This is a genomic window from Halomonas sp. PA16-9 (assembly GCF_009728585.1).
In the GTDB taxonomy this organism is placed as follows: domain Bacteria; phylum Pseudomonadota; class Gammaproteobacteria; order Pseudomonadales; family Halomonadaceae; genus Vreelandella; species Vreelandella titanicae.
Genome location: NZ_CP040452.1, coordinates 519,044 through 576,714, shown reverse-complemented (window position 1 = coordinate 576,714; position 57,671 = coordinate 519,044). Strand labels below are relative to the sequence as shown.

The 57,671-nt window shown below is 54.8% G+C and carries 40 protein-coding genes, 13 pseudogenes and 1 riboswitch (2 of these 54 running past the window's edge); of the genes and pseudogenes, 27 read left to right on the top strand and 26 right to left on the bottom strand.

The annotated features are described in order from the left end of the window. From FDY98_RS19060 to FDY98_RS19030, 7 genes and pseudogenes are all read right to left on the bottom strand, one after another. Nucleotides 1-548, bottom strand: partial view of a M15 family metallopeptidase gene (locus tag FDY98_RS19060; protein WP_197029743.1) — the 5' portion only. The gene continues 214 nt to the left of window position 1, outside the view; 548 of the gene's 762 nt are visible here — the first part of the coding sequence; its start codon is at nucleotides 546-548; the stop codon falls past the left edge of the window. A gap of 49 nt (nucleotides 549-597) precedes the next feature. After that, nucleotides 598-1,854: a TRAP transporter large permease gene (locus FDY98_RS19055; protein ID WP_155706089.1), complete on the bottom strand. Its 1,257-nt coding sequence runs from the start codon at nucleotides 1,852-1,854 to the stop codon at nucleotides 598-600. Between the two features lie 13 nt (nucleotides 1,855-1,867). Continuing rightward, nucleotides 1,868-2,383, bottom strand: a complete 516-nt coding sequence (locus tag FDY98_RS19050; RefSeq protein ID WP_035538735.1) for a TRAP transporter small permease — start codon at nucleotides 2,381-2,383, stop codon at nucleotides 1,868-1,870. A gap of 122 nt (nucleotides 2,384-2,505) precedes the next feature. After that, complete coding sequence (gene dctP, locus FDY98_RS19045; RefSeq protein WP_155706088.1) at nucleotides 2,506-3,480, bottom strand: TRAP transporter substrate-binding protein DctP; 975 nt, start codon at nucleotides 3,478-3,480, stop codon at nucleotides 2,506-2,508. A gap of 185 nt (nucleotides 3,481-3,665) precedes the next feature. Further along, nucleotides 3,666-4,591: pseudogene (locus tag FDY98_RS19040) on the bottom strand (LysR family transcriptional regulator). Between the two features lie 67 nt (nucleotides 4,592-4,658). Beyond that, nucleotides 4,659-5,921: a D-amino acid dehydrogenase gene (locus FDY98_RS19035; protein WP_027957102.1), complete on the bottom strand. Its 1,263-nt coding sequence runs from the start codon at nucleotides 5,919-5,921 to the stop codon at nucleotides 4,659-4,661. A gap of 161 nt (nucleotides 5,922-6,082) precedes the next feature. After that, nucleotides 6,083-6,184, bottom strand: a riboswitch (glycine riboswitch). A gap of 116 nt (nucleotides 6,185-6,300) precedes the next feature. Further along, on the bottom strand, nucleotides 6,301-7,974 hold the full coding sequence (locus FDY98_RS19030; protein WP_027957101.1) for an isovaleryl-CoA dehydrogenase: 1,674 nt from the start codon (nucleotides 7,972-7,974) through the stop codon (nucleotides 6,301-6,303). 227 nt (nucleotides 7,975-8,201) lie between these two features. Between FDY98_RS19030 and FDY98_RS19025 the strand changes: the two genes are divergently transcribed. The 3 genes and pseudogenes from FDY98_RS19025 (at nucleotide 8,202) to FDY98_RS19015 (ending at nucleotide 9,542) form a co-directional block, all read left to right on the top strand. Beyond that, nucleotides 8,202-8,495 carry a hypothetical protein gene (locus FDY98_RS19025; protein WP_027957100.1) on the top strand — a complete coding sequence of 98 codons (294 nt, stop codon included), beginning with the start codon at nucleotides 8,202-8,204 and terminating at the stop codon, nucleotides 8,493-8,495. A gap of 21 nt (nucleotides 8,496-8,516) precedes the next feature. Then, complete coding sequence (locus tag FDY98_RS19020; protein ID WP_022521652.1) at nucleotides 8,517-8,813, top strand: YciI family protein; 297 nt, start codon at nucleotides 8,517-8,519, stop codon at nucleotides 8,811-8,813. Between the two features lie 202 nt (nucleotides 8,814-9,015). Then, nucleotides 9,016-9,542 (top strand): annotated as a pseudogene (locus FDY98_RS19015) (HPP family protein). 2 nt (nucleotides 9,543-9,544) lie between these two features. Here FDY98_RS19015 and FDY98_RS19010 read toward each other — a convergent pair. After that, a pseudogene (locus FDY98_RS19010) lies at nucleotides 9,545-10,115 on the bottom strand (gamma-glutamylcyclotransferase). 130 nt (nucleotides 10,116-10,245) lie between these two features. Here FDY98_RS19010 and FDY98_RS19005 point away from each other — a divergent pair. Both FDY98_RS19005 and FDY98_RS19000 read left to right on the top strand, forming a co-directional pair. Continuing rightward, a pseudogene (locus tag FDY98_RS19005) lies at nucleotides 10,246-11,097 on the top strand (sirohydrochlorin chelatase). Nucleotides 11,098-11,211: 114 nt separating this feature from the next. Next, nucleotides 11,212-12,801, top strand: coding sequence for an ABC-F family ATPase (locus FDY98_RS19000; RefSeq protein WP_022521655.1), 1,590 nt, complete (start codon nucleotides 11,212-11,214; stop codon nucleotides 12,799-12,801). Between the two features lie 30 nt (nucleotides 12,802-12,831). Here FDY98_RS19000 and FDY98_RS18995 read toward each other — a convergent pair whose 3' ends face one another. Both FDY98_RS18995 and FDY98_RS18990 read right to left on the bottom strand, forming a co-directional pair. Then, nucleotides 12,832-13,434 (bottom strand): cell division protein ZipA C-terminal FtsZ-binding domain-containing protein, encoded by a 603-nt coding sequence (locus tag FDY98_RS18995; RefSeq protein ID WP_027957098.1) that lies wholly within the window; start codon nucleotides 13,432-13,434, stop codon nucleotides 12,832-12,834. Nucleotides 13,435-13,474: 40 nt separating this feature from the next. Then, nucleotides 13,475-13,738, bottom strand: coding sequence for a TspO/MBR family protein (locus FDY98_RS18990; RefSeq protein WP_231500588.1), 264 nt, complete (start codon nucleotides 13,736-13,738; stop codon nucleotides 13,475-13,477). A 216-nt stretch (nucleotides 13,739-13,954) separates the two neighbouring features. Between FDY98_RS18990 and FDY98_RS18985 the strand changes: the two genes are divergently transcribed. Further along, a complete protein-coding gene (locus FDY98_RS18985; protein ID WP_022521658.1) occupies nucleotides 13,955-14,800 on the top strand; it encodes a helix-turn-helix transcriptional regulator in 846 nt (281 codons plus the stop codon). Nucleotides 14,801-14,804: 4 nt separating this feature from the next. Here the strand turns inward: FDY98_RS18985 and FDY98_RS18980 are convergent, their stop codons facing one another. Then, nucleotides 14,805-16,316: an aldehyde dehydrogenase gene (locus FDY98_RS18980; protein WP_155706086.1), complete on the bottom strand. Its 1,512-nt coding sequence runs from the start codon at nucleotides 16,314-16,316 to the stop codon at nucleotides 14,805-14,807. Then, nucleotides 16,300-17,547: a M20 family metallo-hydrolase gene (locus FDY98_RS18975; RefSeq protein ID WP_027957095.1), complete on the bottom strand. Its 1,248-nt coding sequence runs from the start codon at nucleotides 17,545-17,547 to the stop codon at nucleotides 16,300-16,302. Before FDY98_RS18975 ends, FDY98_RS18980 begins: the two co-directional genes overlap by 17 nt. A 154-nt stretch (nucleotides 17,548-17,701) precedes the next feature. Between FDY98_RS18975 and FDY98_RS18970 the strand changes: the two genes are divergently transcribed. From FDY98_RS18970 to aguA, 3 genes and pseudogenes are all read left to right on the top strand, one after another. Then, nucleotides 17,702-19,108, top strand: coding sequence for an aminotransferase (locus FDY98_RS18970; RefSeq protein ID WP_197029744.1), 1,407 nt, complete (start codon nucleotides 17,702-17,704; stop codon nucleotides 19,106-19,108). A gap of 74 nt (nucleotides 19,109-19,182) precedes the next feature. Then, nucleotides 19,183-20,527: pseudogene (locus tag FDY98_RS18965) on the top strand (Na+/H+ antiporter NhaC family protein). Beyond that, nucleotides 20,524-21,654: an agmatine deiminase gene (gene aguA / locus FDY98_RS18960; protein WP_051430584.1), complete on the top strand. Its 1,131-nt coding sequence runs from the start codon at nucleotides 20,524-20,526 to the stop codon at nucleotides 21,652-21,654. The pseudogene FDY98_RS18965 and the gene aguA overlap by 4 nt, the downstream one beginning before the upstream one ends. A 72-nt stretch (nucleotides 21,655-21,726) precedes the next feature. Here the strand turns inward: aguA and FDY98_RS18955 are convergent, their stop codons facing one another. After that, nucleotides 21,727-22,845 (bottom strand): alkene reductase, encoded by a 1,119-nt coding sequence (locus FDY98_RS18955; RefSeq protein WP_022521664.1) that lies wholly within the window; start codon nucleotides 22,843-22,845, stop codon nucleotides 21,727-21,729. 182 nt (nucleotides 22,846-23,027) lie between these two features. Here FDY98_RS18955 and FDY98_RS18950 point away from each other — a divergent pair, with 182 nt between their 5' ends. Further along, nucleotides 23,028-23,783: a FadR/GntR family transcriptional regulator gene (locus FDY98_RS18950; RefSeq protein WP_027957091.1), complete on the top strand. Its 756-nt coding sequence runs from the start codon at nucleotides 23,028-23,030 to the stop codon at nucleotides 23,781-23,783. 20 nt (nucleotides 23,784-23,803) lie between these two features. Here FDY98_RS18950 and FDY98_RS18945 read toward each other — a convergent pair whose 3' ends face one another. From FDY98_RS18945 to FDY98_RS18925, 5 genes and pseudogenes are all read right to left on the bottom strand, one after another. Continuing rightward, complete coding sequence (locus tag FDY98_RS18945) at nucleotides 23,804-24,898, bottom strand: M20 family metallo-hydrolase (protein ID WP_155706085.1); 1,095 nt, start codon at nucleotides 24,896-24,898, stop codon at nucleotides 23,804-23,806. 267 nt (nucleotides 24,899-25,165) lie between these two features. Next, nucleotides 25,166-25,813 (bottom strand): DUF1028 domain-containing protein, encoded by a 648-nt coding sequence (locus tag FDY98_RS18940; protein ID WP_155706083.1) that lies wholly within the window; start codon nucleotides 25,811-25,813, stop codon nucleotides 25,166-25,168. Nucleotides 25,814-25,831: 18 nt separating this feature from the next. Continuing rightward, on the bottom strand, nucleotides 25,832-27,226 hold the full coding sequence (locus FDY98_RS18935) for a YfcC family protein (protein ID WP_022521668.1): 1,395 nt from the start codon (nucleotides 27,224-27,226) through the stop codon (nucleotides 25,832-25,834). A gap of 140 nt (nucleotides 27,227-27,366) precedes the next feature. After that, nucleotides 27,367-27,768, bottom strand: a complete 402-nt coding sequence (locus FDY98_RS18930; protein WP_340147058.1) for a hypothetical protein — start codon at nucleotides 27,766-27,768, stop codon at nucleotides 27,367-27,369. A gap of 161 nt (nucleotides 27,769-27,929) precedes the next feature. Then, nucleotides 27,930-29,113, bottom strand: a pseudogene (locus FDY98_RS18925) (M24 family metallopeptidase). Nucleotides 29,114-29,479: 366 nt separating this feature from the next. On the opposite strand from FDY98_RS18925, the gene FDY98_RS18920 reads away from it, so the two are divergent. Next, the gene (locus FDY98_RS18920) at nucleotides 29,480-30,772 is read left to right on the top strand and encodes an NAD(P)/FAD-dependent oxidoreductase (RefSeq protein WP_009285941.1); all 1,293 of its coding nucleotides are present in this window, start codon (nucleotides 29,480-29,482) and stop codon (nucleotides 30,770-30,772) included. A 197-nt stretch (nucleotides 30,773-30,969) separates the two neighbouring features. Here the strand turns inward: FDY98_RS18920 and FDY98_RS18915 are convergent, their stop codons facing one another. Then, on the bottom strand, nucleotides 30,970-32,358 hold the full coding sequence (locus tag FDY98_RS18915) for a glutamine synthetase family protein (protein WP_027957085.1): 1,389 nt from the start codon (nucleotides 32,356-32,358) through the stop codon (nucleotides 30,970-30,972). Nucleotides 32,359-32,624: 266 nt separating this feature from the next. Between FDY98_RS18915 and FDY98_RS18910 the strand changes: the two are divergent. The 6 genes and pseudogenes from FDY98_RS18910 to FDY98_RS18890 all read left to right on the top strand — a co-directional run bounded on the left by FDY98_RS18910 (nucleotide 32,625) and on the right by FDY98_RS18890 (nucleotide 38,724). After that, nucleotides 32,625-33,430: pseudogene (locus tag FDY98_RS18910) on the top strand (gamma-glutamyl-gamma-aminobutyrate hydrolase family protein). 35 nt (nucleotides 33,431-33,465) lie between these two features. Further along, nucleotides 33,466-34,837 (top strand): annotated as a pseudogene (locus FDY98_RS18905) (aspartate aminotransferase family protein). After that, nucleotides 34,837-36,335: pseudogene (locus tag FDY98_RS18900) on the top strand (aldehyde dehydrogenase). Before FDY98_RS18905 ends, FDY98_RS18900 begins: the two co-directional pseudogenes overlap by 1 nt. A gap of 220 nt (nucleotides 36,336-36,555) precedes the next feature. Next, entirely contained in the window at nucleotides 36,556-37,278 is a 723-nt protein-coding gene (locus FDY98_RS28590; protein ID WP_340147057.1) for a Na+/H+ antiporter NhaC family protein, read from the top strand. 101 nt (nucleotides 37,279-37,379) lie between these two features. Beyond that, the gene (locus tag FDY98_RS28585; RefSeq protein WP_340147056.1) at nucleotides 37,380-38,009 is read left to right on the top strand and encodes a Na+/H+ antiporter NhaC family protein; all 630 of its coding nucleotides are present in this window, start codon (nucleotides 37,380-37,382) and stop codon (nucleotides 38,007-38,009) included. Between the two features lie 163 nt (nucleotides 38,010-38,172). Next, complete coding sequence (locus tag FDY98_RS18890) at nucleotides 38,173-38,724, top strand: cupin domain-containing protein (RefSeq protein ID WP_027957081.1); 552 nt, start codon at nucleotides 38,173-38,175, stop codon at nucleotides 38,722-38,724. A gap of 74 nt (nucleotides 38,725-38,798) precedes the next feature. Here FDY98_RS18890 and FDY98_RS18885 read toward each other — a convergent pair whose 3' ends face one another. From FDY98_RS18885 to FDY98_RS18875, 3 genes and pseudogenes are all read right to left on the bottom strand, one after another. Further along, nucleotides 38,799-39,539: a sulfite exporter TauE/SafE family protein gene (locus FDY98_RS18885; RefSeq protein ID WP_027957080.1), complete on the bottom strand. Its 741-nt coding sequence runs from the start codon at nucleotides 39,537-39,539 to the stop codon at nucleotides 38,799-38,801. A gap of 11 nt (nucleotides 39,540-39,550) precedes the next feature. Beyond that, on the bottom strand, nucleotides 39,551-40,231 hold the full coding sequence (locus FDY98_RS18880; RefSeq protein WP_027957079.1) for a transglycosylase SLT domain-containing protein: 681 nt from the start codon (nucleotides 40,229-40,231) through the stop codon (nucleotides 39,551-39,553). An 87-nt stretch (nucleotides 40,232-40,318) separates the two neighbouring features. After that, nucleotides 40,319-41,738: pseudogene (locus FDY98_RS18875) on the bottom strand (aminotransferase-like domain-containing protein). 278 nt (nucleotides 41,739-42,016) lie between these two features. Here FDY98_RS18875 and FDY98_RS18870 point away from each other — a divergent pair. The 3 genes and pseudogenes from FDY98_RS18870 (at nucleotide 42,017) to gabT (ending at nucleotide 46,211) form a co-directional block, all read left to right on the top strand. After that, a pseudogene (locus tag FDY98_RS18870) lies at nucleotides 42,017-43,430 on the top strand (APC family permease). 45 nt (nucleotides 43,431-43,475) lie between these two features. Beyond that, a pseudogene (locus tag FDY98_RS18865) lies at nucleotides 43,476-44,928 on the top strand (NAD-dependent succinate-semialdehyde dehydrogenase). Between the two features lie 11 nt (nucleotides 44,929-44,939). After that, on the top strand, nucleotides 44,940-46,211 hold the full coding sequence (gene gabT, locus FDY98_RS18860; protein ID WP_027957075.1) for a 4-aminobutyrate--2-oxoglutarate transaminase: 1,272 nt from the start codon (nucleotides 44,940-44,942) through the stop codon (nucleotides 46,209-46,211). A gap of 105 nt (nucleotides 46,212-46,316) precedes the next feature. Here the strand turns inward: gabT and FDY98_RS18855 are convergent, their stop codons facing one another. Together FDY98_RS18855 and FDY98_RS18850 are read right to left on the bottom strand one after the other, a co-directional pair. Further along, entirely contained in the window at nucleotides 46,317-47,117 is an 801-nt protein-coding gene (locus FDY98_RS18855; protein WP_027965500.1) for a helix-turn-helix domain-containing protein, read from the bottom strand. A 439-nt stretch (nucleotides 47,118-47,556) separates the two neighbouring features. Beyond that, entirely contained in the window at nucleotides 47,557-48,279 is a 723-nt protein-coding gene (locus FDY98_RS18850) for an AzlC family ABC transporter permease (RefSeq protein ID WP_051051757.1), read from the bottom strand. Nucleotides 48,280-48,793: 514 nt separating this feature from the next. Here FDY98_RS18850 and FDY98_RS18845 point away from each other — a divergent pair. Then, nucleotides 48,794-49,096 (top strand): antibiotic biosynthesis monooxygenase family protein, encoded by a 303-nt coding sequence (locus FDY98_RS18845; RefSeq protein ID WP_022521683.1) that lies wholly within the window; start codon nucleotides 48,794-48,796, stop codon nucleotides 49,094-49,096. A 59-nt stretch (nucleotides 49,097-49,155) separates the two neighbouring features. Here FDY98_RS18845 and menA read toward each other — a convergent pair whose 3' ends face one another. Beyond that, nucleotides 49,156-50,082 (bottom strand): 1,4-dihydroxy-2-naphthoate octaprenyltransferase, encoded by a 927-nt coding sequence (menA, locus tag FDY98_RS18840; RefSeq protein ID WP_027957071.1) that lies wholly within the window; start codon nucleotides 50,080-50,082, stop codon nucleotides 49,156-49,158. A gap of 142 nt (nucleotides 50,083-50,224) precedes the next feature. On the opposite strand from menA, the gene FDY98_RS18835 reads away from it, so the two are divergent. From FDY98_RS18835 to menH, 5 genes and pseudogenes are all read left to right on the top strand, one after another. Beyond that, nucleotides 50,225-50,719, top strand: coding sequence for a DoxX family protein (locus tag FDY98_RS18835; RefSeq protein WP_027957070.1), 495 nt, complete (start codon nucleotides 50,225-50,227; stop codon nucleotides 50,717-50,719). Between the two features lie 28 nt (nucleotides 50,720-50,747). Next, complete coding sequence (locus FDY98_RS28580; protein ID WP_340147055.1) at nucleotides 50,748-51,383, top strand: hypothetical protein; 636 nt, start codon at nucleotides 50,748-50,750, stop codon at nucleotides 51,381-51,383. Continuing rightward, a complete protein-coding gene (locus FDY98_RS28575; protein ID WP_340147083.1) occupies nucleotides 51,380-52,075 on the top strand; it encodes an isochorismate synthase in 696 nt (231 codons plus the stop codon). The genes FDY98_RS28580 and FDY98_RS28575 overlap by 4 nt, the downstream gene beginning before the upstream one ends. Before the next feature lie 5 nt (nucleotides 52,076-52,080). After that, complete coding sequence (gene menD / locus FDY98_RS18825; RefSeq protein ID WP_101148334.1) at nucleotides 52,081-53,829, top strand: 2-succinyl-5-enolpyruvyl-6-hydroxy-3-cyclohexene-1-carboxylic-acid synthase; 1,749 nt, start codon at nucleotides 52,081-52,083, stop codon at nucleotides 53,827-53,829. Beyond that, a pseudogene (menH, locus tag FDY98_RS18820) lies at nucleotides 53,822-54,575 on the top strand (2-succinyl-6-hydroxy-2,4-cyclohexadiene-1-carboxylate synthase). The gene menD and the pseudogene menH overlap by 8 nt, the downstream one beginning before the upstream one ends. A gap of 6 nt (nucleotides 54,576-54,581) precedes the next feature. On the opposite strand, the gene FDY98_RS18815 reads toward menH, so the two are convergent. Continuing rightward, a complete protein-coding gene (locus FDY98_RS18815) occupies nucleotides 54,582-56,051 on the bottom strand; it encodes an anion permease (RefSeq protein ID WP_027957066.1) in 1,470 nt (489 codons plus the stop codon). A gap of 265 nt (nucleotides 56,052-56,316) precedes the next feature. On the opposite strand from FDY98_RS18815, the gene frdA reads away from it, so the two are divergent. Beyond that, nucleotides 56,317-57,671 carry the 5' portion of a fumarate reductase (quinol) flavoprotein subunit gene (frdA, locus tag FDY98_RS18810; RefSeq protein WP_022521692.1) on the top strand. 433 nt of this gene lie beyond the right edge of the window, so 1,355 of the gene's 1,788 nt are visible here — the first part of the coding sequence; it begins with the start codon at nucleotides 56,317-56,319; the stop codon falls past the right edge of the window.

Genomic DNA, 57,671 nt, shown 5'->3' with positions numbered 1-57,671 from the left:
TCCAGCTTTTCGAAATAGTCGCTATGGGAGGCGGGAAGCGCCTCGTCAAACAGGGTGCCCATATCCAGTGGCAGGCCATCGGCATCACAAAGCGTGACATCGACGGCGCCGCCGGTGAGGTGCGGGCTGGGGGCTAAAGGGTCGCGACTGGGTACCGATACGAACTCTCTTGTACGCTCCAATAGCTCCGCTTCGCTGAGGTCTGGATGGTGGTGGTGGATGGCTTCATGCAGGGTATCAAACAAGTACTGCTGCACCCGCCATGGCCGCCAGCCATCCAGTACGATCAACCCGATGCCCTCGGGTAAGCTACGTGCCGCAGCGAGCAGCGCCCGATAAACCCCCTCACGAACGAAACACTCCGGCACCGCACCCGGAATACCCAGCCGAGCATAGGCGGGGAACACGCTGACCGGTGCCGGGGCGAGGCTCATCGGTACCAAGCGCTCGCCGTTATCTTCAATAGGCGCGCGGCGCAGCTGTTCCCAGCAGGGAGCTGAATGGCTGGGTATAGGCGGCAAGGCCTTCAATAGTGTGCTCAAAGGCATTATGTTATCCAAGCAGAGTGTTATCCAAGCTGGTTATTAAAACTAGTTGTCAAAACTGAGTAGGCAGCCACAGCGTCAGCGATGGAAAAAGGATTAATAGAATAAGCACCGCAATCGCCGTCAGCACAAAGGGCCAAATGGTTCTAAATAGCGACACTATCTCAAGCCGACTAACCGCGGCGGCCACGAACACACAGGCGCCCAGCGGTGGCGTGATCAATGCAATGGTAATGTTCAGTGTGATGATGACGCCCAGATGAGTGGGGTCTATACCCGCCATCATAGCCACCGGCGCAAAGATCGGCGTCAGTAGCATCAATGCCGACACCTCCTCCATAAACATGCCCGTGATGAAGGTGATTGCACTAAGCAGTAATAAAATAACCACGCTATTGTCCACGTAGGGTGATAGCAGGGATACAAACTGCGCAGGTACTTGCGCATAGGAGAGCAGCCAGCTAATCGTCGCCGAGGCCGCCATGATGAGAAAAATCGCCGAGGTTAAGCGTGCCGTATCAAGGATGGCTTGCCAGCACTCTTTAAAGCGTAACCCTCCCAGCACAAAGCCACATAAGGCCACATACAGCGCTGTCAACGCGCCCGATTCTGTAGGCGTCACAAAGCCCAGCACGATGCCAGCAACAATAATAAAGGGAGCGATAAGCGCGGGCAGAGCGGCCGCGAAGGCTATGCCAAGTTGGCCGATTGAGGGCAACTGGCCACTTTTGGGTAATCGGTGGCGCCAGGCATACCAGGCGTTCATGCCCATAAAGGCAACCCCCAGCAGCAGACCTGGTACTACGCCCGCCAGAAATAGATCGCCTACTGAGGTGTTGGTCAGTGAGGCGTAGAGGATCATAAAGATACTGGGTGGAATAATCGGGCCGATCAGCGAGCTACCGGCGGTCAACCCAGCGGCAAAAGCCCTTGAGTAGCCCTCCTTCTCCATGGCAGGTACTAACAGCGACCCCAGTGCCGAGGTATCCGCCACCGCTGAGCCATTGACGCCTGCGAAGAAAACGCTCGACACCACGTTGACGTGGCCCATACCGCCCCGCAAGTGCCCCACTATCAGGCGGGCGAACCCCATCAGGCGCTCGGTTAAGCCGCTGACGTTCATCAGGTTGCCAGCGAAGATGAATAACGGAATAGCCATCAAGGAGAACACATTGATACCGCCAAAGAATTGCTGGGGCAGCATACGTGGAATCATCGAGGGGTCGACAAACAGAAAGCCTACTATCGCCGTGGTCAGTAGCGCGATGAACAGAGGAAGCCCAAGCAAAACGTGGCCGAGGAAAACCACAGCATCGTCACAATCATAAGGAGTCCTCAACGGTTGTGGATGGAGAGTCCTCGACAGTTTTAAGTGGCGCGGGGCCATAGAGAAGCGCATGCCAAGCCAGTAATAAAAAGCCAACGGGTAGCGAGAGGAGGGGCACCGTGCGGCTAATGCCAAGCCCTGAGGTGGTAAACATGCTGACCGAGAGTGCATAGCGATAGCTGACCCAAGCCCCCCCCGCTGCAATCAGTAGGGTGAGTAGCCACTGGTATACATTCAGCAAACGCGCGAGAGGGGGTGGCAGTAGCTTCTCCAACAGACCAACGCGCATGTGACCCCCTTCCGACCAGACGGTGCCAGCCGCGAGCATCACGGTGGCGATAATCAAAAATCGCGATATCTCATCTGTCCAAATGGGGGCACCACCGGCGATGTAGCGGGCAAACACCCCATACAATATGGCCGCAACATTGAGGGATAGCAGCGCGCCCGCCAGGGTTAGGGACACCGGGCGGCTGATCGCCAATAGACGGGATCGAAGCGTATTAAACATGGCAGCCTTCCAGGAAGCACAGAAACGTTAAGCACTAGAACATTCAGTACTGGGATATTAAGTACTGGAAATAGGGGGCCGGTAAGGTTCCAGCCCCTGTTTTGCAACGGTGTTAACAGCCGTTAGTCGAGCAGTTCGCTCATGCCTGCATCTTCCAGCGCCATATCGATCCAGCGTTGCTCGATATCACGTTCTTCGAGCCACTCAAGATAGGCGGGCTGGCCAATGTCGCGGAAAGCGGTGAGCTCCTCTTCAGAAGGGCGAATCACTTCCATACCTTGCTCTTCCAGGTAGGCGATACGTGCCTCAACCTGTTCCTCGTTGTGCTCACGGGCATTGTGATTAGCTTCGGAGACGGCCTCCATAAAGGTGCTGCGAAGCTCATCGTCCCAACCTGCGATCATGTCGCTATTGCCCACCAGGAACTGATCGGAGTATTGGATATTGGCTAGGGTCAGGTAGTCCTGCACTTCGTAGAGGCTGCCCAGGATGATATACATCGGCGGGTTCATCTGGCCGTCGGCCACTCCTGTACGCAGTCCCATGTAGGTCTCTGTCCAGGGAATGGGAGTACCGGAGGCACCGAAGGATTCATAGAGGGCTACCTGGCTGGGATCCATGGCCCGGAAACGCAGCCCTTCGAAGTCGTCCGGGTGGCTGATAGGCCGTTCATTGTTGGTGAATGCCAGGAAGCCCCCCTCTTCGACGACCGCCAGCATATCGATACCGGCACGCTCCTGCAGAGCATTGCTGACTTCCTGCCAATACTCTCCTTCATCGAAGAAGCTACGCGCCGCCGCAAAGTCGTCGAACAGAAACGGAATAGCGCTGACGAAGATCTCATCAACGAGAGGAGAGACGCCTGCAAATGACGCCACGTTGAGCATGGGCGTATTCATGGTTTGTTCCATGCGCTCCTCTTCATCACCCAGCATGCTATTCGGGTAGAGCTCAAGCTGTATCTCACCGTCAGTTTTTTCGTCTACCAACGTTTTAAGGTTCTCTGCAAAGACGTGGACAGCATTCTTTTCGGGATCTGGGGCACCGTTGTAACTCAGATTAATGGTGGTGGCTGCAAGAGTGTTTCCTGCCATCATGGCAGAGCCAATCAGCAAGCCGAGATGAGTCGTTTGGGTGAAAAGTGCTGAGTAAACATCGTAAGTCTCCTGGTTTATTGTCGTGAGCTATGAGGCGCTAAGGGCGCGTTATTGGATTTATAAGGAGTGCTTACTAGAAGACTATGTATTGAGGTGTTGACTATGCAATACCTAAACTGTGGCTTTTATTGCAACAGTCGTGGTGCATCGGCGGAGAAAAAGCGCATGCCTTTGTGCAAATGATCGATGCAAGTGATTGAGGCGACCGGAGTTCCTGCCCTTTCAGGCTAACAATTTGTGCCCGCGTACCGTTCATCACCGGGTACTGCATGGGTAGTGTGAAGATCTCACCGCGCTCAATCTCATCCGCTACGGTGAGTTCGGGCATAAACGTAACGCCGATGCCTGAGCGGACGAAATTCTTTAACACCGAAACAGAGTTGGTGTGCAGGCGTGCTTCAAGATGAATGCGCTCCTGGTGGGCCACCATATTGACCATTTGCCGCATACCAAAAGGATTGTCCATTAACGCCAGGGGCCACCCCGTTAAGTCATGCAGGGTTACCGGGCGGTTAAGATCACTTAGTGGGTGATTGGGGGGCACAATCACATCGAGCGGCTGGCGCGTTTCCACGTGGCAGAAAAGTTGCGGGTCTACCGGCGGTGCATAAAGTAGCGCTATATCCACTTCACGATCTTTGAGTAACGACATCGCTTCGTTGACACCCGCCATGCGAATTTCGACATTGATACCGGAAAACGCTGACATAAAAGTGCCTAACGGTGCGGCGATCAGGTCAGCGATAAACCCTTCTCCCACGGCAATACGAACTTCCCCTTTCGTTAGGCTTTGAAGTGCCATTAGCTGGGAGAGCACCGCTTCTTCTGAAGCCCGCTGGGCATGAAAATGGTGCACCAGTAGCTGGCCCGCTGCGGTTGCGCGCATCCCTCTTCCGTGCCGCTCGCATAGCTGGGTATCCAACTCTTCTTCTAGTGCTTTTAGTTGGCGGCTAACGGCAGAAGCATCGACATTCAGGTGGGCCGCGGCACGCCTGAGCGAGCCGCGGCGAATCACTTCATTGAGGTAGGTTAATGCACGCTGGTTAAGCATAAAACACGCCTGTGGTGGAGTGTTTTATATCTTACCGGAAGCCTGCCCGGACATGTCACGGTTGGGATTAGATTAGCGGTTGGGTGGCTTGCTGAGAGTGGGCGTTTTTATCCTCTACCGCATCTGCGAGCATATCCGCGGTGATGGCAGAGAGGGTCCAGCCCAGGTGGCCGTGACCGGTGTTGTAAAACACTGTGGGTAATTTTCCGCGGCCGACTTTGGGCAGCATGTTAGGGAGCATCGGGCGCAGGCCTGCCCAAGGTACTACGCGGCGAGTGCTGACGCCGGGGAAGCACTCTTCCACCCAGCGGATTAGCGGGCGGATACGGTTGTCGCGGATATCGCGGTTATAGCCGTTAAACTCAGCGGTGCCCGCAATACGGAAGCGGTCATCGCCCAGGCGGCTGGTCACTAACTTGGTCTCATCATCGAGCAGGCTAACGGTGGGCGCTGCCTGTTGGGAGGCAGCGTCATCGAGCTGCACGGTGATCGAGTAGCCTTTGACCGGGTAGATATTGACCCGATCGCCTAGCTTGGCAGCCAGAGCACGGCTGCCCACCCCGGCGCATACCACCACGCTATCAAAGGTTTCGCGCACCGGGTCACCGTCAGCCTCGCCTTCAAGCGTGGCGGTGATCCAGGCGTGCTGTTGATCGGCGCCGATATCCTGGACGCTGTGACCATATTTAAGCGTTACGCCGCGGCGCTCGGCGGCTTGAGCCAAGCCGTGGGTAAACTTATGAATATCGCCGGTGGCGTCGCTTTCGGTATAGAAGCCGCCGTAGTAGTTGCCCGCCATCGTCGGTTCGATGGTGCGCATCTCGTCAGGGGTGACTGCTCGGCGCTCCAGGCCGCCTTTGCTGAGCAGCTTGGAGACCTTGGCGGCGTGGTCATAACCCGCTTTGTCGCGGTAGATATGCAGAATGCCTTTCTGCTTGAGGTCAAAGCCGATCTGCTCGTCTTTTGCCCACTGAAACAGGTGCTCTCTGGCCGCAATGGCCAGCCGCGTGGTCTCTGTGGTGTTGGCAGCGTAGCGGGGTATCGAGGCGATAAATTCGCCAAACCAACTGAGCTTGTGCCAGCTTGGGCGGGGATTAACCAGTAGCGGGGCGTCGTTTCTGAGCATCCAGCGCAGGCCCTTGATCACCGTTGGCCAGTGGTTCCACACTTCGGCGTTGGAGGCCGAGAGCTGACCGCCGTTGGCGAATGAGGTCTCCATGGCGGCGTAACGATGCTTTTCAAAGACGGTGACGTCATAGCCACGTTTGGCCAGGGCGTAGGCGCTGGTAATGCCGGTGATACCACCACCGATAACGGCAATACGTTGCATAACTCTCTCCAGGTTGTATGAGCGTCGGGAATACCACCTAACGGCGTAGCTGTTGGCGTACCCCTTCCGTCATGGAACCTGAGAGATTCACGCATCCGTTGGGTGCGCTTGCTCCTTCGGTGGGCTGAGTGACGCAGTCATCAGCCGCTCTTCGGAAAGTTAAGGTAATAGCGGTCCGGTTGCCTGAGAGTTTCCGGGGCTGTTGCTCCTTCGGCGCTGGCGTCATCGACGAGTGATGCACCAAGCTCTCCCACTATCACGTTGTTGCTGGCTTTTAATGTAAATAGTTTTTTAATGTGATTAGTTTTACGCGATCAGTTTTAGCATGGAAGACGACCATAGTCGTGAACGCTTATTCCAAGGACTCACTCCAAGGGTTTTATTCCACGGGCCGGGCACGCTGGATGATTGCCGCGCAATCCAGCCCGGTGGGTAGCGTGCCTGTATTGAGGCCACTGCGGTCGGCAAGGCGACCAGCGCAGAATGCATCGGCCACATAAGCGGGGGCGTGCTGAACCAGCAGGGCGCCCTGTAACGCTAGGGCCATGCCGTCCGCCAACTGGCGGGCGCGGTACTGGAGCGTTTGAGTATCCTGCATCTGCCGCTGTAATTGGTGGATAAAACGGTCAAGATGCCCATTGGCGCCCTGTGAAAGGCCGAGTTCGGCGAAGTAGGCGTCGAGTACTTCGGGCTGTTTTTCAATCGCGCGCAGGATATCCAAGCACTGCACATTTCCGCTGCCTTCCCAAATGGCGTTGATGGGCGACTCGCGAAACAGGCGCGCCATTATGTGGGTCTCCATGACGCCGCTTCCACCAATCACCTCCATTGCCTCGTATGCGTGGTGGGGCGTGCGTTTACATATCCAGTACTTGCCCACAGGGGTGGCGATTCGCGAAAGCAGGCGCTCATGCTCGTTGTCCTGATGATCCATGGCGCGGGCCATACGCAGCATTAAGGTGGTGGCGGCTTCGCTCTCAATGGCCAAGTCAGCGAGTACGTTCTGCATCAGCGGCTGTTCGCTGAGCCGCGCCCCAAAGGCATGCCGATGAGAGGCGTGGTGAATGGCCTGGGCGGTGGCTTGGCGCATTCCGGCAGCTGAACCAATCATGCAGTCGTAGCGGGTCATGGCGACCATCTCGATGATGGTGCGCACGCCGCGGCCTTCATCGCCCACCATCCAGGCAAAGGCGCCCCGCAGCTCGGTCTCGCTGGAAGCATTCGATACATTGCCCATTTTACGTTTTAGCTGCTGTATATGAAGCGGGTTCTTACTGCCGTCGGGCCGCCAGCGTGGCAGCAAGAAACAGCTCAAGCCGCCGGGCGCCTGGGCGAGTACCAGAAATGCATCGCACATTGGCGCCGAGACAAACCACTTATGCCCCACCAGCTCAAAAGCTTCTCCCGGCCCGCTTTGATCAATCGGGTAGGCGCGGGTGGTGTTCAAACGCACATCGGAGCCGCCCTGCTTTTCGGTCATTGCCATGCCCAGAGTGAGGCCCTGTTTCTCGAAATAGGGGACGTTGCGCGGATCGTAATGTGGGGCGGTGATTTTATCGCCCCAGCTCTCAAGCAGGCTGGGTTGATGGCGCAGTGCGGGGAGGGCTGCAAAGGTCATGGTAATCGGGCAGCCATGGCCCGCTTCTACCTGGGCCTGTAAAAAGTAGTTGGCGGCCCGATAAACATGCGCACCGGGCTGAGGGTTTCGCCAGGGGCTAGCATGCAAGCCGTGCTCTATCGCCGTTTGCATAAGCTGATGATAGGCGGGATGAAACTCGATCAAATCGACCCGATGGCCTTGCCGGTCGTGGGTCGCTAACTGGGGTGAGTAACGGTTGGCCTCAACACCCAAGGCAATCGCCTCGGCGGATCCCGCCCACTGACCAAACGCTTTGAGTGGGGCATCGTCGTCAGACCCGCTTTCACGGTTAACGCCTTCCTGAAGAGCGCGATCAGCTATGTAACTATTGTAGTTTGCAAGCGTCGGCGGCTGGTTTTCCACCTGATGGGTATTAGCTTGGAGTTGATCGGCCAGGGGGTAATGATGGTTCATGGCAGGCTCCTAGCGTGTAACGACGATAAGGGTGATTGTTTAAACGAACGTTTTACAACTCATATATTTTGGAGCGCTTATGAGAGCGTAGTTGCTGGACGGAAAAGTCGCTAAAAACGGAGGGCGAAGAGGGGAGGGATGGATCCTGCTTTGCTCAGTCAGCGAATTTAACCGACAATGCCGCTTATCCTTCTCAGTCACGGGTATTATCAATGCAAGCAAACGCGATGCAGACAAACGGCTTTTTTGACGAAATTGGCGAAACTATCGGTGAAGCCATCCGCGTGGTGGTTGAGTTTCTGCTGGGCATTTTCACCAACTTCTTCGGTGCGTTCGGCGATTTCATCGATGGCTTGACGCGTTCGCTGGGAATCAGTGATTCCTTTTTCAGCATTGCTGTCTTAGTGATTGGGCTGCTGATTCTGTGGGGCGGTTTGCGCGCTTTTCTGCGAGGCTCGATAATCGGCGGTATTGTACGTACCGTATTGGGGCTGTTTATTCTTTCGTGGTTGATGATGTAGACACACTGAGAGGAGGAGTAGATGAAGCAGTTTGCGTTGATCGCCTATGATTACACCGATGAGGGGGCCTTAAACCGCCGCCTGGCTTGTCGCGAGCTGCACCTGGAAGGACTGCGTAATCTCTATCGGTCGGGTAATTTCGTAAGTGGTGGGGTAGTGCTGAACGATGAAGGTAAAATGATCGGTTCAAATGCACATTTCAGATTTGCTACTCGAGAAGATTTAGAGGCTTGGCTGGCGCAAGAGCCTTATATGACTGAGCGTGTCTGGGAGCAGGTCGATATACGCGAAGTTAAGCTGTTTGATCCCTCTATATAGTATGACGAACGAGCTCGGGTATTGTTTATAAAAAATGTCATAAATAATGCCCCCGTTTCTCTCCTTGGTTAACACCCCATACACTGATGATGAGCAATCGCGTTGCCCTTGAGTCAGTTTCATCAGGGGTATGATAGATTGTCATTTGCTTATTTGGTGCATTTTGGCATCATTTGCACTCATTTTGTGCAAAGCGAGTGTAATGAAAACTTATCTTGGCAAGATGCGGGGGCAGCCAGTCAAGCGTGCCCGGGTAGGCTGGCAGGATGCTTTTTGGTCATGGGTCGGGGCCTTTACCGGTATGGCGGTCATTTGCTGGTTAAGCTCGGCGTGGCTGTCACAACAACTGCTCATCGTAGGCTCCTTCGGCGCAACCTCGGTGCTCATCTACGCAGCACCTGAAAGCCCTTTTGCCCAGCCCAGCCATGTACTCTTTGGCAGCGTGCTCTCCGCGGGTATTGGCGTTGCTTGCTACCAACTGCTGGGAGCGACCCCCTCTCAATGGCTCTGGCCGTATCACTGTCGGTGCTGGGTATGCAGCTAACCCATACGGTTCACCCACCAGGAGCCGCGGCGGCTCTGATTGCGGTAGGCGGGGGTGCCAGCGTTCATCAACTGGGGTGGTGGTATCCTCTTTTGCCAATCGGAGCGGGCAGTATAGTGATGCTGGTAATCGCCATATTGGTCAATAACCTTGCCCGTCACCGCCGTTATCCGCGCTACTGGTAATGTTAAAATTGGCTCAGCTGTTGTTCCAGAGCAAAGATATGGGCATCTTTGGCGCCTAGTTCCCGCAGCGCCACGGCGAGGTTGACCAAGTAGTCGCGGTTGGGGCCGCTGGGCCCATGGGCGTTGGCAATTTGCTGGGCGATCTCATCAAGCGGCGCGTCGCCCAAAAAGGCCGGATTGTCATCGCTGGCCAGATAAATAAGCCCTTCGCTCTGTTCGGTTCCGTTGCCTTTCTCGTCCATAAACGTCAGCGGTACTTTTTCCCGCAAATAGCCGTTCTTCTCCCGCACATCCAACGGCGCGAGCACTTCCGGGGCAATGCGGTAGGCCATGCCGTGGCAAATCGAATCTTTGGCGCGGATCAGCGTTGCCACCCGCCCAGGCGCTTCAGGCGTGCCGCGGTGATCATGGGAGCCCTGCCAAAATCGCCGCTCCCAGCCGTGTATATACGCCGGGCGGCGCTCCAGGTAGGCAAAGTCAGCCTTCCAAATCAGTGAGCCGTAGCCGAATAGCCATATCGCCGCATGGCCTTCGAAGAAGTTTCTTCTGGTTAAGTGCAGTGGTATCAAGCATCGGTATCAGGCAGCGTTTTTAAGGCACATTTTTCAAGTAACATGGGGGCCAACGACGGTGTAAAACCACCATCTTAACATGTCACGGTTGATCACCCACACGATTGCCAAGACCACGACTGGAGGCAGCCATGCGCGCGATTTTTCTGGTGGATAACGGCTCGCTACGAGCGCAGGCAACGCTGAATTTACGCCGCGTGGCGGCTTCGCTTAGCGGGCTTGTAGGCGAAACCGTGCAGGCGGCCTCGCTGCTGCACTCCAATAAGATTCCTGCGGATGAGGTGGGAGGTATTCCCGCCACTACCCTTGGCCCCGCCGCTGAACGCAGTGCCGAACAGGGGGCAACGGAGATTATCGTGCTGCCGTTCTTTTTTGGCCCCAGCAAAGCGCTGACGGGTTATCTCCCCGAGCGCATGGCCACGCTGCAGGAGCGCTTCCCCACGTTAAGGTGCGGGTAGCCCAGCCCTTAGTGGATGAGCTCGGCGATAACGACCTGCGTTTAGCCCATGCTGGCCGATAACGTGCGCGACAAGCTTCGCCCAGGTACTAAACCGCATGTGGCGCTGGTGGATCACGGCAGCCCGATTCCTGAGGTTACCTCCGTACGCAACCGCCTGGCGGGGCAGCTCAGCGTGCTGCTAGCCGATGACGTAGCGTGTGTTGCCGCTGCCTCCATGGAGCGGCGCGAGGGCGATGAGTACCGCTTTAATGAGCCACTGCTGGAAAACTTGCTGGCGCTACCCGAGTTTAAGATAGGCTCGGTGATCCTGGCGATGCTGTTTCTTTCGCCGGGGCGCCACGCCGGGGAGGGCGGCGATATTGCCGAGATTTGTGCAGCGGCTGAACAGCAGTATCCAGGGCTTTCCGTTACCACGACGAAGCTGGTGGGGGAGCATCAAGGGATCGTTGATATATTGCACTCGCGGCTGCGCCAAGCGCTTGATGATGAACGCTTTCTACTCGATATCCCGGCAATCGCCTGACGCCACTAGGGTTTGATGGGTGAATACACGCCTAATAGCGCGTAGAATCGCGAGCCTTTCTATTCGTTGTAAGCTGTCGTCGTTACTGACAATGCGCTAACCAGGGCTCCTTTTGTGATCGCTACCGCCAATATCACCATGCAGTTTGGGGCCAAGCCCCTGTTTGAAAATGTCTCCGTTAAATTCAATAACGGCAACCGTTACGGCCTGATTGGCGCGAACGGCTGCGGCAAATCCACCTTTATGAAAATTCTCGGTGGCGATTTGGAGCCCACTTCCGGCCAGGTGATGCTGGATAGCAGTACACGGCTGGGTAAGCTGCGTCAGGATCAGTTTGCGTTTGAAAACGAGCGGGTGATCGATACCGTCATCATGGGCAATGTAGAGCTCTGGTCGGTCGCCGCTGAGCGTGAACGCATTTACTCCCTGGCAGAGATGAGCGAAGAGGACGGCATGGCCGTCGCTGACCTGGAAGTGCGCTTCGCCGAGCTGGACGGCTACACCGCCGAGCCCCGCGCAGGCGAACTGCTGCTAGGTCTGGGCATTCCCATTGAGCAACACACGGGCCCGATGAGCGAAGTTTCTCCCGGCTGGAAGCTGCGCGTGCTGCTCGCCCAGGCGCTATTCGCTGACCCGGATGTACTGTTGCTGGATGAGCCGACCAACCACCTGGATATCAACACCATCCGCTGGCTGGAAGATATTCTTAAAGCGCGCAGCAGCACCATGATCATCATCTCCCACGACCGCCACTTCCTGAACAGCGTTTGTACCCATATGGCGGATCTGGATTACGGTGAAATCACCCTGTTCCCGGGTAACTACGATGATTACATGACCGCCGCCACCGCCGTTCGCGAGCGTCAGCACTCGGATAACGCCAAGAAAAAGGCCCAGATTGCCGAACTGCAGCAGTTCGTGAGCCGCTTCTCCGCTAACGCCTCGAAGGCTAAGCAGGCTACGTCTAGAGCGCGTCAAATTGATAAAATCAAGCTGGAAGATATCAAGCCTTCCAGCCGCGTAAGCCCCTTTATCCGCTTTGATCAGGCGAAGAAAATCCACCGTAATGCCGTCAACGTGGACGGCATTACCAAGAGCTATGAGGGCGACAAGCCGCTGTTCGAGCGTCTTTCCATGACCGTGGAAGCCGGTGAGCGCATTGCTATTATCGGCCCCAACGGCATCGGCAAAACCACGCTGCTGAAAACCCTGGCGGGCGAGTTACACCCGGACGCGGGCGAAGTGAAGTGGACCGAAGCCGCTGAAGTGGGGGTTTTTGCTCAGGATCACAGCGACGACTTTGCCGTCGATGCCACGTTGTTTGAGTGGATGTCAGCATGGACTCAAGGTGGCGAGCAGGTGGTTCGCGGTGCTCTGGGGCGGATGCTGTTTTCCAGCGACGATATTGGAAAATCGGTGAAGGTCATTTCCGGTGGCGAGCAGGGGCGTATGCTGTTTGGTAAGTTAATCCTTACTCAGCCCAATGTAATGCTGATGGATGAGCCGACTAACCACCTGGATATGGAGTCTATCGAGGCGTTGAACCTGGCCCTGGAGAACTACCCCGGCACGCTGATGTTTGTGAGCCACGACCGCGAGTTCGTCTCGTCACTGGCCACGCGCATTATTGATATGCAGCCGGAAGGCATTGTCGATTTCAGCGGCAGCTACGATGACTACCTACGCAGCCAGGGAGTCGTGTGACGTTGTTTTTGTCAGCATAGCTCTGTAAATCTATTCGCCGATAATTTGCTCAAAGGTGCTGTCGGTGGCGAGTTCGCGCTCGTCATTGAGCATTTTGCCGCTAAACACCGTCTGCATCTCTTTGGCGAGTTCTACGTAGACATGCATTTGTTGATTACGTCGCTTACGTAGCGGTGGTTTCACTAATAAGCTAATACCCTTGATGGGCTCATGGGTTTCCCCGCGCAGCAGGTCAGGCATTTCCCCGGGTGGAAAGGCGTTGGCAATAGTGACTGGGTTGGAAGGCTGTTGGCCGTCGATTAAAAATATCTTCTTGAGCGCGTCGTAGCGAGCGTCTTTCTCCCGTAGCCACTGGGTAAGGCGCTCGTCTGAATCTTCACTGGGTTGATCAAAGATTATAAAAAGCGAATGCTGCTTCACTTTTTTAGTTTGCTTTGAGGGTGCAGGGGTGTCAGGTTCTTGAGCTTTTTCAGAGTTGTCTGCTTGTACCGGACGAGGCGCAGCGGCTTTCGCTTTCGCTGCGCGCCGTCGGCGGCGCCAGGGCACAATGACATATATAAATATCGCTGTTGCCATTGCGCCTAATACCAGCGATGCGAAGGCGAGTACTATTATAGTAGTGGTGCGATCCATACTCTCAGAATCCTTTTTTTAATCAGCGCTCAGGCTTTATTTAGCCGACGACAGTTTGTTTACGCCCAAAGAACAGCCACGACCACGCGGCATTGACCATAAGCTGCAGCGCGTAAGCCGCTAAGCTTGCTGAGCGCCATACTGAGTCATCCGCCATATAAATACGCCAAGCGACGATAGCCATCAACAAATACAGTATGCCCCAAGCGAAGGGGAAAGCGATATTCGGTGGTGTCCAGCTTGGCTTACTGAGTTCGCGGAACCAACCATCAGGCCGAAAGCGCGCACCCAGTCGTGGCGGCAAGGCCGACGAGCAGTAGAGACACCAGCAGCGCTAATAGCGAAGCAAGCATTCATTACCTGTATGTTCAAACGAAAGAATCAATAGCCTAGCAGCGTTTATCCAAGAGGCTCAACACAAAGTAATCACGAGCCGTAATGAGTCAATTGTATTGCCTGAGTTTACCGTGTTCGCGCAAGGCAGTATTGTTTTGTCAAACAACCTAATGAAGCGCTACTCATGAAATACTGCTCAACAACCGATGATATCGATAGTACCTTTCTGGCAAGTGCGGGAAGTGCAGCTTGGCATCGGCATATGGCGAGCTTGGTACGCTCATCGGGACAGCGCGATTTCCCCGTTCGTCTGGAGCAAGTGCTGCGCGCGCTAACCGGTTTCGATACGATTCTGATCAATACCTACAAAGGGCGTCACAGACCACTACTGATTCACGACGATTACCCGTCTGAAAATCGCCCTCAAGCGATAGATCGCTACCTCAGCGGTGCGTATTTATTGGATCCTTTTTTTACCGCCATGAGTGGTGGCCTGGATAGCGGTGTGCACCGGTTGCGGGAGCTAGCCCCTGATCGTTTTGAATCCAGTGATTACTATGCTCACTATTATCGCGCGTTAGGATTGGCGGATGAGGTGGGTCTCTTCGCACGTGTGGGGGATGATGTCTTGATGGTGGTATCGCTGGGCTTTCAGGCAGAAGCTCCCTTGAAACGACGTGCATTGCAGGTGTTGAAGAATGTGGTGCCGATGATCGAAACCTTGTTGATGGAGTTCTGGAAATGGCAGGGCGTCCTCTTCCAGCCGACCTTGGAAAAGGACGCCCCGGTGGAAGCTGCCTTCGTAAGCTTTGGCCGAGAGGTTTTAACGGCACGTGAACAGGAAATCGTTCGTCTGTTGCTCGCAGGGCACTCCACCAAATCGGCGGCCCGGGAACTGGATATCAGCGATGGCACTGTGAAGGTACACCGCAAGCATATTTACCAGCGTCTGGATGTCTCCAGTCAATCGCAGTTGTTCCAGCTATTTCTTGAACACGTGGCCCTCATTTCCCGGCAGTTGAGAGGCTAAGGTGCTAGGTTTGTAGCGCCATCCAGATGGTTTTGATCTCGGTATACTCGTCAAGCGAGTGAAGCGATTTATCCCGCCCATTACCGGATTGCTTAACCCCACCGAACGGCACTGTCATGTCCGGGCCTGCCCAGTTGTTAACGTAGACTTGCCCGGAGTGCAGCTTGCGTGAGACGCGCATAATACGATCAATGTCCTGGCTCCAGACGGCGGCAGCCAAGCCGTAGTCGCTGTCGTTGGCAAGTGCCAAGGCCTCTTCTTCGGTATCGAAGCCAAAGACAGACAGCACCGGCCCGAAGATCTCTTCGCGACCTATCGTCATGGCTGGGGTGACATCGTCAAACACGGTAGGGGGAATAAAGAGTCCAGGGCCATCTAACGGCTGCCCGCCCGAGCGTAGCGTGGCGCCCTCTTCCTGCCCCTGACGGATATAATCAAGCACTCGTTGGTATTGAGTGTCATCCACCATCGCCCCCATAAAGCTTTGCGGGTCGAGTGGATCGCCTGGTTGCATGGCAGCCGCAGCGTCCACCACTTTCTCGACGAAAGCGTGGCGAATGCTGTTTTCCACCAATAGCCGCGAGCCAGCGATACAGACTTCACCTTGGTTATGAAAAATCGCCGCGGCCGCGTGCTGAGCTGCGGCGTCTAGATTTTTGCAGTCGGCAAAGATGATGTTGGGGCTTTTGCCGCCGCACTCCAGATAAACGCGTTTTAAATTGGACTGGCCTGCGTACTGCATAAGCTGTTTGCCCACTGGAGTGGAGCCGGTAAAGGAGAGGCAGTCGACCTCCATCGACAGGGCTAGCGCTTTACCCACGGTATGGCCATAGCCGGGGAGTACTTGAAACACCCCGGCGGGCAGGCCCGCTTGTTGGCTTAGCTGGGCAAGGCGTAGCGCCGATAACGGCGATTTTTCTGACGGTTTGAGAATAACGCTGTTACCCGCTGCCAATGCCGGTGCAATCTTCCAGGCGGTCATCATTAGCGGGAAGTTCCAGGGGACGATGGATATCACCACCCCGAGTGGCTCGCGCACAATCAAGCCCAGATGTTGGTCTCCCGTCGGGGCCACCTCACCGTAAAGCTTATCGATACTTTCGGCGGTATAGCGCAGGCAGCCGATGGCGCCGTCAATATCCCCCAGCGCACTGGTAATCGGTTTTCCCATATCCAGAGTGTCTAGCAGGGCAAGCTCGTGCCTATGGGCCTGCATTAACGCCGCCAGTTCAAGTAACGTGGCTTTGCGCTGAGCTGGCGCGCGGCGCGACCACTCCCCCCGGTCAAAGGCCTGTCGAGCTGCGTGGGTAGCGAGCTCGGCATCGGCGTCATCGCAGCTGGCGACCTCTGCCAACACTTCACCGGTGGCTGGGTTCACCGTGGATAGGGTGGCGCCGCGCTGTGCATCGACAAAGGTGTCGTTGATATAGGCGCGGGTTTCAAAGGAGAGTGTGTCTGCCAGTGTTTGCCACTCGGCCAGATTCGTGGGGGAGTTGTGCTCATTGGGTAGCCTCAAGGTCGTTAGCGTTATGCAGTAGCGCGTCGCACAGCACCTGGGTGCCAAGTGCACACTGCTCTGGCGTTGAGTACTCCGCTTCGTTATGGCTGATGCCATCGCGGCAGGAAATAAAAATCATCGCGGTGGGCGCCACCCGTGATACATACACCGCATCATGGCCGGCACCACTGAGCATACGGCGGTAAGCAATACCTCGCGCCCTGGTCGCCTGTTCGATGGATGCAATGCAGTGGTCGTTAAATGCCACCACCGGGGAGTTCCAGAGGCGTTGCGGCGTTACCACGACACCAAAGATCTTTACCAAGGCATCGAGCTCGCCATGGAAGCGGGCCTCCAGCGCGTCTAGCTGATCGTCGTGCACATGCCGAAGATCGACAGTCAGGGTGACTCGGGCAGGAATCACGTTGCGAGAAGGCGTATCGATCTCCAGGCAGCCAAAGGTCACCTTGCTGTCACCGCTGGTGTCGGTGGCGGCGATGGCGTATAGCCGATCAATGAGCCGGGCGGCAGCGGCCAGGGCGTCGTGACGATATGCCATGGGGGTGGTGCCCGCATGGGCAGCGCTGCCTTCAATCGTCAGGTCAAACCAGCGCATTCCTTGCACCCCGGTGACCACTCCGATATATAAGCCCTCCTCTTCAAGTACCGGCCCCTGTTCGATATGCAGTTCCAGAAAACTGGCTAACCGAGGCTCGCCAATAGGCAGGCTGCCCTTCATGCCTGTCTCCTCCAGGGCCTGTCCAAAACTAATCCCTTGTTCATCCTGTCGAGCTAGGGTCTCCTCCACAGTAAACACCCCCGCATAGGTGCCGGAAGCCATCATCGCGGGGGCAAAACGGCTGCCTTCCTCGTTCGTCCAAACGATCAGTTCCAGAGGTCGTTCGGTAACGATTTGGTGGTCGTGCAGGGTGCGAAACACTTCCAGACCCGCGAGAACCCCCAGCACGCCGTCGAAACGACCGCCTTTCGGCTGTGTATCCAGGTGGCTGCCGACAGCGGCGGGCGCCAGATCCTCACGTGCGCCGGGCCGCCGGAAAAAAAGATTACCCACTGCATCACTGCGAACGTGGCAGCCAATATCAGCGCACCACTCGATCAATTGCTGCCGACCGGCGGTATCTTCGGGGGTCAGTGCTAAGCGGTTGCTGCCGCCATTGGAGGTAGCGCCGATCTCTGCCATGGCCATTAAACTTGACCACAATCGCTGGCCATCGATGGAAACTTGCATGGCGTGTCTCCTGTTGTGTTTGTTGGGTTAAGGAGATCCACCATAGGAGGCCTTTCGCGCAGCCGATATACCCCAATGGGGATATATTCCCGACACTGTTTTCCCCGCTAGCCTGTGAAGTCACCTCAACAACGGCTTCCTAATAAGCGAGGGTATGACGATGACTCAACAGCAGGCGAAAGGCTCTTACGACGCGCAAGACCTTTGGCAAAAAGATAAAAATCACTTTATCCATCCCTTTACCGACTTCAGTGTGTTCCACGAAAACGGCTGTGACTTAATTACCGACAGTGATGGTATCTATGTCGAAGATGCACACGGCAACCGCTTTATCGATGGGATTGCCGGCCTGTGGTGTGTCAATGTGGGCCACGGCCGTGCCGAAATTGGCCAGGCGATGGCCGAGCAAGCCACACGCATGGCCTACTTTTCCACTTTTAATAATCTCTCCAATGCCCCGGCCACCGAGCTGGCGGCCAAGCTCTCAGAGCTTGCGCCTGCCCACTTGAACCATGTGTTTTATAGCTGCGGCGGGTCAACGGCAAACGATGCCACCATCCGGCTTGTGCATTACTACTTCAATCGCTTGGGCAAGCCTTCGAAAAAGCGGATCTTGTCGCGCACCAATGCCTACCACGGCACCACCTACATGGCGGCGAGCCTGACCGGTATCGCCAGCAATAACTGGCAGTTCGATACACTTGATCTGGTGACCCATCTGAGCGAAGCCAACTGCTATCGCCGCCCAGAGGGGATGAGTGAGGCCGAGTATTGTGATCACCTGGTCGATGAACTCGAGCAGACCATTGACCGGCTAGGGGCGGATAACATAGCGGCCTTTATTGCTGAGCCAATCATGGGCGCGGGGGGCGTATTGGTGGCACCACAGGGCTACCATTCCCGCGTGCAGGCCATATGCCGTGCCAACGATATTCTGTTCATTGCTGATGAAGTGGTGACAGGCTTTGGACGTTTAGGGCACTTCTTTGCCTCAGAAGCCGTGTTTGAAACCCAGCCCGATATTATCAATGTGGCGAAAGGGCTTTCATCTGGGTATGCCCCATTAGGTGCAACGCTGATATCTGACGCCCTGTATGCGGTACTAAGTACTCCTCAAGGCCCCGGCGGGGTATTGAGCACCGGCTTCACCTATTCCGGGCATCCCGTGAGCTGTGCTGCAGCGCTTAAAAATATCGAAATCATTGAGCGTGAAGGCATTTGTGAGAATGTTCGCGAAGTTGGCCCCTATCTTGAATCCAAGCTCAAAACGCTCGCCTCTCATGAAACGGTAGGTGATATACGTGGCAGTCATTTCATGATGGCGATTGAAAATGTGGCTAATAAAACAACCAAAGAATTACTCCCCGTTGACGCGCGCGTAGGTGACCGCGTGGCCGCTGAAGCACAGAAACGTGGTTTGATTATTCGGCCGGTTGGTCATCTCAATATCATCTCGCCGCCCCTGATCTGGACGCGTCAAGTAGTCGACGACGTCGTTGCTATTCTCGACGAAGCGTTTGCCGCCACCACACGCTCACTTAAAGCGGATGGTTACCTATAAACACTGCTATTCGGGACGGGCGTTAGCGCCCGTCTTCAGTAGTGACCTACGACAACGATAAAGGGGAATAACCAATGGAAGAGTATGGAGTTTTAAGCCTTATACCCACGTTAGTGGTGTTAGTCATGGCGATTATTACCAAGCGCACGATTGAGTCCCTTCTGGCAGGCGCGCTGGTAGGCTTATTAATGTTTCAACCCCTCAATGTCATTACCCAAGGGTCGGATATACTGCTATCGGTATTGGGTAATGACACGGTGACGTGGATTATTCTGGTGTGCGGGCTATTTGGTAGCTTGATTGCCTTGCTGGTAAAAACCGGAGGGGTTTAAGCTTTGGTGATGCCGTTACCCGACGCATCCATACCCGCCGACAAAGCTTGTTAGCTACCTGGGGGCTGGGACTAATAATTTTTGTCGATGACTATCTCAATGCGCTGACCATTAGCGCTTCCATGAAGAAAATCACTGATCGCTTTAACATATCCCGTGAGAAGTTGGCCTATATCGTTGACTCCACTGCAGCGCCGATCTGTATTCTCGTACCGTTTTCCACCTGGGCTGTGTTCTTTGCAGGTTTGCTGGAAGAGAACAATGTCGCTGGTAACGGCATGGAGCTGTACATCCAAGCCATACCGTTTATGTTTTACGCCTGGATAGCGGCGGCGCTGGTGCCCCTGGTGGCACTGGGCATTATCCCCAACCTTGGCCCGATGCGAGCAGCGGAGGCCCGCGCTGAAGCTGGCCAGCCGCAACCAGATGGCGCTGACGACAGCGCGCTGGAAATAGAAGATACAGGCAAAAAACGCCCTCATCTGCTCAATTTTCTGCTTCCCATTGCGACGCTGATTTTCTTCACTTGGTATTTTGAGATTGATGTGTTGCGCGGCGTGATTGTGCGCTTGCAGTGACGCTAGTGCTTATCGCGGTGCAACGGCTATTAAGCTTTAACGATACGTTTGATACCGCGCTAGATGGTTTCAAAGCCATGATTATGCCACTCGGCACTCTGGTGGCTGGGTTTGTGCTTAAGGAGGTCAATGACCTGCTTGGCTTAACCAACTATGTGATCGAGAGTGTTCAACCTTTAATGACCGCGGGTATGCTACCGTCGGTTGTCTTCGTCACCATGGCCTTTCTCGCTTTTGCGACCGCCTCCTTCTGGGGACTGTTTGCCGTGGCGATGCCTATCGTATTACCGCTTGCCAGTAGTATGGATGCGCATATGCCGCTCGTGGTGGGGGCTTTAATCTCCGCCAGTGCCTTTGGCAGCCACGCCTGCTTTTACGGTGATTCTACCGTTCTTTCTGCCCAAGGGGCGGGGTGTACGCCAATGGCCCATGCGTTAACGCAACTTCCCTATGTCTTAATAGCCGCTGCCGTGGCAACGGGCTTCTTTATAGTGGTGGGGAATATATGAAACACGCGCCGACCTTTCCTACAACGGCCACCGAACCTCTGGCGCGTGAGCTAACACCCAAAGCATTGGGCTTTTCAATGCCGGCGGAGTTTGCGCCTCATGCAGCCTGCTGGATGCTGTGGCCACAGCGCCCAGATACATGGCGCTACGGTGCGAAGCCCGCTCAGCAAGCCTTTGTGGATGTGGCTGTGGCGATTGCTGAGAGCGAGACGGTCTTCGTGGGTGTCAACGATGAGCAGTATGAAAATGCCCGTAATCAGTTGCCTGCGCATATTCGGGTGGTTGAGTTGTCCAGCAATGATGCTTGGATGCGCGATGTTGGCCCCACCTTCATTACCCATCCCGATGGGCGACTCGCCATGGTGGACTGGGAGTTCAATGCCTGGGGCGGGTTGAAGGAGGGGCTCTACTTCCCATGGGACAAAGACAAGCGGGTTCGTTGTAAAATCAGTGAGATGCTGGGTATTCAACGATTCGAGGCCCCGCTCGTATTAGAAGGAGGAGCCATTCATGTGGATGGTGAAGGTACGCTCATCACCACGGAAGAGTGCTTGCTGAATCCTAATCGTAATCCGGAGATGAGCCGCGCCACGATCGAACACTGGCTGCAGGAGTATTTAGGTGTCAGTCACATCATCTGGTTACCGCGTGGCTGTTATCTCGACGAGACCGATGGCCACGTTGACAACCTGTGCTGCTTTATTGCGCCAGGCCATGTTGCGCTAACGTGGTGTGAGGATGAGCAAGATCCCCAGGGCGCTATTTGCCGGGAAGCCTTGCGTGTGCTGGAAAACGCCACGGATGCTCAAGGTAGGCGGCTCACTATTCATAAGCTGCCCCAGCCAGGCCCTCTACATATTGCCGAGGATGAGGCCAGTGGGATTGATCGCCTCAACAGCTCGCATCCCCGCTTACCTGGGGATCGCATGGCAGGCTCTTACGTCAACTTTTATATTAGTAACTCGGCCATTGTGATGCCCTTGCTGGATCCTCGTTACGATGAACAGGCCAAAGGCATTCTATCCCGGTTATTTCCCACGAAGAGGGTGATCGGCGTTGCGGCAAGGGAAATACTGCTTGGCGGCGGGAACATTCACTGCATAACTCAGCAGCAACCACGCGTATAGCGTTTCGCAGGAAAAACGCCTTGTTCAGCCACAGGCTGAACAAGGAGTGGTGATAAAAATCACTCTTGGTCGTTACTGGATACGGTCATAGCCATTATTCATAAATGGATAGTCGGTGTATCCCTTCTCATCACCGCCATAGAACGTTTCGTGGTTCGGCTCGGTGAGTGGTGCGTTAACTCGGAAGCGCTCCGGCAAGTCGGGGTTGGCGATGTAGGGGCGGCCAAAGGCCACGGCATCAGTGGTGTTTTCGCTGATGCGTTTATCGGCGCGCTCGGCGTCGTAGTTGCCGCAGTAGATCAGGCTGCCGCTAAAGCGTTCGCGCATCTGCTCGCGGAAACCATCGGGGAAGGTGATATCGCCACCGGCCCAGTTGGGTTCGTTCAGGTGCAGGTAGGCAAGGCCGCGCTTGGAAAGCTGCTCGGCCATGTAAAATGCCATCGCTTCCGGCTCATCGTCGGTCAAACCAAACAACTCGATAAATGGTGTCATACGGATGCCGACCCGGTCAGCCCCGTAAACGTCAATCACCGCATCAACCACTTCCAGCGGGAAGCGAGCACGGTTTTCCAGCGATCCGCCATACTGGTCGGTACGCTTGTTGGTGCCCGTCGCCAGGAACTGGTTAAGCAAGTAGGCGTTCGCGGCGTGGACTTCGACCATGTCAAAGCCGGCACGCTTGGCGCGTTCGGCCGCTTGGCGATAGTCGGCAACAATGCCTGGGATCTCGTCGGTTTCCAGCGCACGTGGCGTGCTGGTGGGGTGCTGACCCGCGGTGCCATCTTCAAACTCTACGAAACACTGGGCGCCTTCGCCTTTCAAGGCACTCGGTGCTACCGGCTGTTGGCCGTCAGGTTGAACCATTTCGTGAGAAACTCGCCCAACGTGCCACAGTTGCAGAGCAATACGGCCACCTTTGGCGTGTACTGCGTCAACAACGCCTTTCCAGCCTGTTTCCTGCTCATCCGTCCAAATACCGGGTGTATACACGTAGCCACGGGCAGTGGGAGATATGTTGGTGGCTTCGCTGATGATCAGTCCCGCTCCTGCGCGCTGGCCATAGTAAGCTTCCTGAATTTCACCCGGTACGCTATCGGGTGTACGCGCACGTGTCAGTGGCGCCATAACAACCCGGTTAGGAATCGATAGGCTACCCAGTTGGAGGGGAGTAAACAGTGTTTCGAAAGCCATCAATTAAGCTCCTTTTGAATGCTTCGATGAAATAGTACGCACAAGAATAGACCAGTTTACTAGTTAGTGCCAGCCAGATATTTTTAAACGTATTTATGCGCTAGATAACCTTTTATGTGGCATCCAAACTCGCGATCTCTCTGGTACTCTTGCTGCTTATTACCAAGGATGTTGTTGATAGCATGTTAAAAAACGCCCCTCAGCGCCGCCCTTATCAGGTGGCGGAAACCATTAAATGCTGGATCGTGGACAGGCACCTAAAGCCGGGTGACCGGCTACCTAGCGAGTCGGAACTGATGGAGACCCTGCAGGTGTCGAAAGGGACAGTGCGCGAGAGTACGCGAGTACTGGAAGCCCAGGGGTTGGTCGAAACTCGCACAGGGCCCGGAGGCGGCGCTTTTGTGCGTGAGATGAGCGAGGCCAAAGCGGTATCGCTATTAAGTAATTACCTGTTTTTCAAAGAGATATCAATCAAGGATATCTACCAGATACGCTTGGCGTTAGAGCCTGAACTAGCCGCTTCGTTAGCCGGTAAAGTGGCTGCCAGTGATATGGTGCGTTTACGTGAAAGCCTGCATAGTTACGCAGACCCTGCGGACGATAGTGAGACTGAGCGTCAGCAACATCTTGATTCGCTGCATTTCCACCTAATGCTCGCTGAACTGGCCGGTGGCAATCAACTGCTGACATTTATTATCCGCTTCACCATACAGGTGCTCTCAGATCTGACGATTTATCACCGTCTCTATGAGCCAGTTACCCACGATTTAGGACAGACTGGCTGTCGTTATCATGCAGAAATTTTGGATGCCATTGAGCTTGGCGATGCCGAAAGCGCCTATAACATCATGCGCGAGCATATGCTTGATGCCCAACAAGTGATGAATCAGCAGGAGGCTCAGGTACGCCGAGGCTTTTTACCTGAGCCACTAGCGTAACGGGCTGAGGGCGGAAAACGCTATGGACGTGGCAGCTGCTGTAAAAATGCCATGATCACTCGCGTCGCGACTTCGCCGTCTTCGGCGGTAATAGCTTCGTCTGGGTGGTGGCTAAGCCCATCTTTACAGCGTACAAACAGCATGCCGATATCGGTTAATGCCTGCATCGCTAAGCCATCATGCCCAGCGCCGCTAAACATTCGCTCTGCCGGTTGGCCAACCTGGGTGCACGCCTGTTCGAGTGCGGTCATCATCCAGTCTGCACAGGCCACCGCATCGGCGCTGTAAGTGTTTTCAATATTAATGGTTAATCCGCGGCGAGTGGCGACTTCCGTTAAGGCGGCTGTTACGACGTCTCGCCCTTGCTGGCGAATGCTCGCTTTGGGTGAGCGCAGCTCTATCGTGAACGTTACCTGAGCAGGTATAACGTTGACCGCATTGGGGTGGACATCGAGCCTGCCCACCACGCCGACCAACTCATCGGTATTCTGCAGTACGCTATCGATGGCAAGCACCATTTCCGCCGCGCCGACTAGCGCGTCATGACGTATGCCCATCGGTGTAGTGCCTGCGTGTCCGGCCTTGCCGCTTAGCGTGACTTGGTGGCGTTCAATGCCTGTTAAAGCCGTAACGATCCCCACGGCATGATCGCGCTGTTCCAGGATTGGCCCTTGTTCAATATGTACTTCTAAAAATCCCAAGGTGTTGGCAGGGTCGCGGGCGGTAGCGGGGATATCCTCAGGTGTGCAACCGAAGGCTATTAATGCCTCTCGCAGAGAGATTCCCTCGGCATCCTGGGCTTCCAGTTGGTCAGGTGTCACGCTCCCGGCCAGCGCTTTACTGCCGACCAGCGTGGTAGGGAAGCGAACGCCCTCTTCGTCGCCAAACGCGACCACTTCTATCCCGAATGGCAGCGTCACGCCTTCGCGTTTAAGTGCCTCCAAGGCCAATAGCGGTAGGGCCACGCCCAGCATGCCATCGTATTTGCCGCCTTCTATCACTGAATCTTGATGAGATCCCATAATGAAGGTTTTCTCACCCGCTTGAGCCTTGGGGCAGCGACCCACAAGATTGCCTGCGGCATCCAGTTGGGGAGTAAGCCCCGCGTGTTCCATCCAGAGGCTGATTAGCGGCAGTACCTGACGATGCGCCTGGGAGCAGAAAGTCGCGTGACACCGGGGCCTGGCTCAGAGTATTGGGCAGCTTCGTCCAGGCGTTCAATCAATGCCGTTCCCAGTTCGCCTTGTTAAAAGCAGTGTGAGCAACCGTGTTGATCATAAACTCTCCAATAGGTGCTGGCAGAGGGGCCAGCAAAAGAGTAGAAATGCTTTTAGCGCAGCGGCAGTTGACGCCAAAAGGCTTGAAAGTTCTCGGCCATAAACTCATCGACTAACGCCCGCAATGCGCCGGACGTCCTCCGACCAGTCGATGCGCAAATCGATAGGCGCTTGATGAAAAGATTCGATACGCAGCGCGGCCGAGCGCGCACCGCGCTTATCGCCACCCGCTGATAGAGCAGCATCAAGAGCATCAATCAGATGCGTAAGCAGATGTTGGTCGTGATGAATAGGGAAGCGGGGCGACTCGTCGCGCTGAATGGCAGCGCTGCTATTAGTGGCGCTAAGGCGTAAAAATTGCTCTGCAAAAATCCTCACGACCTCGGTGCTCTGCAGCATATTCCCAGCGGCAGCGACGCTAGGGAAGCAGGTTTCAGCCACTTCAGGCATATTCTCTGCACCTGAATGTACTGATGTGCGGCCCTGAGAATCCATCACCAAGCATTGGCGGAACCCTGAGTCGCTGTCCTCGCTAACGGCGGCTCTAAGCGCCTGCCGGGCGCTGGCGCCCGCGGCAAGTGCTTCGTATATCCGAGCTGGGTACCACGGGTTGGTAAAGCGCCCTTGGGTGGCGCATGCCCCAATGCCTCGCCAACAGTGATGTACATAGCCTCCCACCGCCACTCCGCCTGTAGCGGTGATGGTAGCGACGGTGCCCGTGTCAGGATTGCAATGAACAAGTGAAAGCGTCATCGCGGTTTCCTATGTTGTTCAGTAACCCACGAGATGGCCAATCACCAACCCTACCCAGGCTAATACATACACCAACGCCATAAAGGGCATAATCGCCTTCAACCACTGGGCGTATGAGACGCGCCCCAACGCCAGCATGGCGAGTGTGCCGCCAGACGTGGGAACAATCAGGTTCGTTAAGCCGTCACCGACTTGGAATGCAGTGATCATCAGTTGACGGCTCATACCCACAAGATCCGCCACTGGAATCAGAATGGGCATTGTCACCAGTGCCTGACCAGAACCGGAAGGGATAAAGAGGTTGATAATACCCTGCACCACACTGGCCATAATCGCGGAAAATATTGACGGAATGCCGTCGATCATAGCGCTCAGCGAGTTAACGATGGTGTCAATAATCACTGCTTGCTCAAGGATGACCTGAATAGAGGCTGCCACCCCGATCACCAGCGCGCCTGCGGTCACGCTGGCTGCGCCCTCCATCATCTGTTTAACAATGCCGTTCGCCGATAGGCCGTTTAAGGCGCCAATGATGATCGCCAGCAGCAGGAACGTGCCTGCAATTTCATTGATATACCAACCGCGAGTGAACACGCCAATGAGCATAGCGACTAGTCCACCCACAAACACGACCATCGTAAGAATGTTGCGTTTGGTGAGAGAGTATTCGCTAAGCGGCTTGCTCAGTGCTTCCGCGTTATCCGGCTCTTCAAACTCCATTTTGACGACGCGTTTGCAGATATACAGCGAGAGCAGTGCAAGTGACGAAAGCACCAGCAACGTACGTAGCCAAGCGCCAGAGAAGGTCGGCAGTTCCGCGATCCCTTGAGCAACCCCCACGGTATAGGGATTGATGGGCGAGAGCGCAAAACCAATCCCAATACCACCAACGGCCATAGCGGTACCCACCAAACTGGAGCAGCCAATGGCGCTGGCGATGAGAACCGCAATGGGGACTAATGCAATGTTGTTTTCAAACCCGACGGCGACACCAAAAAAGCCGTAGATAAAGGTACCGACGACAATAATCACGTTACGCCGCTCAACGCCAACACGATTAACCGCTACGCCGATCGCGTTCTCTAACGCGCCGGTCTTTTGCAGAATATGAAACAGACCACCGGCGATAAAGACGATAAATAAATACTGCGAGGCGGAGATAAGCCCTTCAGGAATCGCCACAAAAATATTGAAGAGTGGGATGTTGGCAACGTCTTCCAAGTAGGCAAAAGAGCCCGGCACCACCACCGTTCGGCCATCTTGGGTAACACGTTCAAACTCACCAGCGGGGATAATGAAGGTCAGAAAATAGGTAGCAACCAGAATAATAAAGATTAGCACCATGGGGTCGGGAACCGCCTGATACCACTTTTTACGCGAGCCAGAGGCTGCCGCGGTTTGTTGTTCAGCCATGAGGATACCCTGTCTTGTGATGTGTCTCAGCGTTGACGCTCGTTGGCGCCTCACCTTGAATTTATCATGATAAATAGCAGGGTCAAGCAAGGCTGAATTTTCAAACGCCAGAACGCGCCGATTAGACCGATTTGGAGGCCTTAATCGCACGCTTGTTTGTGGAAAAGGGAATTAACGTCGTTGCCAAGGCCAGCGCCGTTTGGCAGGAGTGTCGATCTGCTGGAGCGCACTAGAGAGTGGCAACATAATGGCACCCAGTTGGCGATAGCAGATCGCGCTGCTGAGCACCCCTGGGCACTGTTTGAGTAGCAGCTCGCACTGTTGCGAGGCGATATAGAGCTGTTCGGTGACGGCTGGGCAAACAGCGGCTTGGACTGTTGGCAGCAGCGAGTGAGCTCCCGCGACAGCATGGAAAGCATGCTGGTATCCATCCAGCAGGGCAGCGGGTCTTCCAGGCGGCCGGCAATAGAATGCTGCACCGCTTCAAAAGAAGTGCGCAAAAATATGACCGTTTGGCGAAGTTGCCGCTGCTCGCTAGTCATTCCACTGCTCCCTCACGCTGGTTGCTTCCTGTGGGCATAATGTGGGCATAGACCCGACCATCTACTATTTGAAGTAAAGAGAGTGTTTCTCATTTGCATCTTTATTGACGATAGCGCTACTCCATCGACCTGTCAATGCTATGGCTATAAGGCGCAGTAGCTTATGAGCCCGCCTCAAACAGCTGCCAGTCGTTATTGGTCAGTGGTTTTGCTCCATTTTCAGTCACCACCACGGTGTCGCTTATGCCAACGCCCCACTGGCCGGGCACCCGCAGGCAGAGTGGCAGGTGAAACACCATGTTGGTTTCAAAGTGCGGGCCTGCCCTTTGGCGATAAAGCCGGTGCCCTCCACCCAGCTAGGCGGAAACTGAGCGCCCGGCATAGCCAAAGACACCGGAGAAAAAATACTGGTCACGCTGGGGAGCGAGTAGGGCATCAGCCGCCTGGGCCGCGGCATCAAAGGTATTGCCTGGACGCATGGCGTCGCAGAGCGCTTCAAACAGTGAGCGGCAAAGATCCCGAGTGGCGGAGAGAGCCGGTTTGGAGCACCCGTCACGGCAGTGCGCATCATGGGTGCCGTATAGCGTTGATAGGCGGCGCCGAACTCTAGGAAAACCGGCTCGTTAGGCTGTATGACACGCCGCTTATGATTAACGTGAATCACCCCAATTCGGTGCCCGCTAGTCACAATTGGCTGGAGGCTCATAAACTCGCTGCCGTTTTCAAGCAGCGCTTTGGCGCCCACGGCGGCAATATCGTTATCGGTCATGCCGGGGCGAATACTCTGTATCGCGGTCTCTAACCCGAGAGCGGTGATTCGTGCGCTCTCTTGCAGCATTTCAAGCTCGGCGGGGCTTTTTACGATCCTAATCGCATCGACCACTGTGCCTGCTTCGCTAAAACGCTCACGGCTAATAGTCTGCATCAGCGCATCGATCACTCCAAAACGCAGCCCGCTGCTCCAGCCATCAATACCAATTTTCGAGCAAGGAGAAAGCAGGTCTGCCAACGGTGTGATGATTTCATCCAGGTTTTCCCAGCGGTAGCCGATGATCTCATCAACCCGCGCGGTGACCACTGCCGCACCGGTTTCAATTGAGGCGACTTGCAGCACTAGCCGCGCTTGGGTGCAAACCAAGCAGGCATGCACCGAGACTTCAAAAGTGTGATAGCCGGTGAGGTAATTGATATCGGCGGGGTCGGTAAGCAGTAGCGCGTCTAATCCATGCTCTGCCATACCCTTGCGCACCTTCTCCAGGCGCACCTGGTATTCGGCAGCGGGAAAAGGCAGCTCACTTTGGGCGAGCGTTTCCGCAAGGGCTGTGCGGTAGTGGTGGTAATCCATAGCGACCTCCATTAATAGGTAAGGTCAGTATAGGCACCTGCTTTAAGCTCGCTTTTATCTGCCTCAACGCTAGCGGGTGAGCAGGAAAGTCTCCTGCGAAAAGTAGAAAACGGCGCAACCGGTTAGCTTGAAAGCTCGCCTTCATAAGGGCTGTATATAAGGGGCGGTATATAAACGTGAGGTAACTTTTTCTAGTGTAATGGTCGTGCCTTTTTTATGAGTGAGTGTTGCTATTTTAATAACATTTTTTGAAGGGGAAAAAAGTGTTTTTCCTCTACAGTCCCTTTATATGCTGATGCTTGCGCATTGTTGCAGCGATCTATATGATCAGATTGGTTAAAATAATCAACAAAAGGAAGGTGGTAAATGCAACCTCAAGCTTCTTCTGGTCATGTGGCTTCCTACTATGCGGCATCGTCAAACTCCACATCACACAGGCCCACATTGGAGAGGGATGTGGAGTGTGATGTCTGTGTCGTAGGGGCTGGGTTTACGGGTATCTCAGCAGCGCTGCATTTGGCGGAACGCGGTCACCGAGTGGTGGTGCTGGAAAGTGTGGCGATAGGCTTCGGAGCTTCCGGTCGCAATGGTGGGCAGATCGTTAATAGCTATAGCCGTGATATGGATGTTATCGAAAAACAGAACGGCGCTGAAACCGCCCGAGCGCTGGGGGCTATGGCATTCGAGGGTAACCAAATTATCCGTCAGCGCATTGAAAAGTATCAGATCAACTGCGACCTAAAAGAGGGCAACCTTTTTGCCGCCTGTAATAAGAAACAGTGGGAAGGCTTAAAGGATCAAAAAAGCTTATGGGAACGCTATGGTCATCAGGAGCTTGAGCTGCTGGAAGGCGAAGAGGTCAAGCGAGAGATAGGCAGCGAACGCTATGTGGGCGCCTTGGTGGATCACTCTGGTGGGCATTTGCATCCCCTCAATCTGGTGCTGGGGCAGGCGGCGGCGCTGGAGTCGTTGGGTGGAAAGATTTTTGAACATTCCCCCGTGACAAACGTGGAACACGGCGAACCGGTAATACTGCATACCCCCAAGGGCCGAGTGACCGCTCAGCGGGTGGTCATGGCTGGCAATGCCTATTTGCAAGGGTTGCTACCCAAGCTGGAAAGCAAAGCGATGCCTTGCGGCACCCAGATCATTACCACTGAGCCGCTGTCTGCAGAGTTGGCCGCACGATTACTGCCTAACGATAAAGCGGTCGAGGATTGTAATTACCTCTTGGATTACTATCGCTTAACCGCCGATAACCGTTTGCTGTATGGCGGAGGCGTGAACTATGGCGGGCAAGAGCCCACCAGTATCGAGGCGGCTATTCGGCCAAAAATGCTATCTACCTTCCCAGAGCTTGACGATGTTCGCGTCGATTACGCCTGGAGCGGAAACTTCTTGCTAACACTCAACCGCCTGCCGCAATTTGGCCGCATTAATAGCAACGTTTACTACGCGCAGGGGTATTCTGGCCATGGGGTAACGTGCTCCCATCTGGCTGGCAAGTTAGTGGCAGAAACGATTAGTGGTGAAGAAGCGCGTTTTGAAGCCTTTGCGCAGATTTCCCACCTGCCCATGCCCGGTGGGCGTCTGTTACGTGTGCCGCTTTCCGCGATGGGAGCATGGTTCTACGCCATGCGTGACCGGTTGGCGGTTTAGGGCCTGTTGATCAGTTTGATGATGGTTTGAAAGTGGGCTGGCGGATATGTTCGTCAGCCCGTTTTTATTTGCCGCGGATGCTCACGGATAACACGGAATAAAAAGCTAATAGAAGGGCAGGATAGGAGGGTAAAGCTGGCAAAAATAACAAGAGAGGCGGCGAGCGCCTCTCTCTGTTCTATCAGCGGTCTAACAACTCATACGTGGCGCAGGTACCAGTCGTACTCCATGGCGCTGACTTCACGCATGGTGTCGGCGCGCTCTGCTTGGCGGTTGGCAATGAATACGTTAATGAAGTCTTCGCCAAGTTGTTCAGCGAGTACGCGGCTGTTGCCCAGCAAGTGCAGCGCATGAGCCCAGCTGTTAGTTAACTGAGGTGCAATTTGCTCATAGGCGTTGCCGATGATGGGTTCGGTAGGTGCAATCTGCTGGTTTAGGCCATGGTGGATGGATGCCAGCACGGTGGCCAGTAAAAGGTAGGGATTTACGTCGGCACCCGCTACACGATGCTCTATTCGTCGGGCTTCTTTTGGGCCAGCGGGAACGCGTATTGCCACGGAGCGGTTGTCGTAACCCCAGGTAGGTGCCATGGGCACATAGAGCCCTTCCTGAAAACGGCGGAAAGAATTGAGATTGGGAGCCAACAGTGCCATGGAGTCTGGCATCAGTTCCAACAGCCCTCCTACAGCGTGTTGCAGTGCTGTGCTCTCCAGCGGGTCGTCGCCGTTTTCGGCAAAGACATTATGCCCGTTGCTATCTACCAGACTGACGTGAACATGGGTGCCGCTACCGGCTTCTAGACCGTAAGGCTTGGCCATAAAGGTAGCCTCAAAGCCATGCTTTAAGGCAACGCCCTTGATCAGTCGCTTGAGCAGCACCGAGTGGTCGCAGGCATTTAACGCATCATCCGTATGAATCAGGTTGGCTTCAAACTGACCTGGTGCGCACTCTTTCAATACCGTATCCAACGGCAACCCCTGCGCCTGGGCGGCACACTGCAAGTCATTGATAAATCCAGCGTACTCGTCTAGCTCCAGCATCGAATAAAGCTGGCTTTGAGTAGCCCGCTCGCCGCTGGAAGGGGATTGAGGTGGCTGAATCAAGTTTCCTTCGTCGCGTAAACGATCGACCAGATAAAACTCTAGTTCAAGGGCGACGACGGGGGTTAAGCCACGGTTGGAGAACTGCTCGAGAATACGCCGCAGTATTTGGCGAGGATCGGCAAAAAACGGCGAGCCATCCATTTCCTCCATGGTCATCAATAGCTGGCCATACTGGTTGTTATCCATCCAGGTGACCGGGTTGAGTGTGCCGGGAATGGCGCGACATACGCGGTCACCGTCACCGCTGGAAAGCCCAAGCCCGGTCTCTTCCACGGTGTTGCCATTGATGTCCAACGCAAATACTGAAGCCGGCAGATAAATGCCTTTTTCAAACACTTTGGCGAGGTTGTCGCAAGGAATACGCTTCCCTCGGATGACACCGTTAAGGTCGCTGATCAACAGGTCAATAGTGGTGATGTCTGGGTGCCGGTCGAGAAAGTCCGAAGCTACGTTTTGAGCGTCTGTGTCATTGGCAGAGGACATACGTTGTACCTTATTTTTATGCCGTGTTAGTTGTGTTTCTGCTAACAGTATCCTTGCGGTGTCGATCGTTTCTGTCAATTATTTAATAACAAAAATCGTATAAATATTTATGCTCCGTGATGTATTTATTTATTTATTGTATTTTTATCAGTTGTTTAGCGTATTTTTTGGCAAAAAAGTCATTTTGCGCTTGGAAAATAAAACGAGCCACGCTATGTTGAGGTGAGTGTTGAATAAAACATAACAACCGACAAAGTGTATTGACTATGCAAGCAACGCATTCTTCGCGCCCCCTGGTGGGTGTTATCGCCTGCTGCCGAGAGGTGGAAGGTCATCCAGCTCAGATAGTGACCGATAAATTCCTACAGGCGCTCTACCACTACGACGTCACGCCGGTGATTCTTCCTGTGTTAGCCGCCGATATGTTAACGCCTGATCAGCGTGCCGAGCAGGCCATCGCTCTGTTGGGCAGCCTGGATGGCTTGATGCTAACCGGCAGTTACACCAACGTCGCTCCTAATCGCTATGGTGCCGAGCGCGCCCCAGAGAATACCCGCGATGACGCACGGCGCGATGAAGCGGCGCTTTGCTGGGTGCATGAGGCGTTACGTCAGGCGTTGCCTTTATTTGGCATTTGTCGAGGCTTTCAGGAAATGAACGTCGCCCTGGGGGGCACGCTTCACCAAGCCGTACAAACGCTACCAGGCATGCTCGATCATCGTGAGCCGCCGCTGATGACATGGCGGGTCATTATGCACCCTCCCATACGGTAAAAATTCGCGCTAATGGTGCCCTGGCGGCGCTCTATCGCGGCGAGCATGCTGAGGTGAATTCACTGCACCAGCAGGGGATTGATCAGCTTGCGTCGGGGCTGGAAGCAGAAGCCTGGGCACCTGATGGGTTAGTCGAAGCGGTCTCCGTGCGCGGCGCCGCCGCGTTCGCACTAGCTGTTCAGTGGCATCCGGAGTGGCGCCCTAAAGAACACCCTTTCTATGATGCACTCTTTCAGGGCTTTGCGACGGCCTGCCGTCAGCATCGCACCCAACGCGCCGCCCAGCTTGCTGCCGGCTGAACGCTTGTTGCAACGATTTGAGCAGGAACTGACCTATGCAGACCCAGGATTACCAGGCGTTGGATCGCCAACATCACCTTCATCCATTCACCGACTTTAAATCGCTCGGCGCAGAGGGTAGCCGCATCATCACTCATGCCGATGGGGTATACATTTACGACAGCCAGGGCAATCGTATTCTTGATGCTATGGCGGGACTTTGGTGCGTCAATCTCGGTTACGGGCGTCAGGAGTTGGTTGAGGCAGCCACCGAGCAGATGCAGCAGCTGCCGTATTACAACAACTTCTTTAAAACCACCCACCCACCGGCAGTGAAGCTGGCCGCCAAGCTAAGTGAGTTGGCTCCCGAGCATATCAATCATGTGTTCTTCACTGGATCCGGTTCCGAAGCCAACGATACCGTGCTGCGCATGGTGCGCCGCTATTGGGCAATCAAAGGCAAGCCGGAAAAGCAATGGATCATCTCGCGTGACAATGGTTATCACGGCTCTACCGTTGCAGGCATGAGCCTTGGCGGCATGGCGCCGATGCACGATCAAGGCGGCCCTTGTGTGCCGGCATTACCCATATTGGCCAGCCTTACTGGTTTGGCGAAGGGCGCGACATGAGTCAGGAGGCCTTCGGCAAGCAGTGTGCCCAAGCGCTAGAAGAGCAAATCCTGTTATTGGGTGAAGACAACGTAGCCGCCTTTATTGCCGAACCGGTGCAGGGCGCAGGCGGTGCAATTATTCCACCGGACAGCTATTGGCCTGCGGTGAAAGAGGTGTTGGCTAAGTACGATATTTTGCTGATTGCCGACGAAGTCATTTGCGGCTTCGGGCGTTTAGGCGAGTGGTTTGGCAGTACTCACTATGGGCTAACACCTGACCTGATGCCGATTGCCAAGGGGTTTGTCGGGCTATCTGCCCATTGGCGCGGTGCTGGTGGGAGACCGCGTGGCCGATACATTGATTGCAGAAGGCGGTGAGTTTTTCCACGGCTTTACTTACTCCGGCCACCCGGTCTGTGCGGCTGTTGCGCTTAAAAACCTTGAGCTGCTGGAAAGTGAGCAGGTGGTCGACAACGTTCGCAATGACCTGGGCCCTTATCTGGCGAAACGTTGGCAGGAGTTGGCGGAACATCCGTTAGTTGGTGAAGCTCGCTCGCTAGGCCTGATTGGGGCACTTGAGCTGGTTGCTGACAACGACCGGTGTGCGCTTCGATAAATCCCTTTCCGTAGGCAATCTGTGCCGTGATTTGTGTTTCGAAAGCGGGCTAGTGATGCGCTCAGTGGGCGACACATGGTGGATGTCCCCGCCGCTCATCATCACGCACAGTGAAATTGATGAACTGGTGAGCAAAGCGCGTTTGGCACTGGACAAAACAGCCGAAAAGCTGGCGATAACACACCCCATGGAGAGTGCATAATGGCGGCAGATAACACGAAAACCCTAGCCGACTGGCAAGCAAAAGCAGCGTCACTGAGCTTTGAAACGCGCGCTTTTATCAATGGCGAGTTTGTGGCTGCCGCAGATGGCAGCACACTGACCAGTATCAACCCTGCCTCCAGAAATGTTCTTGCTGAAGTGGCCAGCTGCGATGCACAAGATGCTGAGCGCGCGACGCAAGCGGCCCGTGCAACCTTTGAAAGCGTGTCTGGTCACGTTGCCACCCGTGTAAGCGCAAGCGAGTGCTGCTGCGCCTCGCGGATTTGGTAGAGACGCACCGCGATGAGTTGGCGTTACTCGATACGCTCGATATGGGTAAGCCGATTTCCAGCTCGCTAGGGGATTTGGCAGGCACTGTAGCGTGCTTACGCTATCAGGCGGAATGTATCGACAAGCTTTATGGCGAAGTGGCACCCACTGGAGATCGTGCGCTAGGGTTGGTGCTACGCGAGCCAATGGGGGTCGTGGCGGCTATTGTGCCATGGAATTTTCCACTGATGATGACGTCCTGGAAGATTGCCCCGGCACTGGCCGCGGGCAACAGCGTGATTCTCAAACCGTCGGAAAAATCGCCTTTGTCGGCGCTGCGCTTGGCGCATCTTGCCCAGGAAGCCGGTATTCCTGACGGCGTATTTCAGGTTTTACCCGGTTACGGCCATACGGTGGGCAAAGCTCTGGCGCTCTCCATGCAGGTAGATTGTCTGGCGTTTACCGGCTCCACGGCTGTGGGTAAACAGCTCATGCAGTACGCTGGACAATCCACCTGAAACGCGTGTTTCTAGAGTGCGGTGGCAAAAGCCCTAATATCGTTTTCGCTGACTGCCAATATCTCGATGCCGTCGCCCAAAGCGCTGCGGAAGCTATTTTCCACAACCAAGGCGAAGTCTGTATTGCCGGTTCGCGACTGTTGGTGGAAAACAGTATTCGCAAGGATTTTGTGGCCGCGCGTGGTGAAAGCTGCTGAGCACATGCAGCCAGGAGACCCGCTCGACCCGGATAGCTTTATGGGCGCCATGGTCGATGAAGCGCAGTACCAACGGGTACTTGATTATATTCGCCAGGGCGAGAGCGAAGGCGCCACGCTGAAGCTAAGGGGCGAAGCCAGCGATTCCAATGGGTATTTCCTGGCGCCGACGGTTTTCGATGATGTTACTCCCGATATGCGCATTGGCCGCGAAGAAATCTTTGGCCCAGTACTGAGTGTGTTCGGTTTCGACAGCGAAGAGCAAGCGATTGCACTTGCGAATGATAGTGACTTTGGACTCGCTGCTGGTGTTTGGAGCCAGGATATTGACCGCATTATGCGGGTCTCGCGGCGTCTGCAATCCGGCCAGGTATATGTGAATAACTGGGCGGGTATCGATCAGACAGTGCCTTTCGGCGGCGTGAAGCAGTCGGGCAATGGGCGCGATAAATCGCTTCACGCGCAGGAGAAATACTGCGAAGTGAAGACGGTGTGGATGTCGCTAAGCGTTTGAACCATCGAAGTTCGTAACGAGCTTCGCCTGGGTACTTCACTCTTTATTGATTCGATTCAATAGCGCTAGGTGTCACGGCAAATGCCGTGCCCCTCGCCGAGGGGCCTTGTGCCTGAAAAACCAATAAAAACAAGCATAACAATGATCGGAGTCGCCATCACTGCAATGATTTCCTAACGGAAATACGACGACCAATAATCAAACATTAAGTGAGAACATTATGTCGACTGACCACACTGCTAAGGAAGACCAAGAAACTCCCCGCCCAAGTTTAAAAGCGACCATGATACCGATTGTGTTTATGGCGGCATCATTGGGCGTATTTATTGGTTACTTCGAGACGGATCCGCACTTGCCACTTTTTTTGAGTGCGATTGTAGCGACGATAGTGGCTATTGCGACGGGTAGCCGCTGGAAGCATCTCGAAGCGGGTATTTTACGTTCCATAGGCCTGACCACACAGGCGATTGTGATTCTAATCATTATCGGCACCATTATTGGCTACTGGATTGCCGGTGGGATTGTGCCCACCATGATCTATTACGGGCTGAGCATTTTGGCACCAGACTACTTTTTGGTTGCGGCGTGCTTGATCTGCTGTTTGGTATCGTTGGCTGGTGGTAACGCCTGGACGGCGGCAGGCACTATTGGTATCGCCCTGATGGGCGTCGGTGAAGGGCTAGGCCTTAATCCGGCGATGGTAGCAGGTGCTGTGATCTCTGGGGTTTATTTTGGCGACAAGATTTCTCCGCTTTCCGAAACTACCAACATGGCGCCAGGTGTGGTCAGTGTCGACCTGTTTGAACACATTCGCTATATGCTCTACACCACGGTTCCGGCGCTCGCGGTGGCGCTAGTGCTTTACACCATTATTGGCCTGAACATGACGCCTTCAGGTGATGGTGCGGCACAAGTAGCACGAGTTGCAGCAGAGTCTAGATGAACTGTTTATGATCAGTCCCTGGCTGCTGCTGGTGCCTGCGGCAGTTATCGTGATGATGGTCAAGAAGGTCCGGCCATTCCTGCCCTTCTGTTGGTTCGCTGATGGGTATTGTTTGCGCGATTGTGGTTCAGGGCGTACCTCTAGGTGATAGCTTTACTATTTTTGTGGAAGGCTACGCGGTAGACACTGGAAACGCCACGGTGGACGACCTGCTGACCAACGGCGGTGTTAGCGCCATGATGTGGACTGTTTCGCTGATCATTATCGCGATGAGCTTTGGCGGGATTCTTGAGTCGGCGGGGTTCTTTCGTACCATCGTGGAAAGTCTGCTCAAACTGGCCAAGACCACTGGCAGCCTGATTGCTACTACAGTGGCGACATCGATGGCCGCTAACGTAGTGGGTTGCGATCAGTATCTAAGTATTATTCTTCCTGCCCGCATGTATGCCAGCGAGTACAAGCGTCGCTCGCTGAAAACTGAAAAACCTGTCTCGCACGGTAGAGATGCTGGCACCATGACGTCGCCTCTGGTGCCTTGGAATACCTGTGGTGCCTTTATGTTTGCCACGCTGGGCGTCAGTGCTTTCAGTTACGCGCCTTATGCCTTTCTAGCGCTGCTTAGTCCGTTATTTGCCATTCTTTACGGCTTTACCGGCTTCCGAATTGCTTACGAAGACGAGCCGCAAGAGGCTGAAGTGGTCGTGGGATTGGCTGATGCTCGAAGTACTTGAGCTGACCACGACGATGCACACCGACTAAGCGAATTATCTTTTGTAGAAAGCGATCATTTAATTAAGTTTTTGCCCCACAGCCGTGGGGTTTTTTTTGCGCTATTATGTGCCCGTCAATAGACCAACAACGTAATTTACTTATTGATAGGGAGTGAAAAAAAGCATGTCGGATGACGTGGGTGCGAGCTTGCGCTCCTTGCGCAAGCAGCGAGGGATTTCACAACGTGAACTAGCAAAGTTGTGTGGGGTTACCCACTCAAGTCTTTCGCTAATAGAGCAAGGAAAAGTTAGCCCATCCGTCAGTTCCCTGAAGAAAATCCTAAACGCCTTCTCTATGAGCGTCGGTGATTTTTTTACGATGGATCTGGATAGTCAGGAGCAGGTGTTCTATTCGGCGGATGATTTGGTTGATATTGCCTCTGGTGATATTTCCTTCAAGCTTGTCGGGGCAAATCGTCCTAACCGTGCCTTGGCTTTTATGGTTGAGCGATACTTACCGGGTGCTGATACTGGGCAAGCCATGATTACTCACTATGGTGAAGAGGCTGGTGTTGTCGTGGAAGGTGAGATTGAAATCATTGTTGGAAGTAATACGAGGCGCTTAGGGCCAGGTGAATCATACTATTTCAAGACAAGCACTCCGCACCGTTTCAGAAACATTGGCGATGTTCCCTGCAAAATAATTAGCTGTGCTACGCCAGGTAAGGCGTTCTGATATTACTGGTTTGTATTGTGCGGCAATTGTCGCAGTAAAGATGTCGTGCAAATCGTTTGGGCACGGCCTCAACGCTAGCGGGTGAGCAGGAAGATCCCCTGAAAAAAGTAGAAGACCCCAATACCGGTCACGATCCAGCGCGTCCAGGTGCGGAAGTTGGCATCGGTGAGACGGTGTAAAATGCGGTTGCCGGTATGGGTGCCAAAGATTGCAAACGGCGCCGCTAGCAGCACAAGGCCCCATTCGCCGGTACTAAGCGCCATGGCGGCGCCGAGATAGAAGATGATTTTAATGCTGTGCGCCACTACCTGAATCATTGCCTTGGTCGCCACGACTTGGCGACGATCCATGCGTGAGCGCACAAAGAATATATCGATTAGCGGCCCGGAAACCCCTGCGGCTATCGTCAAACCACCAGAGGCGATGCCGCAGCACAGTGCGTGGCTGGCGCGGTTGGCATCCAGGTGAAACCAGCGCTTGGGCAGCCATACCAAAATCGGCATTAGGCCAATCAAAATAGAGACGCTGGCGGCATTGGGGCTGTAGTTGAACAGCAGAAGCAGGCCCGCGGCGCTTAGTACACCCAGCGTCATAAAAGCGACGATAGGCCAGACAATATAGCGTCGCGATAGCCATGCTCGCGACCCATTCGCGGTGAGCTGTATAACGCCGTGCACCGCCATCGCCGTGCCCGCGGGAAAGATCAGCAGCAGAAACCATAGCAGTACCAATCCGCCCGCCATACCAAACACCCCGGAGAGCATCGAGGTAAAAAACACCACGCTAACCAGGGCAGCACCCATCCATAGTGACATCGTCAGCTTCCTTAACTACGACAGAATGGCCAGATCTGGTAAAACTTGCGGCATTGAAACTCCGCTTCGCAAGCATTGAGCTGGGCTTGGTAACGGTTAGCGCGAGCAGCTACTTGTCTCCCCGCACTCAATACCTGTGGTTTGCCGCGGTAAGAACCCCGCTGGTAGCCCCCCGCGCCTTCGTGATAGGCGTAGTAGAGGTGCTCGGGATTACTGAGCGATATGCCCGCCTGCTGCTGGGAACGACGGTTGTACCAGCCAATAAAGTCCGTGGCGTGTTTCATATGAGTACGCCGGGCAAACAGGCTGCCCGCTTGATCCTCATACTCCCCCCAAACGGGGTCTTGGGCCTGGGCGTAGCCTTTGGCAGAAGAGGGCCGGGGGCCGGGGATAAAGCCTAGATAGTACTTGCGATCCGGGCGGATATGGCTACGAAACGAAGACTCCTGCTGAATAAACGCCATCTGGGTGGCGATCGGTGTGCCCCACTTCTCCTCTGATTCCTGGGCGTAGTCGTACCAACTGGGCTGCTCGCGGAAGATCTCGCAGATATTGCTTTGATCCTGAGGCGGGTTGGGCGCAAAGGTGGCGCAGCCCGAGAGCAGGAGCACAAGACTTAGTGATGCCCAGAGGCGAAGCCTAGCGAAAGCAGCCGAAGAGGCGACGATGAAATTATCAACAGGGTGACGCATAAAAGTCCTTGTGTGTAAACCGTTCAAAGCTTGTGGATAAGGTGTTGAGAAACACTTCCTTCCTTACCTGTGCACTATTAATAACGCCTAGCGCAGCAGTGCTTCCAGGCTGCGACGCAGGCGCTGTGCTTCACGCACCAGCGTTTCCCCTGATAGCATGCCGACGCCCATTACTAAGCCGACGCGCGGATCGGTTGGTGCACACACTGGGCTTAATGGACGCACAATTAAATGCTCTTTCAGCAGTGACTGAGCGATTCCCACATCGTTAACGCCCGGCTCAAACTCGACGCAAAGGCTAATAGCACTGCTCGGTGGCGAAACGCTGCGCACCTGCGGCAGCGAATGTAGTTGATCATGCAGCACCTGTTGGCGCCCTAGGTAGTCGCGTTGAATGCGCCGACACCAGGCATCCAAATCACCATCAAAAATAAATTGTGCTAGTACGGCCTGATCCAGCATGCGTCCTTCGCGGAATAGTTCACTGCGCAAGCGGTTCATTGGCCCCGCTAAATGACGCGGTACCACTAAATAGCCTAAGCGCAGTCCTGGAAACATCATCTTGGAAAACGAGCCCACCAGCAAGTGGCGCTCCGAGTGCGGGTCAAAGAGCAGATTGGAGTGGTCGTCGCGGTTAAACTCGTAATCATCTTCGACAATATACGCGGGCGCTAGGGCATCGCATAAGCGCTGTTTATCCACCGCACTGGTAGGCACGCTGAGCGGGTAATGGTGCGAGCCGGTCAAGTAGGCCAGCTTGACCGGGCCAGGAGCAGGCGGAAGCATGTGCCCCTGACCTGGCAGCCACGCCACCGGTTCGATTTCCAAACCTGCGGCGGTAAAGACGTTGCGCGCTCCCCAGTAGCAGGGCGACTCCATGGCAACAGTGTTGCCCACATCAGCCAACGCCACGGCGCATAGCTCAATGCCGTTATGGGTACCGTCAGTGATGATGATCTGTTCCGTGTCGCAACTAATATTGCGCCAGCGCGCCAGAAAATCGCGTATCGCGCGCTTTAATGGGCCGTAGCCACCGGTGGAGTAGGAGAGCAGCAGGGCGTTTTGCGGCACCGTTACGCTGGCGTAGAGCTGCCGCCATTTACGCATCGGGAACTGGGCGATATCGGGAATACCCGGCACGAAGGCACCGCTTTGAATCATGCTCGCGCCGGGGCCATCCAGAACCCGTTGGGCGCGAGAGGAGAGCTGTGCATTGCCACGCAGGGGAGGGCTTGGCGTAATTGGGCGGCACGTCCAGGTGCCTTGGCCATGGGCGGTTTTTAAGCAGTGCTTCTTCGAGTAGCGTATGGATCGCCAGCGCCAGGGTTTGGCGGGCAACGCCAAGGGCATCCGCCAACTGGCGATGAGAGGGCAGCCGCAGCCCGGCAGGCCACTGTTGGGTAATGGCTTGTCGCAATGCCTGCTCAATACGCACCTGCTTACTCAATCGCTCCGGTTGGAGTGCATAAAGCTGTACAAGTTGGTGCACGACCTCCTTACGATCCATTTGGACACCCCTTAATCCCGCTTAACCCGCTAACGGCGGGCACTTAGACGAAAGCCGTATGAAAATAGTGCACCCTTTCGGTGCGTATGAAAAGTGGTCTAGTCGAACGCAAAAGTGGTGCGTTCGCGTTTTCTCTCCCGCCTGCTAGCGTGTGGCTATCCTGTTTGGCGAAACCGTTTAAAACATGCCTATTCAAAGAGAGGCTGTTAAAACAGGATCAGGATACTGCGCCCCTGAGCGCCTACGACAACATCCAATAACTCGCAGGACAATTTCAAATGACCACATCCTCATCACAACAGGAAGGGCTCGTCCGGGTACTCGCCCGTGGCGATGTATTAGCGCTGGCCTTCGGTGCCATGATCGGTTGGGGCTGGATTGTACTCACCGGTACCGCCATTCAATCCGCTGGCAGCCTAGGCGCCATTATAGCGTTTATTATCGGCGGTTTAGCGATTGTCTTGGTTGGCCTTACCTATGCGGAGCTTGCCGCTGCGATGCCCAAAGTGGGTGGCGAGCACGTCTACAGCTACCGCGCCTTGGGCCACTTACCTTCTTTCTTGTGCACCTGGGCGATTATTCTAGGCTACCTAAGCGTGGTGGCCTTTGAAGCGGTAGCACTTCCCACGGTGATTGAACATCTGGCGCCCAACTATGCCGTTGGTCATCTGTGGACGATTGCCGGGTGGGAAGTTAAAGCCACCTGGGTAGCGGTAGGTGTAGGTGGCTCGTTGGTCATGATGATCATCAATTACTTCGGTGTGACCACCGCGGCCCTGCTGCAAAAGGTAGTGACTGGGTTAATTCTGCTGGTGGGGGTCATGTTTGTCACCGGTTCGCTGTTTGAAGGTGAAACCATCAATATGATGCCGCTCTTCACCCAGGCCGACACCGGCGTGTTCGCAGGCATTGTAGCGGTGCTGGTCATGGTGCCGTTTCTGTTTGTGGGTTTTGACGTTATCCCCAGGCCGCTGAAGAGATCAATCTGCCCTATAAGGCCATCGGCAAAGTGCTGATGATGTCGGTGATTCTGGCGGTGGTGTGGTATGCGCTGATTATTCTGGCGACCAGCCTGGCGCTCAACAGCACTGAACTGGCGGCCAGTTCACTGAGTGTGCCGGACGCCATGGGAAGCCTGTTTAACGCCGCGTGGGCCAGCAACTTAATGGTCATGGCGGGTATTGCGGGCATTATTACTAGTTGGAACGCCTTCTATATCGGCGGTTCCCGGGCAATCTATGCCCTCGCTAAAGCAGGCATGCTACCTGCGCCGTTTGCCAAGCTGCATCCTCGCTACAGAACCCCTACTAATGCCATCTTTATGATGGGCTTTCTCTCCTGTTTGGCGCCCTTCTTTGGCCGCCCAGCATTGGTGTGGATCGTTAATGCGGGTGGCTTGGGCATCGTATTGGCCTACCTGTTTGTGGCGATCTCCTTTGTGGTGCTACGGGTGCGCGAGCCGGATATGCCCCGCCCATTCAAGGTAAGTAACGGCAAGCTGTGCGGCACCCTCGCTATCATTCTTTTTTCGGTATGGCGTGCCTCTACCTGCCCGGTAGCCCGGCGGCACTGAGCGTCGCGGAGTGGACTATCTTTGCTGGCTGGGCGGTGCTGGGCATCGTGCTTTACGTGCATGCGCTGCGCACCTACGGGCGTGACTACAGCGATCGCCATATGCAAGTGGATCTGTAAGCCGTCCTACGAGATTTCTGGACTTAAGCTTTTTAGGAGCAACGTATGAGCTTTATCGAACAGTGGTTGCACGATGCGGTTCCAGCCCTGGTGGGTGGCGAGTGGCGTACAGGTCAACAAACCTTTGCGGTGGATAACCCCGCCACCGGTGAAACCATTGCCCGGGTGGCGGATATGGGCGCCGATGATACCCGTGACGCCGTGGCCGCCGCCTACAACGCTGGCGCTGCCTGGCGGGCCACACCGGTCAAGCAGCGCTCGGCACTGCTACGGCGCTGGTTTGAGCTTATTAACGAACACGCCGACGACCTGGCCCGTCTGATGACCCTGGAGCAGGGCAAGCCGCTGACGGAAGCCAAAGGCGAAGTCACCTACGGTGCGTCGTTTATCGAGTTCTTCGCCGAAGAAGCCAAGCGTATGGCAGGAGAAACCCTACCAAGTCATGGCGCGGACAAACGCTTATTGGTTCTGCGCGAGCCGGTAGGTGTGGTGGCGGCAATTACCCCATGGAACTTCCCGCTGGCGATGATTACCCGCAAGTGCGCCCCGGCCCTGGCGGCGGGCTGCACCGTGGTGATCAAGCCCGCCGAAGCCACGCCGCTCACCGCGCTTGCCGCCGCTTACCTGGCGCTGGAAGCGGGCCTGCCTGCAGGCACCATTAACGTGATTACTGCCTCAAAACCGGCAGCGGTGGGTGAGGTGCTCACCACGGATTCACGGGTGCGCAAAGTCTCGTTTACCGGCTCCACCCCGGTGGGTAAGCACTTGCTTGCCCAGTGCGCCAGTACAGTGAAGAAGGCCGCCATGGAGCTGGGGGGCAACGCGCCGTTTATCGTGTTTGACGACGCCGATGTAGATGCCGCTGTTGATGGCGCAATCGCCTCCAAATTCCGCAACGCTGGGCAAACCTGCGTATGCACCAATCGCTTCCTGGTGCAGGACGGCATTTACGATACGTTTGTCAGCAAGCTCACCGAGCGAGTGAACGCACTGAAGGTTGGCGATGGCCTGGCGGATGGCAGCATTATCGGCCCGCTGATTAACCAAGCAGCGGGTAGATAAAGTGCAGCGCCATGTGGACGACGCAGTGAACCAGGGTGCTCGGCTGCTCTGCGGTGGTAAGCCTCACGCCGCAGGCGAGCGCTTCTTCACTCCCACGGTGCTGGCGGATGTGACCACCAAGATGGCCGTGGCCGACGAAGAGACCTTCGGCCCGGTCGCGCCGGTGTTTCGCTTCCAGCGCGATGAAGAAGCCATTGCCATGGCCAACGATACACCCTTTGGCCTGGCGGCTTACTTCTACGCTACGGATTACCGCCGCATCTGGCGCACCATGGAGCAGCTGGAGTACGGCATGGTCGGTGTGAATGAAGGGCTGATCTCCACCGAGTTGGCGCCGTTTGGCGGCGTTAAAGAGTCCGGGTTGGGTCGCGAAGGCTCCCACCACGGTCTTGATGAATTTACTGAACTTAAATATGTCTGCGTTGGCGGTTTATAAGGAAAGCTATGATGACTAACCAAGAATTGAACGACCTGAAAAACCGCTACGTGGCCAACGGTGCTGCCACGCCGACAACCCAGTTTGCCGAGCGCGCTGAAAATGCTGAGCTGTGGGATGCCGACGGCAACCGCTGGATCGATTTCGCGGGCGGTATTGGTGTGCTGAACCTGGGCCACCGCCACCCGAAAATCGTCGCCGCCGTTGAAGCGCAGCTCAAGAAAGTTATGCACACCAGCGCCGCGGTCATTTCCTACGCGCCCTATGTGCAGCTGTGCCAAAAGCTCTGCGAACTAAGCCCGGTGCGCGGCCCTGAGCGCAAAGCGATGCTGGTCAACACCGGTGCCGAAGCGCTGGAAAACGCCGTGAAGATTGCCCGCGCTGCCACTGGCCGCACCGGCATTATTACCTTCGACGGCGCTTTCCACGGACGCACCATGATGACCCTGGCCATGACCGGCAAGGTGCTACCGTACAAGAACGACTTCGGCCCGATGCCGGGCGACGTGTTCCGCGCCCCATTCCCGAATCCGCTGCACGGCATCAGCGAAGAAGCGTCTTTGGATGCCATTCGCACGCTGTTCAAAACCGATATCGCCCCGCACCGTACAGCGGCCATCGTGATTGAGCCGGTTCAAGGTGAAGGCGGCTTCTATATTGCGTCACCGGATTACCTTAAAGCGCTGCGCGCGCTGTGCGACGAGCACGGCATTCTACTGATCGCCGATGAAGTGCAGTCCGGCTTCGCCCGCACCGGCAAGCTATTTGCCCTCGAACATAGCGACATCGAAGCGGATATTCTCACCACCGCCAAAAGCCTCGCTAACGGCATGCCGCTGTCGGCTGTTGTGGGTACCGCCAAGGTAATGGACGCCTCCGGCCCCAACTCGCTAGGCGGCACCTACAGCGGCAATCCGCTCTCCTGCGCGGCAGCGCTGGCGGTTATCGAGGTGATCGAAGAGGAAAATATTCTTGAGCGCAGCGAGCAGATGGGCAAGATGCTCGCGGAGCGTTTTGCTGTTTGGGAAGAGCGATTCCCCGCCGTTGCCCACGGCCGCCAGCTAGGCGCCATGGCAGCGTTCGAATTGCTCGATAGCGAAGGAAAACCCGATACAGCGCTAACCGGTGCGCTCTGTGCCAAAGCCCGCGAGAAAGGCCTGATCCTTCTGTCATGTGGCTTCTACGGCAACAGCATCCGGATTCTGGTACCGCTGACGGTATCTCCTGCGGTGTTGGAAGAAGGGCTCAGCATTATCGAGCAGTCCCTGGAAGCGCTTAGCTAATACTCTTCTAAGCATCACAAAGCCCGCCCTCGTCAAACAGTGAAAGCTGTTGGCGAGAGCGGGTTTTTATTTCATGGCGGGGAAAGTTTTGGGGTTGCAGTGTGATTATGAGCCACTACCCCTACAGTTTTGTTTAAACCTAGATAACCAATGAGTGGGAGTAAGACCGAAGGCTTTCTTGAAGTGATTTGTCATATGGCTCTGGTCATTGAAACCAGCTGAAACTGAGGCGTACGACAACGAATAACCCTGGGTCAAATAGCGTTTTACGAACGCAAGACGCCGCATGGTCAAGTAACGGTATGGGCTTGTTCCATATAATGCCCTGAAATCTCTTGATAAACTCCACTTTTCACGGCCGCTCACCAACGCTAAATCATCAAGTGTGATATGAGAATCCAATGAATCGTGGATATATTCTCTAGCCTTTTCTGCAGCGTTATAGTCGTATGCCACCCTACCTCTTTTGTGACCGGCAACAGCAGAGAGAACATTGGCTAGTTCGAAGACGATATCTACCCCTTCAAGCTGCTCATGAGCAGTTTGGAGGTCATTCATAAGAAATTCTGTGGCGGCATAAAGCCGAGGGTCTGTGCTAACGCCACCCTTTATGTAGGGTAAGGTGCGGCCACCAAGCACCGCTTGAAGAGCAAAGGGTTCAATATACATGATGCGGTAGTGGAAGCCGTCATTCGTACCAGCCTCACCGTCGTGGAGTTCATCAGGATGAATCACAATGGTATTGCCCGGCAAGCTAGTTCTTTTTTCACCTCGGTAATTGAAGCAATGAACCCCTGCAAGGGTTCTACCTACAGCATACGTATCGTGCCGATGCGGCTCGAAGGCAACGCCAGAAAAAAAGGCTTCAAATCTTTCTATCTGGGTATTAAAAAAAGAATTTAGCATAGGCGGTAAGGTATCGGCTTCTGTCTGAATGCAGGGTTATCATGCAGCGGAATATATGAATAAGTAAAGCTAGTTAGCCAGTTTTGACAGTTTATATAGCCTGTCCTTGAAGCGCTCTCGTATTGCAGGCTATTCAGCTCAATACGTAATATAGAGTGGTGGCGACGACTGTCGTTAGGATCAGTCCACTTTTTAATATAACTGCCAATATGCCTACTGCAATAAAAGAAAAAATAGATAGGTTAAGCCCGTTAGCCATCTCTGGTATCACGATGTAAGTGATGAAACAAATAAAAATAGAAGTAGGCAATATTTCCTCAATTAGATACTGGGCTTTTGCGCCGAAGTTAATCGTGAACAAAGAGGGCAGAACTCTTATCATGACACTTGTAAGTAGAAGAGCCAAAATCACCAAAAAATTATCTACCATATTTGTTCCTCAATATTTTCTATTCAGTAGATAGGAGATAGTGGATAATAGAATGATGGAGGGGATCCAAAAGTAGATGCCACCAAGGGTGTAATAGAAAAGCCCGCTTATTAAAAAGCCTAACGTTGCCTTTGGAACAGTTATCAAACCACTTTTATAAGGTCGGTTTTGAAGATACGAGATGGCAAGAAAAAGAAGCACCAAGCTCGCAGGAATACTGGCATTGATGTCGTCAGGTAAAAGGTTGGGAAACAGCCCAGCTATAATGCCGCCTGCTACCCCAAAGAGTATCCAGGACAAGAAAATGGTGAAGCGAATTATCAGCATGGCTCTTTGGTTATGTCCCTGCTCAATAGCGTACGCTTCGTCGCCGAGTACATGGGACGCAAAAACCTTAAGCAACTTGTTTTTTGGTAATTTTTTTGAGCATGAAAGCGAAATTGCAAAATATCGGCTATTGATCATAGTGGTAACGAAAGCAATAGTTAAAAAACTGGCCCCAGACTCAGAGAGAGGTAGAGCGGCAAACTGCCCGCTCCCAGAAAAGCCTAGTAGGCTTACGAGAAAAATTTCGACAATGCTCCAGTCTGCTTTGTAAGCAGTAAAGCCGAATAGCATGCTAACAGGTGCTATTGCAAAGATGGCCGTTAATAGCAGCGGAAGCAGAACCCGATACTCTGCTGTATTTGAAGCAGAGAGCACTTTTTTGGTGTTTAAATATTTATTCATCATTGCCAATCACTTTTTCCCAAAATGTGAATTTTTTAGTTATGGCTAATGGGCTTACAGCAGAACATTGAAGCTAGCTGCTATGCTGGAAGCGTATGAGAAAAGTTGATAAGCGTATTGTAAGATCGTGCAGGTTTGTTGAGAGCGGAGTGAGTCTAGCCGTTATGGTTTTTCAATATTTTGTTTTCGTGCGTTGGCTTGGGCATCGCTGGCTGGCGAGTTTATCCACAATCACTTGGCTGGCTTCTTTGGTCGGGTTCAATGGCGAATACGGGCAACGTGGGGCCCGCCGCGGCTGCGTTAGCAAACGGCGCGTGATCATGAATGCGTACTCGCGTTTGAACCAAACGACCTGGATAGGTGCCTTAGCCATTAATAATACTGATACCTGACGGTTGAGAGCTATTCGCCGCTAAGCCTATTCGCCACTATGCCATGACGTTACCATCAAGGTAGCGTTTGCGTAATCAATCCAGCAGGATCAACTCTGCAGGAACAAACCAGTAGGAGAGTAACGATGTATATCGCGATGAACCGTTTTCGGATTGCCCCAGGCCGCGAAGAGGATTTTTTAGAGGTGTGGCGTAACCGCGACTCTCACTTGGATGAAGTGCCGGGCTTTAAACAGTTCAAGATGCTGCAGGGTGAAAGCCAGGAAGATCACACCGTGTTTATCTCCCACAGCGTGTGGGAGTCGGAAGAAGCCTTCCGCGCCTGGACTAAGTCAGATGCGTTCCGGAAGGCCCATGCCAATGCCAAGTCACCCGAAGGTATTTATCTTGGCCCACCAAAGTTTGAAGGTTATGAGGTGGTGCTGTAAGGCGTGTACGGCTAAACGAAGCAGGTTATCAGCGGGGTGGTTGCCCCGCTTTGAGGGCTTTAAAACAATGCCAAGCCAATAGAGAGCAGTACGCTATAAAGCAGCGTTGAAATGGCCGTTTTCTTCAGCATATTGGTCAAAATCTCGCCATTACGGGTATGGCTCAAAGTTCTGGCCGCGTCAGTTAGAGGTTTGGCCACCAGCAGGCAGCTCCATCCCTCCCACGGTACCGGCAGTACAACTAAATAGATCAAGGTGAGTAGCAGCGCGATGCCCAGCAGCGCCCAGTGGTAGCTAATCGCCTTAGTGCGGCCTAACCGCACCGCCAGGGTGATTTTGCCATTGCGTGCATCGCTCTCTATATCGCGCACGTTATTCACATTGAGCACGGCGGTGGCCAGCAGGCCGCAGGCGGCGGCAGGTAGAAATGGTAGCCAGCTTAACTGCTGTACATGCAGATAGTAGGTGCCCAAGACGCCAAGCAGACCAAAAAACATAAAGACCGCAATGTCCCCAAACCCTCGGTAGCCATAAGGGGTGCCACCTAGACCAACGGTATAGGTCACTGCTGCCAACAGGGCCGCAGCCCCTAAGAGAATGAAGATGAGGATTTGCCCCCACTGATTTCCAAACGCGGCGACTAGCAGTAACAGCCCCAGTAACGCGGCAAACGTTGCCGCAATGATCATTCCCGTGCGCATTTTTTCCGCGCTAAGCAAGCCAGAAGAGACCGCTCTTGCAGGCCCTATACGCTGTTCGTCATCAGCACCCGATGCAGCATCACCGTAATCGTTGGCTAAATTAGACAGCACTTGAAGCGCAATGGCGGTCAGTAGGGCAAGCACAAGCACTGCCATATTAAGAGCATCCACACTCGCGGCTAGCCCAGTACCTAGCAGAATGGAAGCACACGCTAGCGGTAGCGTTCGGGGGCGAGCGGCTAACACCCAGGCTTGGTAGTGGCGGCGCTTACTATTTTGATCCATTCCGTTGATATTCCTGTTGACCGTTTTCATTTAATAAACATTCGGCAATGTATGATTAAGTGCGGAAAAGTAGATCTAAGTCAAAATATGCCGCGTCATCTTGTCCCACACTGCAAGCACCCCTTGAGTAGGAGTTTACGCGATGATTGGCGACTTATTTAGACATAACAAATATATGGCGGTAGTTTGGTTACTGCTACGGCTCTATTTAGGCATCACCTGGCTAACCTTAGGCATCGGTAAAATGACCGGTGGCTTTAACGCCGAGGGCTTCTTAAGCAATGCTGTCGCCAACCCTGTGATGCGCGAGGGAAGCGCGGTTTATCCTAATTATGTCGCCTTTCTAGAGAATTTTGCGTTGCCCAATGCGGATGTCATTAATTTCATTATACCGCTGGGAGAAGTGTTAGTTGGTCTGGGTTTGATCGTTGGTGTGCTGACCTCGTTTGCTGCATTTTTCGCCATCGTGATGAACATGTCGTTTTTGATGGCAGGCACGGTGTCCACTAATCCATGGATGATTGCGCTGACTTTCTTGTTGCTGGTGGCGGGTGCCAATGCGGGGCGGTTGGGTGGCGATCGGTGGGTGCTGCCCTATATGAAAAAAAAGCTAGGCTTGAAGTACGCTGGTAGTTAATTGAAAACGCGGGTCTAACAGGCGAATTATGCACGTTACACACCCTATTGAAGCACTCAAACATCAGCTTGATGCGCTTCGTCATACGGATAAAAAAGGGTTTATGCGCCTAAATACGCCCTGTCAGGTCGGTAACCTGATGGGGTGGTTAAACGTGCAAAGCGTTTATCCCCGTCTCTATTGGCAATCCCGTGATGCTGGCGCCGTTGAGTATGCTGCGCTAGGGGTTGTTAGGGCGTTTGATTCGCTAGCCGCGCTGCAGGCCGACCTTGCCACACTGGCCGATAGTGGTGGCGAGCAGCCGGACTACTTCGGGGGCATGGCCTTCGACCCCGGTACGCCAGGGTGGGAGCACTTTCCGGGCTGCCACTTTTTGCTGCCGCGTATAGAGCTTAGGCGCCAGCAAGCGGGGGTGATGTTATCACTCAATCTGCGCTTTGATGATTGCTGCCCAGAGGCCGAGATAGCCCAGGCTCGTGCCTGTTTGGCTGCGCTGGAAGAGGAGCAACGGCTGCCTTGTTGGCTGCCGAATGTTTATCAGCGTGAAGACTATCCTGCGCAGAAAGAGTGGGCGGCGTCGGTAGAGCAGGTCACCCATCCTGATCACCTGAGTCACACACCCAAGGTGGTGCTCTCACGGGGAGACGTGCCTAACCACACCTGAAAACGCCCAGCCCTTGGGCGCTGCTAGCACGCTGGCAGGCCGGTGCCGCCGACTGTTTTCACTTTGGCGTCCAATTTACTCCCCATGAAGCCTTTATCGGCTGCCCGCCGGAACGGCTCTACAAGCGTAAAGGTAGGCATTTAATGACCGAGGCGCTGGCGGGTACCACACGTCGTGGGCAGGATACCCAGCAAGATCAAGCGCTTGCCGATGAACTGCTGGCCGATAAGAAAAACAGTCTGGAAAACCAGTGCGTATATCAGCAGCTTTTGACCCAGTTTGAGCCGCTCTCTTCTCACGTCCAGATGGGCGAGGCGCATATTGTTAAGCTGCGCTCGGTGCAACATATCCGTCGTCTGATTCACGCCGAGTTGCACCGAGACGTCACCGACCAGCAGTTGCTGGCAGTGCTGCCGCCTACCCCAGCGGTAGGCGGTGTTCCCCGCAAGTCGGCACTGGCATTTATTCGCCAACATGAGCGCCATCGACGCGGTTGGTATGCGGGCGTTTTCGGCCGAATCAGTCACACCAGCAGCGATCTGGCGGTGGCCATTCGCTGCGCCCATATCGGCCCAGAAACAATTCGCCTTTATGCCGGTGCAGGCATTGTGGCAGGCTCACAGCCAGACGAGGAGTGGCACGAACTGGATACGAAAATTGCTGACATTATGTCGCTGCTTGGGATGGGATAACGTAGATGACAGCACTGACATCGGACGGTTTTGTGAAGAGTGGTTTTATGGAAGAGTACGCCACCTTTAATCATGTATGGGCGGCACTAATGCTGGAGGAACTCTACCGCTTAGGCGTGCGCGATGTAGTCCTGGCGCCAGGCTCCCGTTCATCGCCTTTGACTATGTCCGCCAGCGAGCATGCCGGGCTGCGCTGCCACTGCCATTTTGACGAGCGTGGACTGGGGTTTATGGCGCTGGGCATTGCCCGGGGCAGTCAGCACCCGGTCGTTATTATCACTACCTCAGGCACCGCCGTGGCCAACCTTTACCCGGCGGTGGTGGAAGCCAAATTGCTCGGCGTCCCGCTTATTGTACTCTCTGCCGACCGCCCCATTGAACTGCTGGGTAACGGCAGCAATCAGGCGATTGACCAACGGGATATTTTCTCCCGCCACACCATTGTTCACCACGACCTGCCGCCGCCGGATGCTGAGATAAAAGCAGCGTTTCTACTCAGTACTGTTGATCAAGCTGTTGATCAGCAACGCCGTATGCCCGGGCCGATTCACATTAATTGCCGTTATCGCGAACCGCTTTACCCCGGCAACTGCCTGGTGGATACCGGTGATTATCTCGCCCCGCTAAGGGACTGGCTGACGACTTCAAAACCGTGGAGTGATTGGTCATTCAGTACTGCGGTTCCAGCGCTCAACAACGAGTGGGTAACGTTTGCCCAGCAGCGTGGCCTGATTGTGGTTGGCAGGGTTGATGACTCCCAGCAGGCGCAGCAGATTGTTGAGCTATCCAAGCAGTTGGGTTGGCCGCTACTGGCCGACATACAGAGCCAAATTCATTTTGACCCTCAAAATCTGATTCACTTTGATCTAGCGCTGCATGATGAGCGTTTCTGTGCTGAACTCGCCAAAGCCGAGGTACTGCTGCAGTTTGGTGGTCGGTTAATTTCGAAACGGCTAACGCAATTTATTGCCCAACAACCGTGGCAGGATGCCTGGTTGGTTGATCCGCTGCCCCAGCGGTTGGATCCCGACTACTGTGTTAAGCGCCGTTTGATATGCTCGCCCGCCGACTTTATAGCCGCTTTGCCAACGATACCTGAACAACCTCCCTGCCATCAGCTGGCCAGCCTCCAACGACGCACTAGTCAGCTTGTGGAAGAGCGCTGTACAGCATTCTCAGAGGTGGGAGTTTGTCACCTTTTAGCGCAGGTGGCTGAAGGGCAGTTGTTTATAGGCAATAGCCTGCCCGCGCGGCTAATGAATATGCTGGGTACGCATCGCCAAACGCCGGTACGGGTATTTGCCAATCGCGGGGCTTCCGGTATTGATGGTCTTATTGCCACGGCTTACGGCCTCAGTTGCACATGCTCAGAGCCGACTACTATTGTGCTGGGGGATACCAGCGCACTGCATGATCTCAACAGCTTGGCGCTGTTAAAGCAGGCCACGCAGCCTCTGGTGGTGGTTATCCTCAATAACGATGGTGGCAGTATTTTCCATATGCTGCCGGTGCCTAAAGAAGACGATCTGCTGGAGCGCTATTATCGCCAGCCCCATGGCTTACACTTCGAGCATGCGGCGAAGATGTTTGGACTTGGCTACTTCGCGCCAGAGTCACTGGATGCCTTTATGGCGGCCTACACTCAGGCCCTGCAGGCGGGCGTTACCTTGATCGAGATTAACGTGCCCCATCAGCAAGTAGCTGATGATCTCAAGCATCTTGGCGCAGCGATTCGAGGGGAGCCGCGTGAGTAGTAAACCTCAGGCGCCGACTCTGGTAATGCTCCACGGTCTGTTGGGCGATGCTCAGGACTGGGGTGAGATCATCGCTGGCTTGGAAGGCATCCGCTGCCTCGCGCTGGATTTACCCGGCCACGGTGAGAATCACCACGTGCAGGTAGGCTCTTTTGAGGCTTTTCACCACTGGCTTGGCGATACGCTGATAACTCACGGTGTTCGCCGTTTACTGCCTGCTGGGTTATTCCCTGGGCGGGCGCTTGGCGCTGTATCATGCCAGCCGTCAGCCACCGGGGCTGGAAGCACTCTGGCTGGAAAGTGCTCACCCAGGATTGCCCGCCAGTGAGCGTTCTGCCCGAATTGATCACGATGAGCACTGGGCAACACGCTTCGAGCAGGAACCATTGGAAAACGTACTTGCCGACTGGTACCAGCAGCCGGTGTTCGCCGACTTAACCGAGGTTCAGCGCGGTCGGCAGATTCAACGTCGGCTAGCGAATCATGGGCCAACTATTGCCAGCATGCTGCAATCAACTTCCTTGGGTCAACAGCCTACGCTTTGGCAGTGGCTGGAAAGCACCTCGCTACCGGTGGGGTACTTTTCGGGGCAGCGGGACATCAAGTTCCACACTCTGGCGTCTCATCTGGCAACAATGGCCCCGCGCCTGCGCCATATCACGCTGGAAGGGGGCCACAATCTTCATGCTGAGCAACCTGAGATGATTGCTCAGCAGCTCAATGCCTGGTATCGCACGCTAGGCTAATGTTTATCAGCTGATCACCATTAACCAGGGCAGGCCGACCACCAGCCAAACCACTAGGAATAGCAGCCCGAAGACCGCCCCTAGGCGCCAAAAGAGCGCGCTGGGCAGGTAGCCGCTGCCGTAGTAAACCGGGCTTGGCCCTGTGCCGTAGGGGGTCAGAATGCCCATAAAGCCAAGTGTGGGTAGCAGTAGCAGAACAAACATCTGCATATCCAGACCGGCAATGCCTGATGCCGCTGCCAGAATCACCGGTAGCAAGGCGGTAACGTGGGCAGTAACACTGGCAAAGAAGTAGTGCAGTAGATAGAAAATGACCACCAGCGCCACCATGGCCATTAGGGGGTTGAAGTGGCTTATTTGCCCGCCAACCACATTGCCAAACCAGTTAACGAAGCCGACTTGGCTGAGCCCGCCCGCTAGTGCCACCAGGGTGGCAAACCATACAAAGGTATTCCAGGCTGCTCGGTTATCGAGAATATCGCTCCAGGTCACAATGCCGGTTAACAGCATGCCGCAGATCACCACCAAGCCTACCAGCGACCCAGAGATAATATCGCCCGCAAAAATCCATAGCAGCAGGGCGGTGACCACCATAATGACCAGCATTATTTCATGGCGGGTCAGTGCTCCCAGCTTGGTTAACTCTTGCCCCGCCCAGTCGGAGATTTCATTCCCCGCTTTCACTTCGGGCGCGCATAGCCAGTAGCTCAGCAGCGGCACCAGCAGGAGCAGCAGAATGCCGACAGGTGCTACTGCCATAAACCACTGCCCCCAGTTGATATGAATACCTGTCGCGCTCTCGGTTAGCGCGATCGCCAATAGATTGGGCGCCAGAGCGGTCAAAAATAGCGAACTGGTCACACAGGTGGAAGCCAGCGCGGTCCACATCAAAAAGCTGCCCATGCGCTTCATGCTGGGGTCATTGGGGTGCGAATCGTAAAGCGGCGGCAGGTTGCGAATCACGGGGTAGATCGTGCCTGCGCTACGTGCGGTGTTCGAGGGCGTAAACGGCGCCAGAATGCCATCGGCAATCATCACCGCGTAGCCAAGAGTCAACGTACGTTTTCCCATTGCCTTGACCAGCCAAAGCGATATTCGCCTGCCGAGTCCGGTTTTTTCATACCCCAAGGCAAACATAAATGCGCCGAAAATCAGCCATACGGTGGAATTGGTAAAGCCCGACACCGCCCATGAGAATGCCTGGTTAGCAGCACTGAATCCGTCAGTCGCCAGTTGCTCCGGAGAGAACAGCACCCACCGGGAAAGTAGTGCCACCAGGGTAACGCCGACCAGGCCCACCACTGCGCCCGGCAATGGTTCAAGAATAAGGCCAACCACACAGCCGAGGAAAATGGCGAAAAAGTACCACGCATGAGGCGCAAGCCCCAGGGGAGTGGGTATCAGCGCGACGATGATAGCAACTGCTAGCGGCGCTAACAGTTTCCATCGCGGTGAGGGTTGAGCATCGGTCGTCATGCGGCACCTCTCTTCAGTGTTGGTAGTGTGCTCTTTTTGCTTGGTGGGCAGTGGTCTGCCCGGCAGTGAGTGATTTGAAGAGTAGGCGGTGCAGCACTAGGGTAAAAGTGATGCTAGCTCGATTCCTCCCTTTCTTGATGTACATCAATAGTCCTTTGGACTAATGAACAGGGCCTTCCCCTTGTATGGTAAGTTCGAATAGACAAGACGGCAGCGCAGATTGCCGCCAGTACCACCTTTGACTTGGCTAATGAAGGGGCTTTTCATGCAACAGCGAGATTTTGATATCGTCATTGTTGGTGGGGGTGGTGCAGGCTTACGCGCTGCTATCGGGGCTGCCGAGCAGGCCAAAGAGCAGGGCACTCCCCAGCGCATAGCGCTGCTGTCCAAGGTTTACCCCATGCGTTCCCATACCGTGGCGGCTGAAGGTGGCGCTGCCGCCGTCACCAGTGCCGAAGATTCCCACCAAGCGCATTTCGACGACACGGTGTCAGGCGGTGACTGGCTGGTTGAGCAGGGCGTCGTCGACTACTTTGTTCATCACGCTTATCAAGAATTGGTGCAGATGGAGCGCTGGGGCTGCCCCTGGAGCCGTAAAGGCGATGGCCAAGTGCAGGTGCGCCGCTTCGGGGGCATGAAAACCGCACGCACCTGGTTTGCGGCCGACAAAACCGGCTTTCATATGCTCCACACCCTGTTTCAGACCTCGCTGAAGTACCCAGAGATTGAGCGTTTTGATGAGTTCTTTGTGCTCGATCTGGCGGTACACGAAGGTGCGGTTATTGGCGTTATAGCCCTGCAGATCGCTACCGGTGAACTGACCCTGCTGCGCGCTAAAGCGGTGATTCTCGCTACCGGCGGCGCAGGGCGCTTGTTCCGCTTCAATACCAACGCGGGAATTGTCACCGGCGACGGCATGGCGATGGCCTATCGTCACGGTGTGGCGTTGCGGGATATGGAGTTTGTCCAGTACCACCCCACCGGCCTGCCCGGTTCTGGCATTTTGATTACCGAAGCGTGCCGGGGCGAAGGCGGCATTCTGCTCAATAAAGAGGGCTACCGCTATCTGCAGGATTACGGCCTGGGCCCAGAAACTCCGCTTGGCAAGCCGGAAAACAAATATATGGAACTGGGGCCACGGGACAAACTCTCCCAGGCCTTCTGGCAAGAGCAGCAGGCGGGCCGCACCGGCAAGTTTGGCGACAGCGATGTGGTCTATCTCGACCTGCGCCACTTGGGTGAAAAGTACATTCTGGAGCGCCTACCGTTTATCTGTGAACTGGCTAAATCCTATATCAATGTTGATCCGGTGAAAGACCCCATTCCCATTCGCCCGGCGGTTCACTACACCATGGGTGGGATTGAGACCGACCCTCAGTGCGAAACCTCCATTGCCGGGCTTTACGCCGCCGGGGAGTGTGCTTCAGTTGGTTTGCACGGTGCCAACCGCCTGGGCTCCAACTCGCTGACCGAGCTGCTGGTATTTGGCCGCTTAGCCGGTGAACAAGCGAGCCAGCGAGCGGCCAAAACCGAGTGGGCTGATGAGCGCTTGCTGGAAGCCCAGGGCGATCGCCAACAAGCCAAGCTGTTGCGGCTCTGTGACGGAACCGAGGGGGCAGA

What these genes read in the sequence shown, in the direction of transcription:
- FDY98_RS19050 (WP_035538735.1), bottom strand. Translation starts at nt 2,383, where the DNA reads ATGTTTAATACGCTTCGATCCCGTCTATTGGCGATCAGCCGCCCGGTG.
- dctP (WP_155706088.1), bottom strand. Translation starts at nt 3,480, where the DNA reads ATGATGGCAGGAAACACTCTTGCAGCCACCACCATTAATCTGAGTTAC.
- FDY98_RS19035 (WP_027957102.1), bottom strand. Translation starts at nt 5,921, where the DNA reads ATGCAACGTATTGCCGTTATCGGTGGTGGTATCACCGGCATTACCAGC.
- FDY98_RS19030 (WP_027957101.1), bottom strand. Translation starts at nt 7,974, where the DNA reads ATGAACCATCATTACCCCCTGGCCGATCAACTCCAAGCTAATACCCAT.
- FDY98_RS19025 (WP_027957100.1), top strand. Translation starts at nt 8,202, where the DNA reads ATGCAGACAAACGGCTTTTTTGACGAAATTGGCGAAACTATCGGTGAA.
- FDY98_RS19020 (WP_022521652.1), top strand. Translation starts at nt 8,517, where the DNA reads ATGAAGCAGTTTGCGTTGATCGCCTATGATTACACCGATGAGGGGGCC.
- FDY98_RS18995 (WP_027957098.1), bottom strand. Translation starts at nt 13,434, where the DNA reads ATGGATCGCACCACTACTATAATAGTACTCGCCTTCGCATCGCTGGTA.
- FDY98_RS18985 (WP_022521658.1), top strand. Translation starts at nt 13,955, where the DNA reads ATGAAATACTGCTCAACAACCGATGATATCGATAGTACCTTTCTGGCA.
- FDY98_RS18975 (WP_027957095.1), bottom strand. Translation starts at nt 17,547, where the DNA reads ATGCAAGTTTCCATCGATGGCCAGCGATTGTGGTCAAGTTTAATGGCC.
- FDY98_RS18970 (WP_197029744.1), top strand. Translation starts at nt 17,702, where the DNA reads ATGACGATGACTCAACAGCAGGCGAAAGGCTCTTACGACGCGCAAGAC.
- aguA (WP_051430584.1), top strand. Translation starts at nt 20,524, where the DNA reads ATGAAACACGCGCCGACCTTTCCTACAACGGCCACCGAACCTCTGGCG.
- FDY98_RS18955 (WP_022521664.1), bottom strand. Translation starts at nt 22,845, where the DNA reads ATGGCTTTCGAAACACTGTTTACTCCCCTCCAACTGGGTAGCCTATCG.
- FDY98_RS18950 (WP_027957091.1), top strand. Translation starts at nt 23,028, where the DNA reads ATGTTAAAAAACGCCCCTCAGCGCCGCCCTTATCAGGTGGCGGAAACC.
- FDY98_RS18945 (WP_155706085.1), bottom strand. Translation starts at nt 24,898, where the DNA reads ATGGAACACGCGGGGCTTACTCCCCAACTGGATGCCGCAGGCAATCTT.
- FDY98_RS18940 (WP_155706083.1), bottom strand. Translation starts at nt 25,813, where the DNA reads ATGACGCTTTCACTTGTTCATTGCAATCCTGACACGGGCACCGTCGCT.
- FDY98_RS18935 (WP_022521668.1), bottom strand. Translation starts at nt 27,226, where the DNA reads ATGGCTGAACAACAAACCGCGGCAGCCTCTGGCTCGCGTAAAAAGTGG.
- FDY98_RS18930 (WP_340147058.1), bottom strand. Translation starts at nt 27,768, where the DNA reads ATGACTAGCGAGCAGCGGCAACTTCGCCAAACGGTCATATTTTTGCGC.
- FDY98_RS18920 (WP_009285941.1), top strand. Translation starts at nt 29,480, where the DNA reads ATGCAACCTCAAGCTTCTTCTGGTCATGTGGCTTCCTACTATGCGGCA.
- FDY98_RS18915 (WP_027957085.1), bottom strand. Translation starts at nt 32,358, where the DNA reads ATGTCCTCTGCCAATGACACAGACGCTCAAAACGTAGCTTCGGACTTT.
- FDY98_RS28590 (WP_340147057.1), top strand. Translation starts at nt 36,556, where the DNA reads ATGTCGACTGACCACACTGCTAAGGAAGACCAAGAAACTCCCCGCCCA.
- FDY98_RS28585 (WP_340147056.1), top strand. Translation starts at nt 37,380, where the DNA reads ATGGGTATTGTTTGCGCGATTGTGGTTCAGGGCGTACCTCTAGGTGAT.
- FDY98_RS18890 (WP_027957081.1), top strand. Translation starts at nt 38,173, where the DNA reads ATGTCGGATGACGTGGGTGCGAGCTTGCGCTCCTTGCGCAAGCAGCGA.
- FDY98_RS18885 (WP_027957080.1), bottom strand. Translation starts at nt 39,539, where the DNA reads ATGTCACTATGGATGGGTGCTGCCCTGGTTAGCGTGGTGTTTTTTACC.
- FDY98_RS18880 (WP_027957079.1), bottom strand. Translation starts at nt 40,231, where the DNA reads ATGCGTCACCCTGTTGATAATTTCATCGTCGCCTCTTCGGCTGCTTTC.
- gabT (WP_027957075.1), top strand. Translation starts at nt 44,940, where the DNA reads ATGACTAACCAAGAATTGAACGACCTGAAAAACCGCTACGTGGCCAAC.
- FDY98_RS18855 (WP_027965500.1), bottom strand. Translation starts at nt 47,117, where the DNA reads ATGCTAAATTCTTTTTTTAATACCCAGATAGAAAGATTTGAAGCCTTT.
- FDY98_RS18850 (WP_051051757.1), bottom strand. Translation starts at nt 48,279, where the DNA reads ATGATGAATAAATATTTAAACACCAAAAAAGTGCTCTCTGCTTCAAAT.
- FDY98_RS18845 (WP_022521683.1), top strand. Translation starts at nt 48,794, where the DNA reads ATGTATATCGCGATGAACCGTTTTCGGATTGCCCCAGGCCGCGAAGAG.
- menA (WP_027957071.1), bottom strand. Translation starts at nt 50,082, where the DNA reads ATGGATCAAAATAGTAAGCGCCGCCACTACCAAGCCTGGGTGTTAGCC.
- FDY98_RS18835 (WP_027957070.1), top strand. Translation starts at nt 50,225, where the DNA reads ATGATTGGCGACTTATTTAGACATAACAAATATATGGCGGTAGTTTGG.
- FDY98_RS28580 (WP_340147055.1), top strand. Translation starts at nt 50,748, where the DNA reads ATGCACGTTACACACCCTATTGAAGCACTCAAACATCAGCTTGATGCG.
- menD (WP_101148334.1), top strand. Translation starts at nt 52,081, where the DNA reads ATGACAGCACTGACATCGGACGGTTTTGTGAAGAGTGGTTTTATGGAA.
- FDY98_RS18815 (WP_027957066.1), bottom strand. Translation starts at nt 56,051, where the DNA reads ATGACGACCGATGCTCAACCCTCACCGCGATGGAAACTGTTAGCGCCG.